General features: G+C 66.4%; 42 protein-coding genes. 20 read left to right on the top strand and 22 right to left on the bottom strand.

What is annotated here, in order from left to right; translation table 11 throughout:
• Positions 1-179: 179 nt before the first annotated feature.
• The 9 genes from TX83_RS00185 to TX83_RS00225 all read left to right on the top strand — a co-directional run bounded on the left by TX83_RS00185 (position 180) and on the right by TX83_RS00225 (position 12,359).
• Positions 180-1,550, top strand: coding sequence for a pyridoxal-phosphate dependent enzyme (locus TX83_RS00185; RefSeq protein ID WP_064745886.1), 1,371 nt, complete (start codon positions 180-182; stop codon positions 1,548-1,550).
• 239 nt (positions 1,551-1,789) lie between these two features.
• Positions 1,790-2,971, top strand: a complete 1,182-nt coding sequence (locus TX83_RS00190; RefSeq protein ID WP_064745887.1) for a cystathionine gamma-synthase — start codon at positions 1,790-1,792, stop codon at positions 2,969-2,971.
• Between the two features lie 48 nt (positions 2,972-3,019).
• Positions 3,020-4,363 carry a glycosyltransferase family 4 protein gene (locus TX83_RS00195; RefSeq protein WP_064745921.1) on the top strand — a complete coding sequence of 448 codons (1,344 nt, stop codon included), beginning with the start codon at positions 3,020-3,022 and terminating at the stop codon, positions 4,361-4,363.
• 87 nt (positions 4,364-4,450) lie between these two features.
• Positions 4,451-5,245 carry an ABC transporter permease gene (locus TX83_RS00200; RefSeq protein ID WP_087960642.1) on the top strand — a complete coding sequence of 265 codons (795 nt, stop codon included), beginning with the start codon at positions 4,451-4,453 and terminating at the stop codon, positions 5,243-5,245.
• A complete protein-coding gene (locus TX83_RS00205) occupies positions 5,242-6,474 on the top strand; it encodes an ABC transporter ATP-binding protein (RefSeq protein ID WP_064745888.1) in 1,233 nt (410 codons plus the stop codon). Before TX83_RS00200 ends, TX83_RS00205 begins: the two co-directional genes overlap by 4 nt.
• Positions 6,475-6,573: 99 nt before the next feature.
• Positions 6,574-7,965: a class I SAM-dependent methyltransferase gene (locus TX83_RS00210; protein WP_064745889.1), complete on the top strand. Its 1,392-nt coding sequence runs from the start codon at positions 6,574-6,576 to the stop codon at positions 7,963-7,965.
• On the top strand, positions 7,962-8,882 hold the full coding sequence (locus tag TX83_RS00215; protein ID WP_064745890.1) for a GDP-mannose 4,6-dehydratase: 921 nt from the start codon (positions 7,962-7,964) through the stop codon (positions 8,880-8,882). The genes TX83_RS00210 and TX83_RS00215 overlap by 4 nt, the downstream gene beginning before the upstream one ends.
• Positions 8,879-9,853, top strand: coding sequence for a GDP-mannose 4,6-dehydratase (locus TX83_RS00220; protein WP_064745891.1), 975 nt, complete (start codon positions 8,879-8,881; stop codon positions 9,851-9,853). Before TX83_RS00215 ends, TX83_RS00220 begins: the two co-directional genes overlap by 4 nt.
• A gap of 46 nt (positions 9,854-9,899) precedes the next feature.
• The gene (locus TX83_RS00225) at positions 9,900-12,359 is read left to right on the top strand and encodes a glycosyltransferase family 4 protein (RefSeq protein WP_064745892.1); all 2,460 of its coding nucleotides are present in this window, start codon (positions 9,900-9,902) and stop codon (positions 12,357-12,359) included.
• Positions 12,360-12,455: 96 nt separating this feature from the next.
• On the opposite strand, the gene TX83_RS22440 is transcribed toward TX83_RS00225, so the two are convergent.
• The 7 genes from TX83_RS22440 to TX83_RS00260 all read right to left on the bottom strand — a co-directional run bounded on the left by TX83_RS22440 (position 12,456) and on the right by TX83_RS00260 (position 20,058).
• Positions 12,456-14,600, bottom strand: a complete 2,145-nt coding sequence (locus TX83_RS22440; RefSeq protein WP_141233292.1) for a DUF7024 domain-containing protein — start codon at positions 14,598-14,600, stop codon at positions 12,456-12,458.
• Between the two features lie 146 nt (positions 14,601-14,746).
• The gene (locus TX83_RS00235; RefSeq protein ID WP_075574902.1) at positions 14,747-15,172 is read right to left on the bottom strand and encodes a GtrA family protein; all 426 of its coding nucleotides are present in this window, start codon (positions 15,170-15,172) and stop codon (positions 14,747-14,749) included.
• On the bottom strand, positions 15,169-16,122 hold the full coding sequence (locus tag TX83_RS00240) for a WxcM-like domain-containing protein (RefSeq protein ID WP_064745894.1): 954 nt from the start codon (positions 16,120-16,122) through the stop codon (positions 15,169-15,171). Before TX83_RS00240 ends, TX83_RS00235 begins: the two co-directional genes overlap by 4 nt.
• The gene (locus tag TX83_RS00245; protein ID WP_064745895.1) at positions 16,119-17,069 is read right to left on the bottom strand and encodes a glycosyltransferase family 2 protein; all 951 of its coding nucleotides are present in this window, start codon (positions 17,067-17,069) and stop codon (positions 16,119-16,121) included. The genes TX83_RS00240 and TX83_RS00245 overlap by 4 nt, the downstream gene beginning before the upstream one ends.
• Positions 17,057-18,151 (bottom strand): DegT/DnrJ/EryC1/StrS family aminotransferase, encoded by a 1,095-nt coding sequence (locus TX83_RS00250; RefSeq protein WP_064745896.1) that lies wholly within the window; start codon positions 18,149-18,151, stop codon positions 17,057-17,059. Before TX83_RS00250 ends, TX83_RS00245 begins: the two co-directional genes overlap by 13 nt.
• A gap of 219 nt (positions 18,152-18,370) precedes the next feature.
• Positions 18,371-19,312 carry an electron transfer flavoprotein subunit alpha/FixB family protein gene (locus tag TX83_RS00255; RefSeq protein WP_064745897.1) on the bottom strand — a complete coding sequence of 314 codons (942 nt, stop codon included), beginning with the start codon at positions 19,310-19,312 and terminating at the stop codon, positions 18,371-18,373.
• Positions 19,312-20,058 carry an electron transfer flavoprotein subunit beta/FixA family protein gene (locus TX83_RS00260; RefSeq protein ID WP_064745898.1) on the bottom strand — a complete coding sequence of 249 codons (747 nt, stop codon included), beginning with the start codon at positions 20,056-20,058 and terminating at the stop codon, positions 19,312-19,314. Before TX83_RS00260 ends, TX83_RS00255 begins: the two co-directional genes overlap by 1 nt.
• A gap of 456 nt (positions 20,059-20,514) precedes the next feature.
• On the opposite strand from TX83_RS00260, the gene TX83_RS00265 reads away from it, so the two are divergent.
• Entirely contained in the window at positions 20,515-22,089 is a 1,575-nt protein-coding gene (locus tag TX83_RS00265; RefSeq protein WP_186442475.1) for a glycosyl hydrolase family 28-related protein, read from the top strand.
• 11 nt (positions 22,090-22,100) lie between these two features.
• Here the strand turns inward: TX83_RS00265 and TX83_RS00270 are convergent, their stop codons facing one another.
• Positions 22,101-22,910, bottom strand: a complete 810-nt coding sequence (locus TX83_RS00270; protein WP_075574904.1) for a D-hexose-6-phosphate mutarotase — start codon at positions 22,908-22,910, stop codon at positions 22,101-22,103.
• A 134-nt stretch (positions 22,911-23,044) separates the two neighbouring features.
• Here TX83_RS00270 and TX83_RS00275 point away from each other — a divergent pair, with 134 nt between their 5' ends.
• Positions 23,045-24,457, top strand: a complete 1,413-nt coding sequence (locus TX83_RS00275; protein ID WP_064745900.1) for a mannose-1-phosphate guanylyltransferase/mannose-6-phosphate isomerase — start codon at positions 23,045-23,047, stop codon at positions 24,455-24,457.
• Between the two features lie 88 nt (positions 24,458-24,545).
• Here TX83_RS00275 and TX83_RS00280 read toward each other — a convergent pair whose 3' ends face one another.
• Positions 24,546-25,457 carry an ATP-grasp domain-containing protein gene (locus tag TX83_RS00280; RefSeq protein WP_064745901.1) on the bottom strand — a complete coding sequence of 304 codons (912 nt, stop codon included), beginning with the start codon at positions 25,455-25,457 and terminating at the stop codon, positions 24,546-24,548.
• A 132-nt stretch (positions 25,458-25,589) separates the two neighbouring features.
• Between TX83_RS00280 and TX83_RS00285 the strand changes: the two genes are divergently transcribed.
• Together TX83_RS00285 and TX83_RS00290 are read left to right on the top strand one after the other, a co-directional pair.
• Entirely contained in the window at positions 25,590-26,330 is a 741-nt protein-coding gene (locus TX83_RS00285) for a CoA transferase subunit A (RefSeq protein ID WP_064745902.1), read from the top strand.
• Between the two features lie 103 nt (positions 26,331-26,433).
• On the top strand, positions 26,434-27,066 hold the full coding sequence (locus TX83_RS00290) for a CoA transferase subunit B (RefSeq protein WP_064745903.1): 633 nt from the start codon (positions 26,434-26,436) through the stop codon (positions 27,064-27,066).
• A 116-nt stretch (positions 27,067-27,182) separates the two neighbouring features.
• Here TX83_RS00290 and TX83_RS00295 read toward each other — a convergent pair whose 3' ends face one another.
• Complete coding sequence (locus TX83_RS00295) at positions 27,183-28,835, bottom strand: electron transfer flavoprotein-ubiquinone oxidoreductase (RefSeq protein ID WP_064745904.1); 1,653 nt, start codon at positions 28,833-28,835, stop codon at positions 27,183-27,185.
• 232 nt (positions 28,836-29,067) lie between these two features.
• On the opposite strand from TX83_RS00295, the gene TX83_RS00300 reads away from it, so the two are divergent.
• Positions 29,068-29,658, top strand: a complete 591-nt coding sequence (locus TX83_RS00300) for an alpha-ketoglutarate-dependent dioxygenase AlkB family protein (protein WP_064745905.1) — start codon at positions 29,068-29,070, stop codon at positions 29,656-29,658.
• Between the two features lie 9 nt (positions 29,659-29,667).
• On the opposite strand, the gene TX83_RS00305 is transcribed toward TX83_RS00300, so the two are convergent.
• The 6 genes from TX83_RS00305 to TX83_RS00330 all read right to left on the bottom strand — a co-directional run bounded on the left by TX83_RS00305 (position 29,668) and on the right by TX83_RS00330 (position 35,645).
• Positions 29,668-30,855 carry a glycoside hydrolase family 16 protein gene (locus TX83_RS00305; protein WP_064745906.1) on the bottom strand — a complete coding sequence of 396 codons (1,188 nt, stop codon included), beginning with the start codon at positions 30,853-30,855 and terminating at the stop codon, positions 29,668-29,670.
• Positions 30,856-31,028: 173 nt separating this feature from the next.
• Positions 31,029-31,688 (bottom strand): ABC-type transport auxiliary lipoprotein family protein, encoded by a 660-nt coding sequence (locus TX83_RS00310; RefSeq protein WP_079247961.1) that lies wholly within the window; start codon positions 31,686-31,688, stop codon positions 31,029-31,031.
• Positions 31,685-32,626, bottom strand: coding sequence for an MlaD family protein (locus TX83_RS00315; RefSeq protein WP_064745907.1), 942 nt, complete (start codon positions 32,624-32,626; stop codon positions 31,685-31,687). Before TX83_RS00315 ends, TX83_RS00310 begins: the two co-directional genes overlap by 4 nt.
• Before the next feature lie 46 nt (positions 32,627-32,672).
• Positions 32,673-33,596, bottom strand: coding sequence for a CPBP family intramembrane glutamic endopeptidase (locus TX83_RS00320; protein ID WP_079247962.1), 924 nt, complete (start codon positions 33,594-33,596; stop codon positions 32,673-32,675).
• Positions 33,593-34,444: an ABC transporter ATP-binding protein gene (locus TX83_RS00325; protein ID WP_064745908.1), complete on the bottom strand. Its 852-nt coding sequence runs from the start codon at positions 34,442-34,444 to the stop codon at positions 33,593-33,595. The genes TX83_RS00320 and TX83_RS00325 overlap by 4 nt, the downstream gene beginning before the upstream one ends.
• A 79-nt stretch (positions 34,445-34,523) precedes the next feature.
• Positions 34,524-35,645 carry an ABC transporter permease gene (locus tag TX83_RS00330; protein WP_064745909.1) on the bottom strand — a complete coding sequence of 374 codons (1,122 nt, stop codon included), beginning with the start codon at positions 35,643-35,645 and terminating at the stop codon, positions 34,524-34,526.
• A 194-nt stretch (positions 35,646-35,839) separates the two neighbouring features.
• On the opposite strand from TX83_RS00330, the gene TX83_RS00335 reads away from it, so the two are divergent.
• Positions 35,840-37,108, top strand: a complete 1,269-nt coding sequence (locus tag TX83_RS00335; protein ID WP_425605939.1) for a threonine/serine ThrE exporter family protein — start codon at positions 35,840-35,842, stop codon at positions 37,106-37,108.
• Positions 37,109-37,281: 173 nt separating this feature from the next.
• Here TX83_RS00335 and TX83_RS00340 read toward each other — a convergent pair whose 3' ends face one another.
• From TX83_RS00340 to TX83_RS00350, 3 genes are all read right to left on the bottom strand, one after another.
• Positions 37,282-37,668, bottom strand: coding sequence for an H-NS family nucleoid-associated regulatory protein (locus TX83_RS00340; protein ID WP_064745911.1), 387 nt, complete (start codon positions 37,666-37,668; stop codon positions 37,282-37,284).
• A 459-nt stretch (positions 37,669-38,127) separates the two neighbouring features.
• Complete coding sequence (locus TX83_RS00345; protein ID WP_064745912.1) at positions 38,128-39,843, bottom strand: proline--tRNA ligase; 1,716 nt, start codon at positions 39,841-39,843, stop codon at positions 38,128-38,130.
• Positions 39,844-39,993: 150 nt separating this feature from the next.
• Positions 39,994-40,479, bottom strand: coding sequence for a DUF4124 domain-containing protein (locus TX83_RS00350; RefSeq protein ID WP_425605940.1), 486 nt, complete (start codon positions 40,477-40,479; stop codon positions 39,994-39,996).
• Positions 40,480-40,590: 111 nt separating this feature from the next.
• Between TX83_RS00350 and pssA the strand changes: the two genes are divergently transcribed.
• From pssA to rimI, 3 genes are read left to right on the top strand one after another with little or no spacing between them, the layout of a single operon-like run.
• On the top strand, positions 40,591-41,373 hold the full coding sequence (gene pssA / locus TX83_RS00355; protein ID WP_064745913.1) for a CDP-diacylglycerol--serine O-phosphatidyltransferase: 783 nt from the start codon (positions 40,591-40,593) through the stop codon (positions 41,371-41,373).
• Positions 41,370-41,723 carry a hypothetical protein gene (locus TX83_RS00360; protein ID WP_064745914.1) on the top strand — a complete coding sequence of 118 codons (354 nt, stop codon included), beginning with the start codon at positions 41,370-41,372 and terminating at the stop codon, positions 41,721-41,723. Before pssA ends, TX83_RS00360 begins: the two co-directional genes overlap by 4 nt.
• A complete protein-coding gene (gene rimI, locus TX83_RS00365) occupies positions 41,720-42,217 on the top strand; it encodes a ribosomal protein S18-alanine N-acetyltransferase (RefSeq protein WP_064745915.1) in 498 nt (165 codons plus the stop codon). Before TX83_RS00360 ends, rimI begins: the two co-directional genes overlap by 4 nt.
• Positions 42,218-42,504: 287 nt before the next feature.
• Here rimI and TX83_RS00370 read toward each other — a convergent pair whose 3' ends face one another.
• The 3 genes from TX83_RS00370 to TX83_RS00380 form a co-directional block, all read right to left on the bottom strand.
• Positions 42,505-45,270, bottom strand: a complete 2,766-nt coding sequence (locus TX83_RS00370; RefSeq protein WP_064745916.1) for a valine--tRNA ligase — start codon at positions 45,268-45,270, stop codon at positions 42,505-42,507.
• Between the two features lie 111 nt (positions 45,271-45,381).
• On the bottom strand, positions 45,382-45,807 hold the full coding sequence (locus tag TX83_RS00375; protein WP_064745917.1) for a DNA polymerase III subunit chi: 426 nt from the start codon (positions 45,805-45,807) through the stop codon (positions 45,382-45,384).
• Positions 45,808-45,925: 118 nt separating this feature from the next.
• Positions 45,926-47,398 (bottom strand): leucyl aminopeptidase, encoded by a 1,473-nt coding sequence (locus TX83_RS00380; RefSeq protein WP_064745918.1) that lies wholly within the window; start codon positions 47,396-47,398, stop codon positions 45,926-45,928.
• A 235-nt stretch (positions 47,399-47,633) separates the two neighbouring features.
• Between TX83_RS00380 and lptF the strand changes: the two genes are divergently transcribed.
• Together lptF and lptG are read left to right on the top strand one after the other, a co-directional pair.
• Positions 47,634-48,716 carry an LPS export ABC transporter permease LptF gene (lptF, locus tag TX83_RS00385; protein ID WP_064745919.1) on the top strand — a complete coding sequence of 361 codons (1,083 nt, stop codon included), beginning with the start codon at positions 47,634-47,636 and terminating at the stop codon, positions 48,714-48,716.
• Positions 48,713-49,813, top strand: a complete 1,101-nt coding sequence (gene lptG, locus TX83_RS00390; RefSeq protein ID WP_064745920.1) for an LPS export ABC transporter permease LptG — start codon at positions 48,713-48,715, stop codon at positions 49,811-49,813. The genes lptF and lptG overlap by 4 nt, the downstream gene beginning before the upstream one ends.
• The last annotated feature ends 69 nt before the right edge of the window (positions 49,814-49,882 follow it).

The raw sequence follows: 49,882 nt of genomic DNA on the forward strand, positions 1-49,882 counted from the left end.
CCGCCCGCGGCTACCACGCCCGCGCCTTGGCGCTCATCGTCCGGATTCGTACCGGAACCGGCGAGCCCGTCGCGACCGCGGCGCCGGCACGCTGCGTTCTCCGCGGCCGGCGGGCGCAGCCCGCGGAGGCCCCGCTAGAATGGCCGGGAACCGCCGCATGGAGCGGCTGCAGGATCCGCATGGCCATTCACTCTTCCGTACTCGAACTCATCGGCAATACTCCGATCGTCAAGGCGCAGCGCCTGGATACCGGCGTCTGCGAGCTTTACTTCAAGCTCGAATCGCAGAACCCCGGCGGGTCGATCAAGGACCGGATCGGTCTGTCGATGATCGAAGCCGCCGAGAAGGCCGGCAAGATCCAGCCCGGCGACACCCTGGTCGAGGGCACCGCCGGCAACACCGGCATCGGCCTGGCCCTGGTCGCCCAACAGAAGGGCTACAAGCTGCTGCTGGTGGTGCCGGACAAGATGAGCCGGGAGAAGATCTTCAACCTCAAGGCGATGGGCGCGCAGGTCGTGCTGACCCGGTCCGACGTCGCCAAGGGCCACCCGGATTACTACCAGGACATGGCCGAGCGGATCGCCCGCGAGACCCCGGGCGCGTATTTCATCAATCAGTTCGGCAACCCCGACAACCCGGCCGCGCACGAGTTCGGCACCGGCCCGGAAATCCTCGCCCAGATGGACGGCAAGCTCGATGCGATCGTGTTCGGCTGCGGCAGCTCCGGCACCATGACCGGCCTGTCGCGCGCGTTCGCCAAGCTGTCGCCGTCGACCGAGCTGGTCCTGGCCGACCCGGTCGGTTCGATCCTGGAGGAATACATCAACCGCGGCACGCTGTCGGACAAGTCGGCGAGCTGGATGGTCGAGGGCATCGGCGAGGACTTCCTGCCGCCGATCTCGGACTTCACCCGGGTCAAGCGGGCCTATGCGATCTCCGATAAGGAAAGCTTCCTGACCGCGCGCGAACTGCTGGAGAAGGAGGGCATCCTCGGCGGCTCCTCGACCGGCACCCTGCTGGCCGCGGCGCTGAAGTACTGCCGCGAGCAGACCGAGCCCAAGAAGGTGCTGGTGTTCGTCTGCGACACCGGCAACAAGTACCTGTCGAAGATGTACAACGACTACTGGATGCTCGACAACGGCTTCATCGAGCGTCCGCGCCACGGCGACCTGCGCGATCTGATCCTGCGTCCGTACTCGCAGCGCGACACGGTCGTGGTCGGCCCCGGCGACCTGCTGGTGACGGCGTACCAGCGCATGAAGCTCTACGACGTATCGCAGTTGCCGGTGATGGACGGCGAGCACATCGTCGGCATCGTCGACGAGAGCGACGTGCTGCTGCACGTCTACGGCGACGAGTCGCGCTTCCGCGACCCGGTATCGACCGCGATGGTCAGCAAGCTCGACAAGATCCCGGTCGGCGAGCCGATCGAGTCGTTGCTGCCGGTGTTCGACCGCGGCCATGTCGCCATCGTCATGGACGGCGAACGCTTCCTCGGCCTGATCACCCGCATCGACTTGCTGAACTTCCTGCGCCGCCGGGTGCAGTGACCGGCCGGCGGGCGGGCGCGCCGCGACGGCGCGCCCGCGTTCAGGACGACCGGGCCGGGCGGCACGCCTTCCACCCGTTCAGTTCGCGACCGGGCGCACAGACTCGGTCGCGCCGGCCGCCACGGCCCGCCTGCACCCCGGCTGAAGTCCCGGCCGGCGCGAAGAGCCCCTCACCGCGGCAATGTTAGAATTCGCGGTTACGCCAAATGGCGCGACATCCAGCGAATGGGACGGATTCAATGAGCCAACAGCAGGCAAAGGGCGGGGCGTCCAAGCTCGGCCTCGGCACTCTCGCGATCCATGCGGGACAGTCGCCCGACCCCAGCACCGGCGCGGTCATGCCGCCGATCTACGCGACCTCGACCTACGCCCAGCGCAGCCCCGGCGAACACCAGGGCTTCGAGTACTCGCGCAGCCACAACCCGACCCGCTTCGCCTACGAGCGCTGCGTCGCCGGCCTGGAAGGCGGTAGCCGCGGCTACGCCTTCGCCTCCGGCCTGGCCGCGACCTCGACCATCCTCGAGCTGTTCGACGCCGGCAGCCACGTGATCGCGATGGACGACGTCTACGGCGGCACCTACCGCCTGTTCGAGCGCGTCCGCCGCCGCTCCGCCGGACTGGACTTCAGCTGGGTCGACCTCAGCGACGTCGCCGCCTTCGAGGCGGCGATCCGCCCCGAAACCAAGCTGGTCTGGATCGAGACCCCGACCAACCCGTTGCTGAAGCTGGTCGACATCGCCGCGATCGCCGCGATCGCGCGCAAGCGCGGCCTGGTGGTGGTGGTCGACAACACCTTCTCCTCGCCGATCCTGCAGCGCCCGCTCGAACTGGGCGCGCACATCGTCATGCACTCGGCGACCAAGTACCTCAACGGCCATTCCGACATCGTCGGCGGCATGGCCGTGGTCGGCGACGACGCCGACCTGGCCGAGCGCCTGGGCTTCCTGCAGAACGCGGTCGGCGGTATCCAGGGCCCGTTCGACAGCTTCCTGGCCTTGCGCGGCCTGAAGACCCTGCACCTGCGGATGAAGGCGCACTGCGAGAACGCGCAGGTCCTGGCCGAGTGGCTGGAAACCCATCCCGCGGTCGAGAAGGTGATCTATCCGGGCCTGAAGTCGCATCCGCAGCACGCCCTGGCCCAGCGCCAGATGCACGGCTACGGCGGCATGATCAGCCTCTTCGTCAAGGGCGGCCTGGACGGCGCGCGGCGGATGATGGAACGCTGCGAGCTGTTCACCATCGCCGAGTCGCTCGGCGGCGTGGAAAGCCTGGTCAATCATCCGGCGGTGATGACCCACGCCTCGATCCCGCCCGATCGCCGCGCCGCCCTGGGCATCGCCGACAACCTGGTGCGCCTGAGCGTGGGCGTGGAGGATGCGGCCGACCTGAAGGCCGAGCTCGAGCGGGCGCTGAGTGCTTAAGACCATGATCGTGGTGCGCTGGAAGCTCGCGTGCAGGAGCGCGCGCCCATGACCGCTGCCGCTTTCGACTCCACCCGCGGCCTGTTGGCGCTGTGGGCCTGGGGGCGCCGGCAAGCCTGGCTACAAGGCGTGTATCGGCTTGTTCCGCAGCGCGCCCGCTACAAGGTGTCGTTCGAACTGGCGCGCCGGGCGAGCCGACGCACCCGCTTCCCGCGAACCGAGTCCTGGTCGCGGCCCATAGCGACGTCCACGCCGGCGGCGCCGGCGGCGCCGGCGATCGGCGCGGGAGCCAACATCCTGGGCTACCTGCGCGGCCAGTTCGGTTTGGCCGAAAGCGCGCGAATGTATTCACGCGCGCTGCTCGATGCGCGTTATCCCGTGGCTCTGTTCGATGTCGCCATCGATCTGCCGCACGGTCTCGACGACCGCAGTGTCGAGGCGCATATCGGCGACGCCACGCCTTACTCAACCAGCATCCTATTCGTCAATCCCGATTGTCTGCAGCCGGCTATGGATCTCATCGGCCCGGCGCGCCTGCGCGGCAAGCGGTTGATCGCCTGCTGGTTTTGGGAGTTGCAGGACATTCCGCACGATTGGTTGCCGGCGATCGAGCTGGTGGACGAAATCATGGTCGCGTCCGAGTTCGTCAAGGACGCCTTCGAGCGGGTCACCGACAAGCCGGTGTTCTGCGTCCCGTTGCCGTTGAGCCCGGTGCCCGACAGCGGCCTGCAGCGTGGCGACTTCGGCTTGCCGGAAGATTCTTTCGTTTTCCTGTGTACGTTCGACTTCAACTCCTGGGTGCATCGCAAGAATCCGTTCGCGGTGATCGAGGCTTTTCGGCGGGCGTTTCCGCAAGGTCGCGATGACGTGCAGCTGCTGGTTAAGTCCAGCAACGGCCATCGCCACCCGGACAAGTTCCTCGAGCTGCTGGCGGCAAGCGCACAGGATCCGCGCATAGTGGTGCGCGACGAAGTCATCGACCGCGCGCATGTTCACGCCCTGCAGCGTTGCGCCGACGTCTACGTATCGCTGCATCGCGCCGAAGGCTTCGGCTTGGGGCTGGCCGAGTGCATGGCAATGGGCAAGCCGGTAATCGCCACCGGGTGGTCCGGCAACGTCGACTTCATGGACCAGGCCAACAGCTGTTTGGTTGGCTATCGGCTGGTGCCGGTAGGCGACGGAGAATATCCGCATCCCGATGGAGCGCTGTGGGCCGAGGCCGATGTGGACGAGGCAGCCGCGCACATGCGGCGCCTGGCCGACGACCGCGGCTATGCGGCGGGCTTAGGCGCGCGCGCGGCGCAGTCCGTTGCGGCGAGGTTATCTCCGCAAGCAGCTGCGGCGGCGCTGATCGCGCGACTCGAAGCCGGGTCGGTCGGAGGACTGAGCTGATGCGTTCCGGTTGCATCATCGGCGCCGCACGAATCGGATCCGCATCGTGCGGTCCGCGCGTCGCCTCGGATTTGGTTGGAGACCTCAATGCGTGACCTGATTCTCGCGATATGGCGCTATCGCTTCTTCATCGCCTCATCAATCAAGAATGATCTGCGTTCGCGTTTCGTGCGCAGCAAGCTAGGCGGCTTATGGATGATCATCCATCCGCTGATGCAGGTGCTGATCTTCGCCCTGATTCTGTCGGAGGTGCTGGCGGCCAAGCTGCCTGGCATCGACAACAAGTACGCCTATGCGCTGTACCTGATGGCTGGAATGACGTGCTGGTCGTTGTTTGCCGAGACCATCTCGCGCTTCCTGAGCCTTTTCGTCGATAACGGCAACCTGATGAAGAAGATGGCGTTCCCGCGCATCTGCCTGCCGATCATCGCGGCTGGCACCACGTTGGTGAACAACGTGTTGTTGTTGCTGGCGATCTTCGCGGTTTTTGCGGTGCTGGGGCATTTCCCCGGCGCCACGGCTTTGTGGTTGCCGTTGTTGATGTTGTTGACCCTTGTGTTGGCGATGGGCTTCGGCATGGTGCTCGGCGTGCTGAACGTGTTCATGCGCGATATCGGCCAAGTGGTGCCTGTGGTGCTGCAGGCGCTGTTCTGGCTGACGCCGGTGGTGTACGTGATCAAGGCCTTGCCGGAGCACTACCATCAGTGGTTCCGGCTCAATCCGATGTATCCGTTGGTGACCAGCTACCAGAACGTGCTCGTGTTCCAGAAGCCGCCGCTGCTGGCGGATCTGGCCTGGTTGTCCGTGTGGGCGGGAGCCTTCATGTTCATCGGTTTCTGGACCTTTCGGCGCGCCAGCCCTGAAATGGTGGACGTGTTATGAATGGCGGCGCATTGCAGGTTCATCGGCTTGGCAAGGCCTATCGGCATTGGCGCAGCGAGTGGCTGCGGGTGGCCTCGTGGTTCGGCCTCTACACCGGCGTCGCGGATGAGCATTGGGTGTTGCGCGACGTTTCGTTCTCCGTCGCGCCCGGCGAGAGCGTCGGTATCGTCGGCCAGAATGGCGCCGGCAAGAGCACCTTGCTCAAGTTGGTGACCGGCACCTCGCGGCCGACCGAAGGCGCGGTGGGCGTGCAAGGCCGGGTCGCGGCGATCCTGGAGCTGGGGATGGGCTTCAACCCCGATCTTACCGGCCGCCAGAACGCATTCCATTCGGCCGGTCTGATGGGCTATTCCGAGTCCCAGATCGCCGCCGTGATGCCCGAGATCGAGCGCTTCGCGGAGATCGGCGAGTACTTCGACGAACCGGCGCGGACGTATTCCAGCGGCATGCAGATGCGCGTAGCTTTCAGCGTGGCGACCGCGATCCGGCCTGACGTGCTGATCGTCGACGAAGCGCTGTCGGTCGGCGACGCCTATTTCGTCCATAAGAGCTTCCAGCGTATTCGCGAGTTCCGCGAAGCGGGAACGACCTTGCTGATCGTTTCCCACGATGCGGTCGCGATCCAGTCGATGTGCGACCGTGCGGTACTGCTGGATGCGGGGCGTTTGGTATTGGACGGGCCGCCGCAGGAAGTCTTCGACTATTACAACGCGATGATCGCGGACAAGGAAAACGCCTCGATCCGGATCGAGGCCAGCCAGGGCCACGTGGCCACCCATTCCGGCTCGGGCGAAGCGGTGTTCGAATCGGTCGGGTTGTTCGACGCACAGGGGCAGCCGGTCGAGTTCGTCGAAGTGGGGGCGCCGCTGACGCTGCAAGCGCGAGTCCGAGCGAACGAAAAAATTCCACGCCTGATTTTCGGCTACATGCTGCGCGACCGGCTCGGCCAGCCGATTTACGGCACCAACACCGACCACACCGCTCAGCCGGTGGAAGGCTTACGCGAAGGCGACGAAATTGTTTTCCGGGTGTGCTTCCAGGCCGATCTGGGCGTCGGGTCGTATTCAATATCGGTCGCTCTGTCGAGCACCGAAACCCATTTGGTCAAGAACTACGAGTGGCGCGACATGGCCGTGCTGTTCACCGTGGCCAACGCTGCCAAGCCGAGATTCGTGGGTCTTGCTTATCTGCCGGCCTCGATCGAGGTCCAGCATAAGCATGGAGCATGAGGCCTTAGCCGCTGGAGCGTGGTTCGCGGTGAGGGCGACCCTGCGATCCGCGCCGGCATCCAATCGAGATCGAGAGAGAGTGACATGAGTGCTTCATTTATGACGTTCGATGTCGGACACGTGCTTCGCCGCGTCCGCAACGAAGTGGCCCGGCTGGGTGGCAGCCCCGAGGCGTTGGGCGGGGATTTTCTCGACGGGGGAGAGGATTCCCTGCCGCGCTGGCGCCCGGTGACGCCTCCGCTCGAGCGCAAGGCAGCGTACACTCTGGGCGAGCTTCTGGCCTATTCGGACGAGGCTTTCATCGAAAATGCCTACATGGCGATCTTGCGCCGCCGGCCCGACGAAGGCGGCGGCCGCGCCTTGACCGAAGCATTGCGCAGCGGTCAGCTGACCAAGATCGGCGCGCTTGGCGAACTGCGCTGGTCGGCCGAAGGGATGCTGTATCAAACCCACATCGACGGGCTACTGGTTCCCTACACTTTCTTCAAATGGTCGCGCAAACGGCTGATCGGCCCGGCGCTGCGATGGGCCCACGCGGTGTTGCGGCTGGGCGACATGCCCAGGCGCGCCGCGGCCGGAGAGGCGGCGCAGAGTCGCGAGACCCGCGAACTGGGCCGCCTTGTCAACACGCTTTCGCTGGCAACCGAGGCGCGCCTGGCGCACGTCGAGTCCTGGGTGGACGCCGCCACCATCGCCGCGCGCGAGGAGGCGCGGACCGAAAAGACCTTGTTCGAGCGTTTGGCCCGGGTCGAGGCCTGGATCGATGCCCAGGCCGCCGAGAAGGCGGCGAGCGAATCGCGCGAGCAGGCCTTGGCGCCGTTGTACGTGCGCTTCGAGGAGGCGTTTCGGGGCGCGCCGGATTTGATCCGCCAGCGCGCGCTGCCGTATCTGGGAATGGTACAGGCAGCCGGCTTGGGGACGGCTGCCGCGCCGATCGTCGACGTCGGCTGCGGCAACGGCGAATGGCTGGAATTGCTGCGCGACCACGGCCTGGTCGGACGCGGCATCGATACCAACGCGACGTTCGTGCAGAGCTGCCGCGCACGCGGGCTGGATGCAATGGAAGGTGACGCCCTGGCCTTGTTGGCCTCCATGCCGGACGAGTCGGTCGGCGCCGTCACCGGCATGCACATTGCCGAACATCTGCCGTTCCCGGTCCTGGTGCAACTGGTCGACGAATGCCGGCGGGTCATCCGTCCCGGCGGAATGTTGATCCTGGAGACGCCGAACCCGGAGAATCTGCTGGTCGCATCCCACTATTTTTACTTCGACCCGACTCACCGCAATCCGTTGCCGCCGCTGGCGCTGCAGTGGCTGGCTGGGGAACGTGGCTTCGAGCATGTCACGATCGAGCGACTGACCATCGGACGGGAAATCCAGGCGCCGCCGTTGCTGCCCGAAGATGCAGCCGGCGCGGCTTCGATCAACGTCATGCTGAGCTTGCTGCACGCCGCGCCGGATTACGCGATTGTCGCGAGGCGCGGACAATGAGCGCGGCCAAGCGATTGCTCGTGACCGGCGCGACCGGGTTCGTCGGTGAGCACGTCCGCCTGGCCTGCGTCGCCGGCGGCGCGTTCTCGGGGTGGGAGTTCTGTCCCGCGCCCAAGGGCTGGAATATCTTGGAGGCCGAGCGGGTCAAGGCGCTGGTGTCCGAGGTGCGGCCGGACGGTGTGCTGCACCTGGCCGCGCAGAGCTTCGTGCCGCGCTCCTTCGAAGCGCCGCGTGAGACCCTAGAGGTGAACCTGATGGGCACCTTGAACCTGCTGCAGGCGCTGAGCGCGACGGGGTTCAAGGGGCGCATGATCTATGTGAGTAGCGGCGACGTCTACGGCCGAGTCGCCGACGAGTCGCTGCCGGTCGACGAATCCACCCCGGTCGCGCCGCGCAGCCCCTATGCGGTCAGCAAGGTTGCGGCCGAGCACCTGTGCCTGCAGTGGCAGCGCAGCGAAGGGCTCGAAGCCATGATCGCGCGGCCCTTCAACCATGTCGGCCCAGGCCAGGACGCGCGTTTCGTACTGCCTGCGCTGGCGCGCCAGGTGGCCGAGATCGAAAGTGGCCGGAAATCACCCGTCATCGACGCGGGTGACATCTATGCTACCCGCGATTTTACCGATGTGCGCGACGTGGTCGCTGCCTATGCGGCCATGCTGGCCTCCGGCGTGGCAGGGCAGACCTATCTCATTGCATCCGGAAGGGAGCGGCGCGTTCGCGACCTTCTGGATGCAATGTGCGATCTCGCCGGCGTGTCGCCGCAGATCAGGCAGGATCCGGACAAGCTCAGGCCCGCGGAACAGCGCCGGATGGTGGCCGACGCGGGCCTGCTGCGCCGGGATACCGGCTGGATGCCGCGTATCGCATTGGAAAACACACTACTCGATATCTTGAACGACGCAAGGAATAAACTATGAGCAGCACCAAGAGCGCATTGATCACTGGCATCACCGGGCAAGATGGTGCTTACCTCTCCCGTCTTCTCCTCGGCAAAGGATACGAGGTGTACGGCGTGCTTGCTCGGCGCAGCTCTGACACGCTGTGGCGGCTTCGCGAACTCGGCATCGACACCGAGGTCCGCTTGCTCGACGGCGACCTGACCGACCTTTCCTCGATGATCCGCGCCATGGAAATCTCGCGCGCCAGCGAGGTGTACAACCTCGGCGCCCAGAGTTTCGTCGGCAGCTCCTGGCAGCAGCCGCTGCTGACCGCGCAAGTCGACGGCGTCGGCGCGCTGAACGTGCTTGAGGCGGTGCGTATCGTCAACTCGCAGGCCCACTTCTATCAAGCCTCTACCAGTGAAATGTTCGGTCTGATCCAGGCCGAGATGCAAGACGAAAAGACGCCGTTCTATCCGCGCAGTCCGTACGGCGTGGCCAAGCTGATGGCGCACTGGGCGACGGTGAACTATCGCGAGAGCTTTGGTCTGCACGCTTCCAGCGGCATCCTCTTCAATCACGAATCCCCGCTGCGCGGCATCGAGTTCGTAACCCGCAAGGTCACCGACGCGGTCGCGCGGATCAAGCTCGGTAAGCAGAAGGAGCTGCGTTTGGGCAATATCGATGCCAAGCGCGACTGGGGCTTCGCTGGCGACTACGTCGAGGCGATGTGGCTGATGACTCAGCAGGACCGGGCGGACGACTATGTGGTTGCAACCGGGTTGACGACGACTGTGCGCGAAATGTGCGAAATCGCGTTCTCCCATGTCGGTTTGAAGATGGACGATCACTTGGTTATCGATCCCAAGTTCTTCCGTCCGGCCGAAGTGGATGTGTTGCTCGGCAATCCGGCCAAGGCAAAGGCCAAGCTTGGCTGGGCTCCTAAGACTTCGTTGGCCGAACTGATCACGATGATGGTCGACGCGGATCTGCGCCGGCTGTCGCCTTGAGGCGGACGCAGCGCGCGGTACACATACGGTCGAGACAGACAGAAATATGAGAATTGCAGTAGACCTTCAGTCTTGCCAGACCGATTCCCGGGACCGGGGCATCGGGCGTTACGCGATGAGTCTGGTCGCGGCGCTGGCGATGGCGTTGCCCGAGGGCGACGAGTTGGTGATCGCCATCGACGGCACCGACGATCGGCGCGCGAGTGAGGTTCGTCGCGAGCTTCGGCGCGCTGGCGTGGGCGCGAAGGTCGTCGCATACAACTATCCGGCGAGCCGTTTCACCGATCAGTCCCAGGATCTGGTGGCGGCCGCCGGAACGTTGCGATCGCAATTCTTCCGTTCTTTGGATCCGGATGTGGTTTTGGTCAGTTCGTTCTTCGAGCTGGGCAGCAACTTCACCACCGAGCTCGACGAAGCGGTGCTCGATGGAATCAAGACCGCAGTCATCGCGTACGATCTGATCCCGCTGCTGTACCCGGACCGCTACCTGCGTCCAGGCGAGTTTGTGTCCAGCTGGTATCCGGCGAAGATCGAACGGTTCAAGAAGTTCGATATGTTCTTTGCCATTTCCAAGGCGACCAAGCGCGATCTGATCGAGCATCTTGGAATCGAGCCGGAGCGCATCCACGTCATCGACGCGGGCTGGGACGACAAGCTCGCTGTGTCGGCGCACAGCGACGGAGTCGATCGGATCACGGAGCTGGGCATCGATAGGCCGTACGTTCTGATGGTCGGCAACGCCGACTGGCGCAAAAACTGCATGGGCGTCCTGCGCGCATTCTCGGATTTGCCGGCCAGCGTTTCCAAGGAACACCAATTGGTGTTCACCCAGGTCGGCCAAGACGTGCGCGATGCGCTGGAGAAGGAGTACGCCCACCTGCGCGACCGGGTGATCGTAGCGGGCAAGGTCGACGAGGCCACTCTGGCCCAGTTGTACCGCCGTTGCCGGGTGTTCTATTTTCCGTCGTTGTACGAAGGCTTCGGCCTGCCTGTGCTGGAGGCGATGGCGTTCAACGTGCCGGTGCTGTCGTCCTCGCTCGGTGCGTTGCCGGAAGTCGTGCACGACGAGCGCGTCCTGTTCGATCCTGCCGATGCGGCGGCGTCAGAGAGGATACTGCGCCGGGCTCTGCAGGACGAGGCGTTCCGCGAGTCGCTCAGCCGCGGAGCGCGCGAGCACGCGCTGCAGTTCACCTGGGAGCGCTGCGCGCGTTTGCTGCTGGATGGGTTGCGCGAGCGGAGCGTCGTCGGATGCGGCGAGGAGCGCTCACCATGGATTCCGCAGAACGAGGACGTTCAGCGCTTCGCTAGGGCGATGATGCAGACCGAGGCGGATTTCGCCGCAGGCTTGAAGTTCGGACTGGAGTCGATCGCCTCGCGCGGCCGGCGCCGCATTCTGGTCGACATCACCGAGGTGGTGAGGTTGGATGCGCGCAGCGGGATCCAGCGCGTGGTACGCAACTACATGGCCGGCCTGTTCCGCGCCGCACATTCATCGAACGACGCAGTGGTCGAGCCGATCTGTTGGACCGAAGACGGCGTCCAGTACGCGCGTAGTTTCGCCCGCGAGCGCTTCGGCCTGGACTGTGAGGGCGCCGACGATCTGGTTCAGGCGTTCGCGAACGACTTGGTCTTCATGGTGGATTCGTCCTGGTGGTCGCCCAGCCGCTTCGACGAGCTGCATCGGCAGGTCGGGCGGGCCGGCGGCGAGATCGTATGGATGGTATACGACCTCGTGCCGATCAATGCGGCGGAGTACTGCGATCCGGTCATGCCACCTGTGTTCTCTCAGTGGCTGGAACATGTCGCCGCGACCGCCGACGGATGCGTGTGCATCTCGGAAGCTACGCGCGCGGACCTGGAGAGGTTCTTCGACGAACTCAAGATCGAGCCGCGGCCGTGGACGCGGAGCCTGCACCTGGGCAGCGATCTGGAATCGGGGCGGGTAGCGGCCCCGAGCGAGCTGGCTGCGGAAGTGATCGAGAAGATAGGGGCGGCCCCGCTATTCGTCGCGTTGAGCACGCTGGAACCGCGCAAGGACTACGCTACGATACTGACGGCATTCGAAGGCCTTTGGGCGACAGGCGCCGATGCTGTACTGGTGATTATCGGCAAACAGGGATGGAACGTCGAAGCCTTGGCGGAGCGCATCCGCAAGCATTCCGAACTCGGCCGGAGGCTGTTCTGGCTGGACGCGGCCGGTGACGGCGATGTGCAGGCGTTGCTATCCAAGGCCACGGCCCTCATCCAGGCCTCGGTCGCCGAAGGCTTCGGGCTGGCGGTGGTGGAGGCCGGCAGCCTCGGCGTGCCACTGATTCTCAGCGATCTCGCGGTTTTCCGCGAAATCGCTGCCGATGAAGCCTCGTATTTCGCAGTAGGTGATCGGGATGGGCTGGCCGGAATAATTTCCCAAAGTCTGCTCACGGGACGGTGGCTAAAACCAGTGGGCATACGCACCATGACCTGGGCCGAGTCCAGCTCGAGATTGCTGGCGCTTCTGATGCGTTGAGCGGAGCGCATCTGTGAGTGGGTTGAGAACCCTTCACTGTGTCGGTCAACTCCTGTATCGGAGTTCATGGCGGCTTGACTGGCGCTTGAAGCGCAGTCAGTCATATTCTATGCGTAAGCGGATCATTCCGATTCCAAGCTTGCGTACGTCCGCGCTGACTCCAAGCCGCTGCGGAGATATCGGCGCCGCCGGAATGAACTCGATGGCGTTGGTGGATTCGCCAACCAAGTCGACAGGCAATCGCACTTCCTTGCCATCTCCGCCGATTCGTAAGGCATAGCTTTGAGTCCCTATTTTGACGACCACTTTGTCGTTCTCGGGCTGGAATGCTCGGGCCGTCAGTATTAGGGAGAACTTCTTAGGCAGCGGCGATATAAGCTCCAACTTGACGCTTGGAGCGATGTTGGCGTCAGACCAGCGCCCCCATTGCTCACGTCCTGAGAGCCCTGTTGCGTCCTTGACGAAATAGGGCCAGCCGTCCTTGGAAAAATCGACTCCCTCCTTGAACGCGAGCCGCTGGGGGGCGCGCGTGGACTCGCCGGCTGCTGCGGGGATGGGGCTGGAGTTCGAGTCATCTGCCGGCTGCGCGGCATCGTGCTTTGTCGGGCCGAACTTGAAGAAAATGATTTCCCCGTCGGTTCGCGACAGGGCTGCCTTAGAGCCGTAACGTGCGGTTAGCTGTGCTAAGAGTGTGTCCGCATGGTCAGCGAAACCGCGGCGATCGATGTAGATGCCGGCAAATCCCATGCGCTCGACAACTTGGAGTTGTGTGGCCAGTGGTTGGCTGGCGAGCGTCCTATAAAACAGGTCTCCTTTGCGACCTTTCATTCCTCCGAAACTCCAGTTCAGCGCCTTTGAATGCAAGAACCCGATGGCGAGCTCATAGCTGACCAATTGGTGCACCGGCGAGGATTCCGGGAACGGCATGTAGGGAAGCTGGTAGATTGCGCTGCCAGGGGGCAATTGCCGTTCTATTTTGGCTATAAACTCGCGATCTTGATCGAACGCCTGTTCTACCTGCACGTTACAGGGTCGGCAGACTGGGGTGGATTGATCGTAAAGTCCCAAGGATCCTAGCGCCAAGCCGCAGCAGCCCAGCGTCAGTCGGCGCTTTGACGTGGGTACAAGGCGCGCAGTGAGGATCTGTATTGCTAGGAAGCAAAGCGAGATCGAGGCGAAGGCGATGAAGACGCTGATGCGGTTCCAGCCACGAATAGACGCGGAGATTGTGGACGAAAAGAGCGTGCCTAGGCCACCGATGGTGCCGAAAGCGAATAGGACCAGGGCTAATAAGGTTAGGAACGCCAATCTTTGGTCGGTGCTGCCTCCGGAAAGCCGAATCAGCAAGATCGCCCCAGCCAAAAGAAATCCTACTGTTCCGAGCGCGCCCAGCGTGGCGGTCGAATTTTCGTTCACCAACGGAAAGCTGGCCCGATAGGTGTTTCCTATCGCCGCCAAACGCGGAACGCGATGATCGGCTCGAGGCAGGATGAGTTGCATCATCTTAAGCCCGTAAACTTCTGACTCCACCGGCGATCTGGCTGCGACCTCGGGGTTAGGGCCGTTAGCCGCTCTGTTCGCCAGGCTGGGCGCAAGGTTCAGCATAGTGCCAATCACAATCAATGCGATAGCGCCGACGGCAGGAAGCGCAACCGTCGCAGTGCGGTTTCGGATGCCGGCTGCTGCTCCGGCGATGCTAAGGACAATAATACCGAAAAACGCGTAATAGACGCCGAAGCAGGCCAGTAGGATTAAGCTGGCGCAGATGGAGATGAGCTTGCAGGGTCCCAGGGTCTTCAGGTTCCCAGACGGTTCTGCAAAAAAAATCCGCAACCCGACATAAAAGAAGAGCGGTACAACAAAGTACCAGGTGTAGAAAAGATGCGGCAGCCTAAGGAAATGAAAAGGTAGAAAAGCAAACGCAAGCGACGCGCTAGCTGCCAGGTTGCGAGACAGTCCCAATGTTCTGAGCACGCAGAACGCGGCGATGAACGTCGCTGGAAAACCCAGTAGGAAGTAGAGATTGAAAGCCGACTGATAGCTGCCGGTAATGGCGCCAAGCAGTTTCAGCAACGCGAGGTTGGCTGCGTCTGAGTTTGGATAGTCGAGAAAGTTCGAACCAAATGGGTAGCCGTTGCGGGGATTATCCGATAGCCAGCCCTCCATGACACGCTGGATCATCCAAGAATGGCTCAATCCATCGCCGGAATAGATGTAAGGATAGTTCAGGTTCGGCAGCAAACCTTCAGGCCATCCTGACATTAGAATGCTGGCGAGTACGAAGCTGAAGATCGCTCCTAGCGACCACCACCTCCAATCGGATGCAAACACGCCTCGTATCGACGCAGGCCTGAAGGGCTGTAAAGGAGGCTGGGCGATTTGTGGCTTCATCGTGTCCGGCTCTCGTCAGAACGTTGTTTGTCAACCAAGGCGCCGGCTTTGCGGAGCACGAACTTGTTCATCAGATAAGTTATTGGAACCATCGCTGCGGTCACGATTAGCGGCCCTAGCGATTCTGGGACATGGGCAAATTCGATTATTATTGCCAGAAGTGCCGCCGACGCTGCGTACTGGACGATATAGACGATAGGATAGGCCAGCAGTCCCTTCCACGACATCGGTACTTTGAACACGAGAGTCGAATTGACCCAGTACGCGAACAGGATGCCAAGCGCGTAAGCGATCAGGTAGGACACCTGATAGCTCATCAACGTGTTGAGTGCTAGGTAAACTGTGTAAGTGAAACCCGTGTTCGCGACGCCTCCGACCAGGAAGCGCAACCAGCGCTTGGTCTGGAATCGAGGTTCGATCATCGCTGGGACGCTTCGCGGCGCGCCAGTTTCATAAATTCGGAATAGTCTCGAATATAATCGTCGGCTTCGTACGGATGCGATGCGAACACCAGTAGAACAGCGTCGCTGGAGTATTTGTATTGAATGCCCCAGGTCATCGGCGGCAAGTATATGCCCTTGTCGGGCGAATCCAACAGCACCTCACAGCGGGACTCGCCGTCGTCGGCCACGACCGCGCAACTGCCTTTTACGCAAATCAGGAACTGTTCGCAGTGATGGTGCGCATGCTCGCCGCGAGTCTTTTCGCTGGGAACGTCAAACACCAGGAAATAGCGCTTTGGTTCGAACGGAATGTCCTTGGGGAACTCGCCGACGGTCAGCGCGCCTCGCATGTCTTGGACCGATTTGAAGCGGTGCAAGGTGACTCCCTTTACCCCCACGGAAACGATCGATGGGCCGCTGTCCGGATTGCTGTTGGTCGTTTTTTCGTTAGGCGCTGATGCGTTCTCTACGTAACCGGCAATGCGCGCTGGCGAGCCGTAGACGATGGCGTAGGGTGGAACAGACTTAGTTACAACCGCGCCGGCGCCGACCATCGCATGGCGGCCGATAATTACCCCTGGCAGTATCACCGCTCCGCCGCCGACCGATGCTCCGGTTTCGATATGGGTTTGAAGAAACCGATCCGGATAGACTTTTGAGCGTGGAAACTTGTCGTTAGTGAACGTCACGTTGGGGCCGATGAAGACATCGTCCTCCACGCAAATGCCGTCCCACAGGTATACGCCGGACTTGACGGTGACCCTATCGCCGATTACCACGTCGTTCTCGACAAAGGTATGGGCGCATAGATTGACGTCGGCGCCAATGCGAGCGCCAGCTAGAACTACTGCTGACTGCCATATCGTCGTGCCCGCGCCGATTTGCGTGGTCTGCACGTCCGCGGTTTCATGGATCTTGACATTGTTCATTGCGGTTCCCGATCGTTGGCGTGTTTCATGCTTACTACGGCGAGGGGGCGTTGTTTGCTGTTTTCATATCCTCGCCAAGCGTAAGTACCAACCAGCCCAAGTCCCAATAAATTCAGTGTGCCGAAAAACAGGACGACTAACATGGTTGCGGCGTAGCCCGGTACAGCGATGCGCCCGCTTAGCGATGCGATCAATACGATCGCGCCCAGCACAAATGACAAGGCTGATCCCGCCGCGCCAGCACGGATCAGTAGTTTGATGGGGTAGTCGGTGAAGGCGAACACGCTATCCATCATGTATTCGACTTTCTTGCGCAGAGTCCAAGCTGATTTTCCGTGCTCGCGCTGGAGGCGCTCATAGCTGACCAACTTGCGTCGGAAGCCCAGCCAGAAGATCAATGCGATCAGGGACGAGCGCGATTCCTCCAGCCGCAACAGCTGATCTCGGAAGATCTGGTTACACCCGAACACGTCCACGCCGCCTTCCGGCATTTCGCGCACTACCAAGCGACGGTACAGCCCCCAAAACAGGCCCGAGGCCATTCGGGACAGCAGCGGATCCTTGCGGCCTGTACGCGTTCCGATCGCAACGTCGCATTGGTCGGATTCCAGCGTCTTGAAAAAGGTGATCAGCAGTTCCGGCGGCTCCTGTAGATCGGCCGCCATGACCCCGAAATAACGGCCACACGCCGCTTCGAGCCCGGTGCGGATCGCCGGGAACGAGCCGAAGTTACGCGAGTGCGCCAACAATTGTGCGGGAAATTCGAGCCCGTCCAGCGCTGCGCTCAGCAGCGCGTACGACTGGTCAGGGCTGCCATCGACGACGAAGACTGCTTCCATTCTTCCGCTCAGCTCGCGGTTCATGGTTGCAAGTGTCAGCAGCAGCTGAGGAATCGACCCTTCGTTTTTGTAGACCGGGATGACCGTGCTGAAAGTTACGGTTGCCATGAGTTAACGCTCGCAACGACTTGTTCGATTTGCGCGTCGGTCATTTCCGGATAACAGGGGAGGGTCAGGATTTCCACCGCCAGACGCTCGGTGTTCGACAAGCGGACATCGGCGTAGCGGTCGCCGAATACCGGCTGGCGATAGTCGGGGACTGGATAGTGGATATCCGACGCGATGCCCTGCGCGCGCAAGTGCTGCCGCAAGGAGTCGCGCTGCGCGCTGCGCAATACGTACAAATGGCCGACGTATTCCGGGCCCGCGGCGGCGGGCGGTTCGACTTGTGGATGGCAAATGCCGGCGTTGTAGCGCGCGGCGATTTCGCGACGGCGCTCGTTTCCGGCGTCCAAGCCCGGCAGGAACGTGGACAGAATCGCGGCCTGCATTTCGTCCAGTCGGGTGTTGCGTGCGCCGTCGAATTCCACGTTGTACTTGTCGGTCCAGCCGTACTGGCGAAGGCGGCGGATGCGTTCGGCGACGTCGGCGTGCCGAGTGGTCGCAGCACCGCCGTCGCCAAGGGCGCCAAGGTTCTTGGTGGGATAGAAGCTGAAGCTGGCAGCGTCGCCGAAGGTGCCAACCATGCGGCCCCCGACCTGCGCGCCATGGGCTTGAGCGCAGTCTTCGAGCAGCTTTGCGCCGCTGCCGGCGCAGAGTTGGGCGATCTGGGAGATTTCCGGGGTCGCTAGGCCATAGAGGTGGGTCACCACGACGAACCTGACGCCGGCGGCGATTGCACGTTCGACTTCGATGAGCGAGACGTTGCGGGTATTCAGGTCGACGTCGAGGAAGAACGGCTCGGCGCCGATAGCTCGCACCGCAGTAGCGGTGTACATGCCGGCGTTAGCGACAGTGGCGACCTTATCACCGGGGCCAACGCCGAAAGCGCGCAACGCCAGTTCGATGGCGTCGGTACCGTTGCCCACACTGACGCAGTACTCGACGCCCAGGTACTGAGCGAAGGCCGATTCGAACTGCTTCACTTCGGGACCGAGCACCAACCAGCCGCTGGTAAGCACGCGCTGGATCGCACCTGTGATCGCCTGCTCATTGGCCTTGATGCGGGCGGAAAGGTCGTTGATTTGCATGAGCTCTCACTTCTGGTTGTGCTAGGTGGTGGGCGCGCGATTTGGACGATGGTTCGGTTGCGGGATTTTGTAGGCTCCGCGCGCCCTCATACATAACCGCATATAAGACGAAAACCGGCACGAGGCCGGTTAAGGAAGATATCTACTGCGGCGAACGGCAGGGGGCGTCGGGGCAAGCCGCAAACGCGCCAGCGGCGCGCTGCGGCCTGCTGACCCGGATCAGGCCAACGCCGCTTCCAACTCCGGCAACAGCTTGAACAGATCGCCGACCAGGCCGATATCGGCGATCTCGAAGATCGGCGCGTCGCCGTCCTTGTTGATCGCGACGATGGTGCCGGCGTCCTTGATCCCGGTCAGGTGCTGGATCGCGCCGCTGATGCCGACCGCGACGTACAGCTCGGGGGCGATGATCTTGCCGGTCTGGCCGACCTGCAGTTCATTCGGCACATAACCGGCGTCGACCGCGGCGCGCGATGCGCCGACCGCCGCGCCGAGCTTGTCGGCGAAGTCGTAGATGATCTTGAAGTTGTCCGCCGAGCCGACGCCGCGGCCGCCGGAGACGACGCGCTTGGCGCTCTGCAGGTCGGGACGGTCGGACTTGCCGGCGGCCAGGCCCCGGTAGCGGGTGTGGCTGGGCAAGGCGACGTCGACCGGCGCGGCTTCCACCGCGGCGCTGCCGCCCTTGCCGGCTTCCGGCCAGGACGCGGTGCGCACGGTGGCGACCACGGCGTGATCGGCCGGCGCTTCGACGGTGACGATGGCGTTGCCGGCGTAGATCGGGCGCTTGAAGGTGTGGCTGCCTTCGATCGCCATCACGTCGGAGACCTGCGACACGCCGAGCAGGGCCGCGACGCAGGGCATCAGGTCCTTGCCGAAGGTGGTCGAGGGGCCGAACACGTGGCTGTAGCCCTTGCCCAGCGCGGCGATCTGCGGCGCCTGGACCTGGGCGATGGCGTCGGCGTTGGCGGCGTTGGCCACGGTCAGCACGCGGGCGACGCCGGCGATCTGCGCGGCTTCGGCGGCTACGCCGGCCGGATCGGCGGCGAGCACGACGATGTCGATGGATTCGGGTTTGAGCGCCTGCGCGGCGGAGACGCACTTGGCGGTCGAGGCGTTGAGCTTGCCTTGCAGGTGTTCGGCGACGATCAAAACCTTACTCATCACAGCAACCCCTTCTGCTTCAGTGCGGCGACCAGTTCGGCCGCGTCCTTGACCATCACGCCCTTGCTGCGCTTCGCCGGCGGTGCGTAATGGGTGGTTTTCAGCGTGTCGCCGGTGTCGACGCCGAGCTCGCCGAACTGGATCGTTTCCAGCGGCTTGCTCTTGGCCTTCATGATGTCCGGAAGCTTGATGAAGCGCGGCTCGTTGAGGCGCAGGTCGGTGGTGACCACCGCCGGCAGATCCACTTCCAGGGTTTCCAGGCCGGCGTCGACTTCGCGCACGACCGTGGCCTTGCCGCCTTCGACGTCCAGCTTGGAGGCGAAGGTCGCCTGCGGACGGCCCCACAGGGTGGCGAGCATCTGCCCGGTCTGGTTGGCGTCGTCGTCGATCGCCTGCTTGCCGAGGATGACCAGGTCCGGCTGCTCCTTCTCGATCAGCTTGAGCAGGGCGCGCGCGGCGGTCAGCGGCTGGATCGGCTGCTCGCTGACCACGTGCACGGCGCGGTTGGCGCCCATGGCCAGGCCGTTGCGCAGGTGGGCCTGGGCGTCGGCGGGGGCGATCGTCGCCACCACGACCTCGGTGGCGATGCCCTTGTCGCGCAGGCGCAGGGCTTCTTCCAGGGCGATTTCGTCGAACGGATTGGCCGACAGCTTGACGCCGTCGGTGACCACGCCGGAGTCATCCGGCTTGACCTGAATGCGGACGTTGTAGTCCACCACGCGCTTGTAACCGACGAGGATCTTCATCGTGCGGGGGTTCCTTGTGGGGGGGCTGGCCGGGCGGCCGACAGCCCTCGATTCTAGCGGAGACGGGGCTGTGGGGGCAGTGCACGCGGATCCGCTGTATCACGCGGCGAAGGGGAGGCAAATGGGGGGGCTCGGTTGAAAGATGAACCTCGGCCAAGTAGTTCCACCGAGCAGGCTGGTGGCTGAAGAGCTGAACAGGAGGTTGCGGCCTCTGTGGATAACGTGGTGGGGCAGGCTTGAGGCGGTACGGGGCGGCTTCAGTCTGGTTTTCGATGACTGTCTTTCCCAGGACGGTTGGACTGTGGCCGTCTCGCAGCGAGGGCCGCGCAAATGCCGCGTATGTCGCTTGATCGTTGCGTGTTGTCGCGTCGCAGGATGTGCGCACCGGATGGCCTAATCTTCATAAGACGCTCTATAAGGCGCTCTGCTCGCAACCGAATGTTAAGGAGGATGGCTATGATCAATATTTCCGATAGGGACAGTGTCATTGCTTCTGCTGATGGTACTGCTGAGGACAAATCAACAGAGCCTCAAGCTGCAGTCGGGAGTTTAATGTCGCCCGAGAGCTCTGCCGAGATAGGGTTTATTGGCGGCGCGAGTGCAGGTGCCGGGACTGTACAGGCCGAACTGCGAGAACGCGCGAGCATTGCGGACTTCGGTGCGGTCGGCGATGGCTTGGCAGACGACACGGCCGCAGTGACGTCGGCGATCGCGTTCGCGCTCGACAATAATGTGCGTTATCTATTTGTTCCGTCAGGCGTTTATCGCTTGACAGCGCCGATAGTTATCGGTGGAAGCCTGTGGCTTGACGGCGATGGCGTAGAACCTTACGAAGGATTCAGTCCCGGTCCGGGGCCCAACCAGCGAGGCGGAGGCTCTTGGTTCTTTCTCGATCATGCCGGCAAAGGCTTCATCCTTCAGCGTCCATCGGTTGGCAATAGTGCGAGCGGCATCTCGATATCGTGGCTGGGGACCTTCCGCGCTCATACGGTCGGCGCACCGGGGACTACGTTCGTTCCCACGGTATACGACTACGATTTCACGGTTGATGACGCGGATGCGCTTTTCGACAACGTTACGTTGCTAAATGCCTACAATGGCATCCAGGTGCTCAACGGCAATGCCGGCCGCTTGACCACGAGCAACTTACGTGGACAGCCGCTCAATATTGGCATTTTTATAGACCAAGCCTACGACGTTGTAAGAATAACGGATACGCATTTCTGGCCTTTCTGGTCCCAGTCCGAAGATGTGGCAAAATATCAGCTCAATCACTCTCGTGCGATCGTTTCCGCGCGCAACGACAATCCTTTGATCGTCAATTTGTTCTGTATCTTCTACAAGATCGGATTGCATGTCGTAGGCAACGGTTTCGGCACCACTAATAAGTTGAAGCTGGTGAATGCGGACTTTGATCGCGGTCAGTATGGTATTTATGTGGAGCCATCCGCGGTCGGGCATACCGGCATGTATACCAACGTAACCGCACAGGGTGAGGTCGGATCGCTCGCGACCTTTGCGAGCAACAACTCTGGTGTTTCGGTCAACGCGATTAATTGCGTCATGAATTTTTCCGGGCTGGATTTGGCGGAGCATCGGGGCCCAAGTCTTGACGCGAACGCCGCCGGTATCGAGTTGAACGTGGCCCAGCTTCAAGCTGGAAACTGGAATGGTTCGGGGCTCGGATTCGGCTGTGTCCAGGCGGCCTCGGGCGCCGTGGTGGAAATTAGCGACCGGCCGAAATTTTTCGGTGGCGGAGGAGCGGCGGTATTTTCCGGAAACGGAGAAATCTCCGCGCCGTTGCGCGCAGGTACATCGAGTGCAAACACGGACGCGAATGGCGACGTCGTAATTACGCATAATTGCCCAATCACCCCGCGTAAAATCTTCGTGACGCCATCCAATTCCGTCGGGCTGATTTGCACGGTTCGCGCCCGTGGTCCGACGACCTTTATCGTGCGGCTATTCGATTCTGCCGGGAACGCGTGGGCCTCGGGAGACGCAAAATTCGACTGGAAAGCCGAATACTGAGGTACGGTGATTCAGCATCCCCGGTTGGATTGGACTGTGAGAATCTGCGCCCCGGTCCAGGTCTGACCGGGCTGCAACCTCACCGGCTGCAGCACCTGTGCGGCCTCGACGCAGACGAAGCGGCGGTACCCGTCGGGTTCCAAGTCGGACAGGCCTGCGGCCAGTTCGGCGCCGGGATTCCACACCACGGTGTCGGCGAAGCCCTCGGCTTCGAAGCGCAGCATATGCTCGCCGTCGGTGACGCGCAGCAGGCGACGGGTGTCGGCGTAGATGCGGTCGACCTCGCCGCCGAAGCGCACCGGTGCGCCGCTGGGCGGGCAGGGCGCGCCGCCGCGCGCGGAGTCGATGTAAGGCCGGTCTTCCAGGCCGTGAACCTGGGTCTCGGCGATGTCGCCGACAGCCAGGTAGGTATGCAAGGCGGCGCTGAACTCGAACGGGTCGGCATCGGCGTTGTGCACGGTCAGGGTGATGCGCAGGCGGTCCTCGCCGGGTTCGACGTCGAGCTCCGCCCCGAAGCGGTAGGGCCAGTGGCGGCGGGTTTCCTCGCGATCGCGCAGGCGAAAGCGTAGACGTTCGGGGTCGGGCTCGGTTTCCCAGGTGAGGGTGCGCGCGAAGCCGTGCCGCGGCCCGGGGCCGCGCGCGGCGAACTGCGGAAAGATCACCGGCACGCCGCCGCGGATCGCCGCGCCAGAAACGTCCGCCCGCGGGCTCAAATACAGGCGTTCGCGGCCGCGGCAATGCCAGGACAGCGCCTGGGCGCCGAACGCGGTGGCTTCGACTCGGCTGTCGCCCGGGCCGCTCATTAATAATGTGTTGTGCATGTGCGCTAGCGTGGACGCCCCAGTCAGGCGCCCATTTTAGCCTCGACCCGCCGCCAGTCAGGCGCCGTGAAGCCGGTCGTGACGAGGTTCGGCTATCCTTGGCGGCCCTTTCCGTTCCGAAATCTGGAGCCAGGATGCTTCATCCCGTCGTTCTCAGCGGTGGCAGCGGTTCGCGGCTTTGGCCGCTTTCGCGCCAGAACCAGCCCAAGCAATTTCTGACGTTGATCGGCGATCACTCGCTGTTCCAGGAAACCATCCTGCGCGCGAGCGCGCTGCCGGATGCCGGGGCGCCGGTGACGGTGTGCGCCGAAGACCATCGATTTATGGTTGGCGAGCAATTGCAGGAAATCGATGTCGCCAACGGCGCGATCATTCTTGAGCCGATCGCGCGCAACACCGCGCCGGCGATCGCCCTGGCGGCCCTGCACTTGGTCGCACAGGAGCCCGATGCGACCATGCTGGTGCTGCCGGCCGATCACCTGATCGAAGACGTGCAAGCGTTCCGCGAGGCGGTCGCGCGAGCCTCGACCCTGGCCGCGCAGGACTGGCTGGTGACGTTCGGCATCGAACCGGATTACCCGGAAACCGGCTATGGCTACATCGCTCGCGGCGATGCCCTCGACGGCGCCGGCTACCGGGTGGCGCGCTTCGTCGAGAAGCCCGACCTGGCGACCGCCGAGCGCTACCTTGCCGAAGGCACCTACGCCTGGAACTCAGGCATGTTCCTGTTCAAGGCGCAGCGCTATCTGGACGAGCTGACGCGCCTGGCGCCGGCCATCGTCGAAGCCGCGCGCGCGGCCTATTCGCAAGCGCAGACCGACCTGGATTTCATCCGCCTCGGCAAGGACGCGTTCGCCGCCAGTCCCAACGATTCGATCGATTACGCGTTGATGGAGAAAACCGAGCACGCCGCGGTGGTGCCGGTCAGCTGCGGCTGGAGCGATATCGGTTCGTGGTCGTCGCTGTGGTCGGTCGCACAGCGCGACGACGACGGCAACCGCTACGAGGGCGACGTGATTTCGGTGGACACCCGCGACAGCCTGGTGCGCGCTTCGGACCGGCGCATGATCGCGACCATCGGCGTCGAGGATCTGGTGATCGTCGATACGCCGGACGCTACCCTGGTCGCCCGCAAGGACCGGGTCCAGGACGTCAAGACCATCGTCGACAAGCTCAAGCAGGCCGGGCGCCAGGAGCATCTGTTCCACCGCAAGGTATACCGCCCCTGGGGCAACTACGATTCGATCGACATGGGCGACCGTTTCCAGGTCAAGCGCATCGTGGTCAAGCCGGGCGCGGCCTTGAGCCTGCAGAAGCACCACAAGCGCGCCGAGCATTGGATCGTGGTATCCGGCGTGGCCGAGGTGACCTGCGACGACAAGGTGTTCGAGCTGCGCGAAAACCAGAGCACCTATATTCCGCTGGGCAGCGTGCATCGCCTGCGCAATCGCGGCACCCAGCCGGTCGAGCTGATCGAGGTGCAGTCGGGCAGCTATCTGGGCGAGGACGATATCGTCCGTCTGGAAGACGTCTACGGCCGTTCCTGACCGGCGCGGCGAGTTTCGACGGAAGACCGGCTTCGGCCGGTCTTCTCGTTTGCGGGCTCCAAACGGCCGGGCGATACGCGCCCGCGGCTCAGGATGCAGCGCTGGTCTGCAGCAACTCCGCCAGCGCTTCGGCGAAGCGCGCCGCGCTGCCGGGGGCGTGTTCGAAAAACAGCGAGGGCTCGCACAGTTCGAGTTCGAGCAATCGCGGGCGGCCGTCGCCGTCGCGGATCAGGTCGACGCGCGCGTACAGCAGCGGGTCTTCCAGATCGAGCCGGGCGCCGGCGGCGCTGAGCGCGTGCAGGGCCGCGGTGAGTTCGTCCTCGCCGGGTTCGCGCGCGGCGATGCGCTCGGTCGCGCGCAGGTTCAAGGCCTCGTCGCGGTGCAGCATCGCGCCCTTGCGGATCGCGTGGCTGAAGACGCCGTTGACGTGGATCAGCGCGGTCTCGCCGTCGCGGTCCACCGAGGCCAGATACGGCTGCAGCAGCACGCTGCGGCCGTCGTCGAGCAGGCGCGCGACGTGGTTGGCGGCGGCGAATTCCTGCGAACGGGCGTAGCGCTGGGTGTCGCGCGAGCCGGCGCTGACCGCGGGCTTGACCACGAACTCCTCGCACTCGGCATGCGCGGCGAGAAACTCCTGCAGCGCCGGCAGCGGATCGGCATCGGGTTCGACGAAGGCGCTGGGCACGACCGGCACGCCGCGTGCGGCGAGATCGGCGAGATAGTGCTTGTCGCTGTTCCAGCGCACCACCGCCAACGGGTTCAGCAGCCGGGTGGCGGCGTCGACGCGCGCGCACCAGTCGAGGAACTCGTCCAGGCGCTGGGTGTAGTCCCAGGGCGAACGCAGCAATACGGCGTCGTATCGGCCCCAGGCCACGCTGGGATCGTCCCAGGCGCGGATGTCCGCGGCCAGGCCGAGGTCGGCGCAGGCTTGCCGCAGCGGCAGCAGGTCCTGATCTTGTCCGAGGGCGGCGATGGCGGTGACCAGGGCGATTCGGCTCATGGCGCAAGTCTAGCGTCGGTGCGGCGAAAGGGCGGGGGCGGCAACGGCATTGTCGCGGCATTGCCCGAAAGTCCGCTACGTCCGCCGCCGGCGGCAGGCTAAACTTCGCATATCCCGCAAAGGAGTTGTCTCATGGCCCAGGCCTCACCCGCGACGCCCGCCCACGGCGGCGCGAACAGCAAGCTGTACCCCGACGCGCAGACCGCCCTGCAGGGCGTGGTGGCCGACGGGCAGACCCTGGCCGTCGGCGGCTTCGGCCTGTGCGGCATTCCCGAGGCGCTGATCGGCGCGCTGCGCGACAGCGGCGCCAAGGGCCTGACCGCGATCTCCAACAACGCCGGCGTCGACGGTTTCGGCCTCGGCCTGCTGCTGGAAACACGCCAGATCAAGAAGATGATTTCGTCCTACGTCGGCGAGAACAAGGAATTCGAACGCCAGTTCCTGTCCGGCGAACTCGAACTCGAGTTCAATCCGCAAGGCACCCTGGCCGAGCGCCTGCGCGCCGGCGGCGCAGGCATTCCGGCGTTCTTCACCCGTACCGGTTACGGCACGGTGGTGGCCGAAGGCAAGGAGACGCGCGAGTTCGACGGCCACCACTACGTGATGGAAACCGCGCTCAAGGCCGACGTGTCGCTGGTCAAGGCGTGGAAGGCCGACAAGGCCGGCAACCTGGTGTTCCGCAAGACCGCGCGCAATTTCAATCCGGCCTGCGCGATGGCCGGCAAGGTCTGCATCGCCGAAGTCGAGGAGCTGGTCGAGATCGGCCAGATCGATCCCGACCAGGTGCATCTGCCGGGCATCTACGTCGACCGCATCGTGGTCAACGCCACGCCCGAAAAGCGCATCGAACAGCGTACGGTCCGCGCCGGTTGACGCTGCGCGCGCCGCGCCGCCCGGCTCCGAACGGCCTTACGGCGCAGCTCGGATTGTCCCCGTCGCAGCTTATCTCCGACCTCTCATACAGGTAGATCTATCCATGTCCTGGACCCGCGATCAAATGGCGCAGCGCGCCGCGCAGGAACTCACCGACGGCGCTTACGTCAATCTCGGCATCGGCCTGCCGACCCTGGTGGCCAACTTCATTCCCGACGGCATGAACGTGTGGCTGCAGTCCGAGAACGGCCTGCTCGGCATCGGCCCGTTCCCGAGCGAGGACGAGGTCGACGCCGATCTCATCAACGCCGGCAAGCAGACCGTCACCGCGCGTCCCGGCGCCAGCTATTTCGGCAGCCACGACAGTTTCGCGATGATCCGCGGCGGCCATATCGACCTGGCGATCCTCGGCGCGATGCAGGTCACCGGCAAGGGCGACCTGGCCAACTGGATGGTGCCCGGCAAGATGGTCAAGGGCATGGGCGGGGCGATGGACCTGGTCGCCGGGGTCAAACGCGTGGTGGTGCTGATGGAGCACACCGCCAAGAACGGCGAGCACAAGATCCTGCCCGAATGCACGCTGCCGCTGACCGGCCTGGGCGTGGTGAACCGGATCATCACCGAACTGGCGGTCATGGACGTGACCGAGCGCGGCCTGGTGCTGGTCGAGACCGCGCCGGGGGTGAACGAAGACGAACTGCGGGCCAAGACCGGCGTGCCGCTGCTGGCCGCCTGAACGTCCCTGGTCTGCGCCGCCTAGGAAAACGCAAACGGCGCGATCGATCCGATCGCGCCGTTTGCGCATCTCCGGACCGGCGGCCGACGCAGACGCGCGCCACCGCCGCCGTTGTCTCACAGGTTCTGGTAGTTCGGCCCGGACCCGCCTTCCGGGGTGACCCAGTTGATGATCTCGTACGGGTCCTTGATGTCGCAGGTCTTGCAGTGCACGCAGTTGGCGGCGTTGATCTGTAGGCGCTTGGCGCCGGCCTCTTCGACGATCTCGTACACGCCGGCGGGGCAGAAGCGGGTGCAAGGGTTGCCGTATTCCTCGGCGCAGCGGGTCACGCAGACGTTGGTGTCGGCGACCTTGAGATGCACCGGCTGGTCTTCGTCGTGCTCGGTCGCGGCGAAATACACCGCGGCCAGGCGGTCGCGCGGGGCCAGGCTGCGCTCCAGGTAATCGCGCTTGGGCTTTTCGGCCTCGCCGAGTTTCTGCAGCGAGGACCAGTCCGGCTTGTTCTTCAGCGTCCACGGCGAGGCGCCGCCGGTCAGGGTTTCCCAGGCCGCGTTGAGCATGCCGAACCACAAGCCGCGCTTGAAGCCCGGCTTGACGTTCCGCACTTTCTTCAGCTCGCTCATGATCTCCGAGCCGCGCAGCTTGGCGTCGAAGCCCTGCGGCGACAGCTGCGAGCCGGCCAGGTGTTCGGCGGCGAGCATGCCGCTGCGGATCGCCTGATGCGTGCCCTTGATCTTGGGCACGTTGAGCAGGCCGGCGGTGTCGCCGATCAGCAGCGCGCCGGGCATTTCCAGCTTGGGCAGCGACTGGAAGCCGCCGGTGACGATGGCGCGCGCGCCGGCCGAGACGATGTTGCCGCCGTCCAGCAGCGGCTTGACCATCGGGTGGTTCTTCCACTGCTGGAACGCTTCCCAGGGCTTGTAGTCGGGATCGCGGTAATCCAGGCCGCTGACGTAGCCCAGCGCGATCCGGCCCTTGTCCAGGTGGTACAGGAAGCTGCCGCCGTAGGTGTGGCTGTCGGCCGGCCAGCCGAAGCTGTGCACGATCTTGCCCGGGGTCGTCCGGTCTTCGGGCACCTGCCACAGCTCCTTGATGCCGATCGAATAGCCCTGCGGGTCGCTGTCGGCGTCGAGCTTGAAGCGCTTGATCAGGCGCTTGGTCAGATGGCCGCGCGCGCCCTCGGCGAACACGGTGACCTTGGCGCGGATGTCGATGCCGGCGGTGAAGCCGGGCTTGTGGCTGCCGTCCTTGGCGATGCCCATGTCGCCGATGCGCACGCCGGCGACGCGGCCGTCGGCGTCGTGCAGGGTTTCGGCGGCGGCGAAGCCCGGGTAGATCTCGACCCCCAGCGCCTCGGCCTGCGGCGCCAGCCAGGCGCACATCGCGCCCAGGCTGACGATGACGTTGCCGTGGTTGTTCATGCCCGGCGGCACCGGCAGCTTGCGTCCGCCGGTCTTGCTGAGCAGCCAGAACTCGTCCTCGGTCGCCGGCACGCAGATCGGCGGCGGGTTGTCGCGCCAGCCCGGCAGCAACGCATCCAGCGGACCGGTCTCGATGACCGCGCCGGACAGGATGTGCGCGCCGATGGTGCTCGACTTCTCGATCACGCAGACCGAGATCTCGGGATTGAGCTGCTTGAGCCGGATGGCGAAGGACAGGCCGGCGGGACCGGCGCCGACGGTGACGACGTCGTATTCCATGACGTCGCGTTCGATTTCGATGGCTGGCGTGTCGGACGGCTGGACCGTGTCGATCGGCTGTTCGCTCATGCTGGCGGGACTCTGGCGTGCAATGCGACATTGTCGCGGGTTTGCGCCGGCAGCGCCAAGCCGGGGCCGTGCCGGCCCTGCGGCGGGCGTCGCGTTTAAAACGCGTTGAGCGCCGTTTCACGCTCGTTCCCGGACGTTGGCTCCGGCCGGCGTATGGAGGCCGCGTCGGCGGCGGCTGGACGGGAGCCGGATCCGGAACGCGGCGCGCGCCGGCCGCGTGCTAGCGTGCGGCATGCCCTTGCAACGACTGCCGCTGGAAGACGCCGAACTGGCCTTCGATCCGCATTGGCTGGCGCGCGAGGACGCCGACGCGTTGTTCGCGGCGCTGCGCGAGGGCATCGACTGGGAAGTGCACCGCATCCGCCTGTTCGGGCGCGAGCACGATTCGCCGCGCCTGAGCAGTTGGATCGGCGACGCCGAGGCGCGCTACCGCTATTCGGGCGCGCTGTTCGAGCCGCGGCCGTGGCCGGCGGCGTTGTTGCCGGTGCGCGCCCGTTTGAGCGCCGAACTCGGCGCGAGGTTCAACAGCGTGCTGGCCAACCGCTACCGCGACGGCCGCGACGCGATGGGCTGGCACAGCGACGACGAACCCGAGCTGGGGCCCGCGCCGACCATCGCTTCGCTGAGCCTGGGCGCGCCGCGCCGGTTCGCGCTCAAGCACCGCCGCCGCGACGGCCTCAAGGCCGCGCTGGAACTCGGCCACGGCAGCCTGCTGGTGATGGCCGGGCCGACCCAGGCCAATTACCGCCACGCCTTGCCGCGCACGGCGCGGCCGGTCGGCGAACGGATCAACCTGACCTTCCGCGCGATCCGGCCGCGCTAGCCACGCGGCTTAGGGCCTGCGCCAGGCGCGGATGTAGTCGACGTAGGTGATCGCCGACTGGGTCGCCGCCGCCGGCGGCTTGCCGGCGTAGACGAACTGATCGACCAGGATCGAGGTTTCGATCTGGCTGGCGTTGGCGGTGGTGCGCACCAGGCGTCCGTCGATGTAGAAGCGGGTCGCGTCGGGCGCGATGTCGGCGCCGTAGACGTGGTAGTCGGCGCTGGGATCGAAGCCGGGCGTGTGCACGTGGCTGTCCAGCGCCTCCGCGCCGTTGCGGATCACGTACTGGTTCAAGTACAGCCGGGTTTTGTTGTCGGAGTAGTACTCGAACACGTCGGTTTCGTTCCACTGCTGCGCGCCGGGCGCCTGGAAAGTCCAGAACGCCGGCCAGAATCCGGCTGCGGCGGGCAGCTTCATGCGCGCCTCGATGAAGCCGTAGCGGAAGTTGTAGCTCGGGTGCGAGGACAGCAGGCAGGAGGTCCAGTCGTAGCTGCGTCCGGAGGGCGATACCACGCGTTCGCGCTTGGCCAGCAAGCGCAGCGCGCCGCCGGCGACCGAACAGTTCGCGGCCTGGTTCCACTCCAGTTGCTGATTGCCGGGGTTGCCGTGGCCGTGGTCGGACTCGGCCGAAGAGGTGTCGGCCCATTTGCTCCAGTTCACGGCCGTCCCGTCGAACTCGTCGCCGAAGGCGTAAACCCAGTCGTTGCCGGCGCCGAGCGGGCGAGTCGCGGCCGGATCGCCGCCGGGCGCGGCGACGACCGTGAAGCTGCGTTCGGGGGCGAGGTCGGTCCAGCGGCCGCCGGCGTAGTACGACAGCCAATAGCGGTACTGGCCGGGCGGGAAGCGGCCGCTGCCGGTGAGGGTGCGTTCGCTGGTGCCGACGCTGTAGCCGCTTTGGTGGCCGAGGTCGAAATTGCGCCCGCCGCCGTCGCGCACCGCGAACACGATCTGGTCGTAGACCACCGGCTGGGGGTTTTGCAGCCGGGCGCCGAACAGCACGGTCTGCTCGGCGGTGGGGGCCGGCAGGTCGCGGCCGATCGCGCGCAGCGGGGTCGCGCCGACGGTTTCGTAGTCGATCACGCCGGGCGGGGTGGCCCGGGTCGGACCGAGGGCGGCCATGCCGCTGAAGGCCAGCGCGAGGGCGAGCAGGGCGGGCCGCGAAGCGGCGCGACGGGGGTGCGGCGAGGGTGCGGACATGGCGCCTCCGGTGCGCGCGGCGAGGCTGGCCGCGCGCTCTAGGTTGCGCAGTCTAGGAGCGCACCGGGGCCCGGCCTGTGCCGGCGGTCACCCGATTACAAGCTCTCTCGATCGGGCGTTTCGGGGGGGAGCTCTTCGCGGGCCGCGTCGCGCCGGCCCGGAACGGCGCGGCCTCAGCGCTTGTGGCTCTTCTCGTGCGCCGAGCCGGTGTCCAGTGTCCACCCGGCCAACTCGCCGGTGGTCGCGGCCAGCGAGCGCTCGAACGCGGCGACGACATCGCCGACCTCGGTCGTCGTCGCCGGCGTCGACTGCAGGAAGGTGCGCTGCGCGACCACTTTCTGGTCGGGGTTGTGCAGCAGCTTGGCGTTGAGTTCGATCACCGCCGACGGCAGGGCCTGGCCGGCGTAATCGGATTCGAAGCGGCGCAGGTCCAGCACCAGTTTGTAGTCGGCGCCGATGCCGCTGCCCTGGCGCGCCACGGCGGCGATCTTGCCGGAGTCCTCCAGCGTGCGCAGCAGCGCGTCTTCTATCATGGCGCTGGGCAGCTTGGCCCAGGCCGCGCCCTTGTAGACCTGGAACTCGTCGCCGTTGGGACGCACGGCGATGCGCAGGCTGTCGATCATGCGCGCTGCGGTCGGCGCGGTGACCGACAACTGCCAGTCGGCCTGCGGCCAGGCCGGGTCGGCTGCCACGCGCGGGTCCGGCGCGTACTGGGTGGTCGGGTTCTTCGGCTTTTCGTCGAGGATCGAGCAGCCGCCGAGCAGGGCGGCGGCGGCCAGCGCGGCGGCGAACGCGCGCAGCGCGGGTGGGGTCAGGGTCGGGATGCGGATCATCGGGCGGCCGGCTCCGGTTCGAATTCCTTGGTGGCGTCACGACCGAGCAGGTAGCGGGTCGGGTTGCTGTCGAGGCGGTCGCTGATCCGGCGCAGGTCGCGCACCAGCACGCGCAGCTCGGCCAGGGTCGGGCCGAGCTGGGCCAGGCCGTCGTTGGCGAAGCTGCTGATCGCGGCGCGGTTGTCGTTGAGGATGCCGTTGGCGCCGGTGGCGGCCGAATCGAGCTTGGTCAGGGTGCTGTCGAGCTTGGCGACGATGCCCGGCAACTTGCCGGCGATCTCGCGGTCGACGGTCTCGACCGCGCGGTTGGTGGTGTTCAAGGTCGCGCTGAGCTGTTCGCTGGATTTGCGCGCGTTGGCGATCAGCGCGCGCAGGTCTTCGCGCTGGTCGGCGATCGAGCCGGTCAGCGATTCGATGTTGGCCAGGGTCTTGGAGACGTGCTCGACGTTGTCGTCGCTGAGCACCTGGTCCAGGCGCGCGACCAGGCGGTTGGCGGTGTCGGCGATGTTCTGCAGCGCCGAGGCCTCGGTCTGGATGATCGGGATCTCGCTGCCGCGTTCGGCGTCGGCCAGGGCCGGGCTGTTCGGGCTTCCGCCGGTGAGCTGGATGATCGGGCTGCCGGTGATGCCGGTCATCGACAGCTTGGCGCGGGTGTCGGTCTTGATCGGCGCGTCGGCCTGCAGGCGCAGCTTGGCGATGACCCGGCGCGGGTCGTCCGGCGCCAGGCTCAGCTGCTGCACGGTGCCGACCGAGATGCCGTTGTACTGCACGTTGCTGCCTTCGGACAGACCGGTCACCGGTTCGTTGAAGATCACCGCGTACTCGCGCCAGCCGCGCTCGGAGGAGTACTTCGCCGCCCACAACGCGAACAGCAACAGGAACAGCGTCACGAGAATCGTGAACGCGCCGATCAGGACGTAATTGGCCTTGGTTTCCATCAGGCACCTTCAGTACGACTGGGCGTCGCCGCCGCTTTGGCCGGCATCATGCCAGCATGGGATAGGTAAACGCGGTGAAATGAATGAAGTTCAGGCCGAAGTGAGCCAAAACCGCGCCGAACAGACCGCCGCGGCGGTAGGCCCAGCCGTAGGCCAGCCCGGCCAGGGTCGCCAGCAGCACCCAGCGCGCGCCGCCGCCGGCATGGACCAGGCCGAAGGCCAGCGCCGACACCACGATCGCCAGCGCATCGCCGTGGCGCAGCGCGCGCCAGCGCTGTTGCAATGCCTGCTGCAGATAGCCACGGAACATCGCCTCTTCGGTCAGCGCCACCAGCAGCAGGTTGTTGGCCGCCCACAGCGGGGCGAAGGCCGGCCATTTCGGCGCCCAGGCGACCACGCCCAGCAGCAGAGCCAGGCCCAGGCAGGCGAGAGCGGCGGCGCCGGCACCGATCGCGCCGGCGCCCAGTGCCGCGCCCCAGCCCGGACCGACCAATGGCGGATGCGCGGGCGCGGCGACATCGCCGCCGCCTTTGCCGTGCGCGCTGGCGCCGATCCAGCACAGCAGCAGCCAGAACCCGGCCAGCGGCTTGTCGAAGTTGAGGTACAGCGACATCGGCGCGGCGTCCGCGCTCAGGCGCAGGCCGTCGGCCAGTTGCGGGTTGCGGAAACCCGGCATCAGGTGCAGGCCGAGCGCTAAGGCGACCACGACGAACAGGGCGTGGCCGGCGACCCGCGCCGGTTTGGCCCGCGCCGGGCGCACCAGCCATGCAGCCAGGCCGAGCAGGGCGAAGGCGGCCAGTGCCGGCGGCGCGAGCAGGCCAAGCGCGAAACCGGCGCCGACCGCGACGGCGAGCAAGACCGCGCTGAGCGCATGCGCGCGCGGCCACCACAGCAGGGCCGCAGCCAGGCACAGCACGCCCCAGGCGGCGAGGCTCGGCAGCTGCGCAGGGTCCGGGGGCCAACCGCTCATGCGCCGGCCGCGTCCGCGTCGCGGAGGTTGCGCGCGCGCGTGACCTGGGCGGCGCGCGCGCGCGGGCCGTGGAAGTACTCCTGCACCCAGGGATGATCGAGCCGTTCGACGTCCTCGATCGGCGCGCAGGCGACGACCTGCTTGTCGGCCAGCACCGCGATGCGGTCGCAGATCGCGTACAGGGTGTCGAGGTCGTGGGTGATCAGGAACACGGTCAGGCCCAGCGCCTGCTGCAAGGTGCGGATCAGGCGGTCGAAGGCGGCGGCGCCGATCGGGTCGAGGCCGGCGGTGGGCTCGTCGAGGAACAGCAGCGGCGGGTCCAGGGCCAGTGCGCGCGCCAGGCCGGCGCGCTTGCGCATGCCGCCGGACAGCTGCGAGGGCAGCTTGTCGATCGCATCGGCGGGCAGGCCGGATAGCTTGACCTTGAGCAGGGCCAGTTCGTAGCGCAGCGAGTCGGGCAGTTCGCCGTGGTACTCCTTGAGCGGCACCTGCACGTTTTCGCCGACGGTCAGCGAGGAGAACAGCGCGCCGTCCTGGAACAGCACCCCGGTATTGCGCTCGATCTCGCGGCGCAGCCGCGGGTCGGGGCTGCGCGCGTCGATGCCGAGTACCTCGATCTCGCCGGCGTCGGGCCGGCGCAGGCCGAGGATGGAGCGCATCATCACCGACTTGCCGGTGCCCGAGCCGCCGACCACGCCGAGGATCTCGCCGCGGCGCACGTCCAGGTCCAGCCCGTCGTGCACGCGCTGTTCGCCGAATTGGTTGACCAGGCCGCGGATGCGGATGATCACGTCGTCGCCTTCGGCGCCGACGTCGGGATTGGGGAGTGGGGAGTGGGGAGTGGTCAAAGCAGTGCTCCGTTGGGGTACGGCAGCGCTCGGCTTTGGCCTTTAGCCAATCCCGAATCCCGAATCCCGGATCCCGGCCTCACCAGCCCATCTCCATGAACCAGATCGCGAAGAACGCGTCGAGCACGATCACCAGCGAGATCGCCTGGACCACGCTGGAGGTGGTGCGTTCGCCGACCGATTGCGCGGTGCCCTTGACCTGCAGGCCCTCCAGGCAGCCGATCAGGCCGATCAGCAGGGCGAACACCGGGGCCTTGGACATGCCGACCAGGAAATGGCGCAGCTGCATGGTGTCGTGCATGCGCGTCAGGTACTGCGGCGGCGGGATGTCCAGGCCGTAGGCGCCGACGGTGAGGCCGCCCAGCAGGCCGGCGACCATGGCGATGAAGGTGAGCAGCGGCAGCATCACCAGCAGCGCCAGCACGCGCGGGATCACCAGCAGGTCGATCGGGTCCATGCCCAGGGTGCGGATCGCATCGACCTCTTCGCGGCTGACCATCGCGCCGATCTGCGCGGTGAAGGCGCTGGCGGTGCGGCCTGCCAGCACGATCGCGGTCAACAGCACGCCGAACTCGCGCAGGAAGGAGATGCTGACCAGTTCGACCACGAAAATGGTGGCGCCGAAGTCTTTGAGGATGGTCGAGCCGAGGAAGGCCACCACCGCGCCGACCAGGTAGCAGAGCAGGGCGATCAGCGGCACCGCGTCGAGGCCGACCTGCTCCATGTGGTGCACGGTCGCGGTCGGCCGGAAACGGCCCGGGCTCTTGAACAGCCGCAGCATCTTGACCAGGGTTTCGCCGAAGAAGGCGACCAGGGCCAGTACTTCCTTCCAGTTGTCGGTGACCGCGAAGCCCAGGCGCGCGAGCGCGGCCTGGAAGCCGTACTCGCGCTTCTTCTTCGGCCGCTCGTCGGCGACGTCCTCGATCGCGCTGACCAGGGCGCGGTGGCTGTCGTGGAAGGAGAACGCGGTGTCGAAATCGAGTTGGCGGCGGCGCGCATAGCGCATCAGCTGCAGCACGCCGACCGAATCCAGGCGTTCGACCCCGCGCGCATCGATCTCGGTCGCGCCTTCCGGCGCGTGCTTGAGCGCGTCGCCGATGCGCAGGGCGTGTTCCAGCGTCCAGCAGCCGGACAGGCGCAGGCGCGAAGGCGCTTGGCCGTCGGCGGCGATTTCCGGCGCGTGCGAGGTCGATGCGGTCATAGGCTCTCGGGCGGGAGAATACAGGCTAGAAGCAGACAGGTGAGTGTCGGGTGTGCGGTCCATGCGGGGGCGTGCGGGGCCGCTTATGCGACGGCGCCTCGCTCGCGCGCGGCGGGATCGGGCCGGCGCGGCCGCATCCGGCTGACTGCCGCATGCACCGGCGGCGCGCGGCGTCTGCCCAGCGGCGCGCGCGCATGCGATGCTTCGCGGCTATGTCCGCCCCGCATCCGCTCAGCGCCACCAGCTACGCAGCCCGCATCGCCTTCGTGGTCGAGCTGGCCGAGCGCCTGCACAGCTATGGCACCACGGCTCAGCGCCTGGAAGCGGCGGTGACCGCGGTGGCGCAGAAGCTGCGCCTGGAATGCGAGCCCTGGTCCAATCCGACCGGGTTGATCCTGACCTTCAGCGACCCGCAACGACCGCTGGGCGACAGCGACACCACCCGGGTCATCCGGCTGCCGCCGGGCGAGAACGATCTGTACCGGCTCAGCGAAACCGACCGCATCGCCGAGGAGGTGATGGCCGGCCGGCTCGACCTGGCCGCCGGGCATGCCGCCCTGGAGGCGTTGGACCGGCCGCGCACCCGGCGCTGGCGGGCGATGCAGGTGATCGCCTACGGCCTGGCCGCCGGCGCGGTCGCCAGCCTGCTGCGCCTGCCCTGGCTGGACATCGGCGTGGCCGCGGTGAACGGCCTGATGATCGGCCTGCTGGTGGACTTCTCCGGCCAGCGGCCGCGACTGCGCGAGGCGCTGGAAGCGATCGCCGGCGTGTTCGCCGCCGCCGCGACCGTGCTGGCGGCCAATTTCGTCGCTCCGTTGAACCAGAACACGGTGATCATCGCCTCGCTGATCGTGCTGCTGCCCGGTATGGCGCTGACCAACGCGGTCAACGAGCTGACCAGCCAGCATCTGGTCTCGGGCACCGCGCGTTTCGCCGGCGCGGTCACCACGGTGGTCAAACTCGCGGTCGGCACGGTGATCGGCCTGTACCTGGCCGACCTGATCGGGTTGGAGCCGGTGGTGCGGGCCTGGCGTCCGCAGGAGTCGTGGGTGGAATGGTGCGGCCTGGCGGTATCGGCCTATGCCTTCGCGGTTTTGTTCCGCGCCGATCGCCGCGATTATCCCAAGGTGATGGCGGCGGCCGCGGGCGGTTATCTGATTTCGCGTTTCGGCGGCCTGGCCTGGGGCAACCCGGCGGGGATCTTCCTCGCCGCCCTGGTCATGACCGCGCTCGGCAACGCCTATGCGCGCTGGGGCAACCGGCCCGGCGCGATCATCCGCGTGCCCGGCATCATCCTGCTGGTGCCCGGCAGCGTGAGCCTGCGCGGGCTGCTGACCATGCTGCAGCAGCAGGACGTCCACGTCGGCCAGGACGCGGTGCTGGCGGTGGTCAATATCCTGTTGGCGCTGATCGCCGGGCTGATATTCGGCAATCTGCTGTTGCCGGCCCGGCGCAATCTCTGATCCGGCTCCGCCGGGCGCCGATCCGGCCGCCTGCGTCCCCGGCCGAGTCCGGCCGGCTCCCATTCCCCGGCGGGTCGAATTCGCCGCACCGCTCCCCCGGGCAGCGGTGCGGCCGATTTTCGCCGACGCAATAGAAAACGCCGGCGGCTGCCGGCGCCTGCGGCCGAAGCCGGTTACTTGATCAGGAAATCGTCGAGCTTGCGGCCCGCGGCGGTGTAGGCGGCCAGCCAGCGCGGCTGCTTGCCGCGACCGGTCCAGGTTTCGCCGGTATTGGCCGGATTGCGGTACTTCGGCGCGACCTTGCCGAGCGGCTTGCGCGCCTTGCGCGCGCCGGCGGCGGCCGGCTTGGCGGCCTTGGGGCCGGCCTTGGCGGCGCGCGGTGCGGACGCGGCGCCGAACAGTTCTTCGATGGTGTAGCCCTCGGCCTTGACCAGCTGGGCGATTTTCTTGCGCACTGCAGCAACCGGCTTGCGCTTGTTGAGCGTGGTTTTGCGCTTCTTGGCCTGGCTGATCAGGGATTCGAGTTCTTTGGCGGACAACGAGGAGATATCGATCGTCATGGAGCCTCCGGGAGTGTGGTCGGTTTACGGCCAGTCCCTGGCGCGCGGCCAGCATAATAGAGGGACATACCCCGGGCGTAAATGTGCCGATGGTCGCGATATATTCGTTCGCGATTCTGCGGGCGGTTGGCACGATTAGTGCTGTGCTATTAGTGCCGCGACGTAAGCGGGCCGCGATGGTCAATGGGGTGCGGGGCCAGCGGAACGCGGCGCAAACCGACGCGATACGGTGCCGTGGGCGCGCCGGCGTTCGCGCGACCGGCGGCGGATAATCCGCGCGACGCCCCCGGCGCGATTCTATCCGGGCGGCGGATTCGCGATGTGCGGCGGGCGCAGAAAATCGCCGCGCGGGGTAGGCGATAAAACGTGTCTGCCGTCATATTTTCGAACACTATTACCAGTGCGCGGCGGCAGCGGGATTACCCGTGCGGTTTAGCCGGGTAATCCGCCCGGGCCGGCTCAGCGGCCGGCGATGCGCGCCAGCACCGCGGCGCGATCGAGGTTTTCCGCCTCGGCGGCGCTGCGATGGCGGTATTCGAAGCTGCCCGCGGCCAGGCCGCGTTCGGACACCACCACCCGGTGCGGCACGCCGATCAGCTCCATGTCGGCGAACATCGCGCCCGGGCGCAGGCCGCGGTCGTCGAGCGCGGCGTCGACGCCGGCGGCGAGCAGGTCGCGGTACAGCGCCTGTGCGGCTTCGGCCACGGCGGCATCGTTCTTCGGGTTGATCACGCACACCACCGCCTGCCACGGCGCCATCGCGTCCGGCCAGGCGATGCCGGCGTCGTCGTGGTTCTGCTCGATCGCCGCGGCGACTATCCGCGACACGCCGATGCCGTAGCAGCCCATGGCCGGCGTCGCCGCCTTGCCGGTTTCGTCGAGCACGCTGAGCTTCATCGCCTCGGCGTATTTGCGGCCGAGCTGGAACACATGGCCGACCTCGATGCCGCGGGCGATGCCGAGCGTACCGCGGCCGTCGGGCGAGGGGTCGCCGGCGACGGCGTTGCGGATGTCGGCCACTTCGTCCGGTTCGGCCAGGTCGCGGCCCCAGTTGACTCCGGCCAGGTGGTAGCCGTTGTCGTTGGCGCCGACCACGAAGTCGGCGAGCGCGGCGACGCTGCGGTCGGCGATCACCCGCACCGGCTTGGCCGGCGCGACCGGGCCGAGGAAGCCCGGCTGGGCGCCGAGGTGTTCGAGGATCTCGGCCTCGCTGGCCAGGCGGTACTCGGCCAGGCCGGCGAGCTTGGACAGCTTGATCTCGTTGACGACGTGGTCGCCGCGCACCAGCGCCAGGGCGAACTGCGGCTGGCCGTCGGCGTCGGCGCCGACGATCGCGACCGACTTGACCGTGCGCGCCAGCTCGATGCCGAGCAGGGCGGCGACGTCTTCGCAGGTCTTCTGGGTCGGCGTATCGACCTTGCGCATGGCCTCGGCCGCGGCCGGGCGCGGGCCCGGCGATACGGCTTCGGCCAGTTCGACGTTGGCGGCGTAGTCCGAGCCGTCGGAGAAGGCGATCGCGTCCTCGCCCGAATCGGCCAGCACATGGAACTCGTGCGAGGCGCTGCCGCCGATCGCGCCGGTGTCGGCGAACACGGCGCGGAACTTCAGCCCCAGGCGGGTGAAGATGCGGCCGTAGGTGTCGTACATGTTGCGGTATTCGCGGTCCAGGTCCTCGTCGGTGACGTGGAAGGAGTAGGCGTCCTTCATCAGGAACTCGCGCGCGCGCATCACCCCGAAGCGCGGTCGGATCTCGTCGCGGAACTTGGTCTGGATCTGGTAGAAATTGACCGGCAGCTGCTTGTAGCTGGCCAGCTCGTTGCGGGCGAAATCGGTGACGACCTCTTCATGGGTCGGGCCGAAGCAATACCAGGCTTCCTTGCGGTCCTGCATCTTCAGCAACTGGCCGCCGAACTTCTCCCAGCGCCCGGTCTCTTCCCACAGCTCCTTGGGCTGCACCGCCGGCATCAGCACTTCGATCGCGCCCGCGGCGTTCATCTCCTCGCGCACCGCGCGCTCGACCTTGCGCAGCACGCGCAGGCCCAGCGGCGACCAGGTGTACAGGCCGGCGGCGAGCTTGCGGATCATGCCGGCCTTGAGCATCAGCTTGTGGCTGACGATTTCGGCCTCGGCGGGGGTTTCCTTGCTGGTATGGAGATGGAACTGCGACAGGCGCATCGGCAGGGGTTCGCGGATGGGGAAAGCGAACAGTTTGCCATGCCGGCGCGCCAGGCTCGTTCGCGAACCGGGCCGGCGGGGCGCCGGGGGCGCCCTGGAGGCGAGCGCCGAAGCCGCTGCGGGCGGGCTCCGGCGCTCAGCGGGCGCCGATCAGGCGTCGCCTTGCTTGGTGGTCGGGCGGCCCGTGGCCGGCGACCCGGCGGCCGGCGCCGCGGCCGGCTGGGTGCAGTAGGCGCGCACCGCGGCTTCGGCCAACTGGACCTGGGCGGCGCGCTGCTGGGCGTCGAGCACGTTGTCCGGCTTGCCGTCCTTGTTGGCGTCGACCCCGACCGAGCGCGAGCTTTGCAGCTGCTTGAGATTGCCGCGCGCGGTCACGCACTGCGGGTTCTCGGCGGCCGGCGCGTCGGCCGCGGTGGCGGTCTGCGCAGCCGTGCCGGAGCGGTTCTTGATCACCCGGTTCTTGACCCCGGCCTGGTTGGGCGGCGGCGAATCGGAGTAGTGAGTGACGCCCTTGGCGTCCTTCCACTGGTACAGCTCGGTCGCGGCGACCGGGGCGGCCAACAGGACGAGCAGGGCGGCGCTGAGGCCCAGCGCCGGGAGGGGGCGGCGGGCGGAAGGGCAGGTCGGGCGGGACATGACGGAGCTCCGGGGCAACGGGCGGAACGGGGCGGCAGGCGCCGGTGAGGCGGGGGGAAGCTACGATTGCAGCATCCTGTCCGGATGCAGGCAAGCGCTACACTTCGCAGTATGGAACCCCATCACACGCCCCGCCCCCGCGGACGCGGCATTTACCTGCTGCCCAACCTCTTCACCACCGGCGGCATGTTCGCCGGCTTCTACGCGATCATCGCCGCCACCCAGGGCCGCTTCGACGACGCCTGCGTGGCGATCTTCATCGCCGCGATCCTCGACGGCGTCGACGGCCGGGTCGCGCGCCTGACCAACACGCAGAGCGAGTTCGGCGTGCAGTACGACTCGCTGGCCGACCTGATCAGCTTCGGCCTGGCGCCGGCGCTGGTGATGTACCACTGGGCGCTGGAATCGACCAAGCTGGACGGCGTCATCCCCGGCAAGATCGGCTGGGTCGGCGCCTTCCTGTACGCCGCCTGCGCCGCGTTGCGCCTGGCCCGGTTTAATTCCCAGGTCGGCCAGGTCGACAAGCGCTGGTTCATCGGCCTGGCCAGCCCGGCTGCGGCGGGCCTGGTCGCCAGTTTCGTCTGGACCTGCCACAGCTTCGACCTCGCCGGCGAGCAACTGCGTTATGGCGCGTTGGCGGTGACCGTACTGGCCGGCCTGCTGATGGTCAGCCGGATCCGCTACGTCAGCTTCAAGGGCAGCGGCCCGCGCAACGACCGGGTGCCGTTCCTGGCGATCCTGGTGGTGGTGGCGGTGGTGGTGGCGATCGCGATCGACCCGCCGCGGGTGTTGCTGGCGATCTTCGCTCCCTACGCGCTGTCCGGTCCCGTGCAGGCGATCTACCGCCGCGTGCGCCGCCTGCCGCCGCCCCCGACCGAGGGCGCCGCGCCATGAGCGGACTGTGGAGCGCGCAGCAGCGCGAGTGGCTGCAGGCGATGGGCCACAGCGTGCTGAGCCTGGCCGGCGACGCCGCCGAGGCCGTGCCGCCGATGGAGCCGCGCGCCTCCGCTGCGTCGGCGGTCGGCGGCGCGGTCGCTGTGCCGGCGGCCAAGGCGGCGAGCGCCGGCGCGCCGGCGCTCGACAGCCCGCTGCTGCGCAATCTGCTGCGCGCCGCCCGCCGTTCGCCCGGCGATGCGGCGGTGCTGGCCTTGTTCGACGCGGCCGCGCTGCGCGGCGACCCGCGCGCCAAGCGCGCGTTGTGGCCGCAGTTGCGCGCACTGCGCCGCGGGAGCGCGCGCCGATGATCGCGCTGGCCTCGGACCTGGAACGTCCCACGGCCCCGGCCGCGCTGCGGCCGATGCGCGAAGACGACTTGGATGCGGTCCACGCGATCGAGATCCGCGCCTACGAGTTCCCGTGGACCCCGGGCATCTTCCGCGACTGCCTGCGCGCCGACTACCCGGCTTGGGTGCTGGTCGAGGACGAGCGCATCGTCGGCTATTTCTTGATGAGCGTCGCCGCCGGCGAGGCGCACGTACTCAACGTGTGCGTCGCTCCGGAAGCGCATGGGTTGGGGTTCGGCCGCAAGTTGCTGCGCGCGCTGGTGATGATCGCCCGCGGCCGCGGCGCCGAACGGGTATTCCTGGAAGTGCGCCCGTCCAACGCCGGCGCGATCGCCCTGTACCACAGCGAAGGCTTCAACGAGATCGGCCGCCGCCCGCGCTACTACCCGGCCCGCGGCGGCCGCGAGGACGCGCTGGTGATGGCGATCGAGTTGTTGCCCGAGGGTGGGGATTAGGGATTGGGGATTGGGGATTCGGGATTGGCAGGAGCGGCGACGCTGCCCCCTGTAGGAGCGGCGTGAGCCGCGACAACCCAAACGACGAAACACCACGCCTCCTTCGGAAGCCCCGACCCTTCCCGCTCTGCCTGCCCAAATCGCGGATATCCGCGCTTCGGCTGCCACGCTTGCGTCCGTCGCTGCGGGTTGTCGCGGCTCACGCCGCTCCTACAGGAGCCACGCGCGGACGCAAAAAAGCCGCGGCATGACCGCGGCTTTTTCGCCTGTGCGACCGCAGCGGCCGCTCAGTCCAGCTTGGCTCGCTGCGCGACCAGCTCTTCCAGCATCGTGGTCCAGTCGACCAGGCGCTTGCGCTCCTGCTCGACCACCGCCGGCGGCGCGTTCTGGACGAAGGTCTCGCTGGCCAGTTTGCCCCGGCACTTGGCGATCTCGCCTTCGACCCGCTTCTTCTCCTTGTCCAGGCGCACGCGCTCGGCGTCGAGCTTCTCCGCCGGCAGCGGCACCAGCAGGGTCAGCTCGCCGACCACCGCCGGCGCGGCCGGCGGCGCGGCGGCCACGTCGTCGACGAACTCGATCCGCTCCAGCTTGTTGAGGAACGTGAGCTGGCTGGCGAAGCGTTCGCTGCGCTCGCGGTCGCTGGCGTCGCCCTTGGCCAGCAGCAGCGGCACCAGGTCGGACGGCTTGACGTTGAGCTCGCTGCGCACCTTGCGCAGCGCCGACACCATCGCCTTGAGCCATTCCACGTCGGCCTCCGCGCGGGCGTAATCGCCGGCGAACTCGGCCGCTTGAGGGTAGGCGCGCAGCATGATCGTGCTTTCGGCCACGCCCAGCTTGGGCGCGACCTGCTGCCACAGTTCCTCGGTCACGAACGGAATCAGCGGATGCAGCAGGGACAGCAGGCGCTCGAGCACGTACAGCAGGGTGTGGCGGGTGCTGTCGGCGGCCTCGCGGTCTTCGCCCTGCAGCGCCGGCTTGGCCAGTTCGACGAACCAGTCGCAGAACGCGTTCCAGGCGAACTCGTACAGGCTCTGCGCGAGCAGGTCGAAACGGTAGGCGGCGAAGTGCGCCTCGGCCTCGGCCGCGGCCTTGGCCAGTTGCGCCAGGATCCAGCGCTCGGCGTCGGTGCGGGGCTGCGGCGCGCCGGCGAAGCGGGCGCCGTCGGTGTTCATCAGCACGAAGCGGGTGGCGTTCCACAGCTTGTTGCAGAAGTTCTTGTAGCCCTCGGCGCGGCCGAGGTCGAACTTGATGTCGCGGCCGTGGGTGGCGAGCGCGGCGATGGTGAAGCGCAGCGCGTCGGCGCCGAACGCCGGGATGCCTTCGGGGAATTCGCGGCGGGTGGCCTTTTCGATCTTCTCGGCCATCTTCGGCTGCATCAGGCCGCTGGTGCGCTTGGCCAGCAGTTCGTCCAGGGTGATGCCGTCGATCAGGTCGATGGGGTCGAGCACGTTGCCCTTGGACTTGGACATCTTCTGCCCGTCCTTGTCGCGCACCAGGCCGTGGATGTACACGTCGCGGAACGGGACCTGGCCGGTGAAGTGGTCGGTCAGCATGATCATGCGCGCGACCCAGAAGAAGATGATGTCGAAGCCGGTGACCAGCACCGAGGTCGGCAGGTAGCGCTCGAAGCCGCGTGCGCCCATCGCCGCCGCGTCCGGCCAGCCCAGGGTGCTGAACGGCCACAGGCCTGAGGAGAACCAGGTCTCCAGCACGTCGTTGTCCTGGCTCAGCGCCACCTCGGCGCCGAGTCCGGCGCGCGCGCGCGCGTCGGCTTCGTCGCGGCCGACGTAGATGTTGCCCTGCGCGTCGTACCAGGCCGGAATGCGATGGCCCCACCACAGCTGGCGGCTGATGCACCAGTCCTGGATGTTCTCCATCCAGTGACGGTAGGTATTGATCCAGTTGGCCGGGACGAAGCGGACCTCGCCCTGCTCGACCAGCGCCAGGCCGCGCTTGGCCAGGCCGTCCATGCGCACGAACCACTGATCGGTGAGATAAGGCTCGATCACCTGGCCGGTGCGGTCGCCGCGCGGCACCTGCAGCTTGTGCGGCTTGGTTTCGACCAGCAGGCCCTGCGCTTCCAGTTCGGCCAGCACGACCTTGCGCGCTTCGTAGCGGTCCAGGCCGACGAAGCGTTCCGGCGCGTTGCCGTTGACGGTCGCGTCGGGGGTGAAGATGTTGATCAACGGCAGCTCGTGGCGCTGGCCGACCGCGTAGTCGTTGAAGTCGTGCGCCGGGGTGACCTTGACCACGCCGGTGCCGAACTCGCGATCCACGTAGGCGTCGGCGATGACCGGAATCTCGCGGCCGGTCAGCGGCAGGGTCACGCTCTTGCCGATCAGGTGTTGGTAGCGCTCGTCGTCCGGATGGACCATGACCGCGGTGTCGCCGAGCATGGTTTCCGGGCGCGTGGTCGCCACGGTCAGGGTCGCGCTGCCGTCGCTGAGCGGGTAGCTGATCGACCACAGGAAGCCGTCTTCTTCCTCGTTGACCACTTCCAGGTCGGAGATCGCGGTCTTCAGCACCGGGTCCCAGTTGACCAGGCGTTGGCCGCGGTAGATCAGGCCCTGCTCGTGCATGCGCACGAAGGCCTCGATCACCGCCTGCGTGGCCATCGGGTCCATGGTGAAGGTCGAGCGGGTCCAGTCGCCGGAGGCGCCGAGGCGGCGCATCTGCCGTTCGATGGTGCCGCCCGAATGCGCTTTCCACTCCCACACCTTCTCGATGAAGCCGTCGCGGCCCAGGCCGTCGCGGGTCAGGCCTTCCTGGCCCAGGTTGCGCGCCACCACCATCTCGGTGGCGATGCCGGCGTGGTCGGTGCCCATCTGCCACAGCGTGTCGTAGCCGCGCATGCGGTGATAGCGGATCAGCGCGTCCTGCAGGGTGTGCTGGAACGCGTGGCCCATGTGCAGGGTGCCGGTGACGTTCGGCGGCGGCAGCAGGATCGAATACGTCGGGCCTTCGCCGCGCGGCTGGAATACGCCGCTGCTTTCCCACTGTTCGTAGAGGCGGGCTTCGAACTGTTTGGGGTCGTAGCTGGAGGCGAGGGACATAGGGGCGGAGATTCGGGATTGGGAATTCGGGATTGGGTACAGCGGGGATTCGGGATTGGAGATTCGGGATTCGTTAGGACAATGGCGAAAACCGAAGCGTGGGGCCGCCCCTCACATATCGTGCTTGTTCAACGCCAGCCCGCGCGCCTGGTATTGCTTCCAGCGCTCGCGCAGCGGACCGCGCGCGGAGTCGTCGGCGGGAACCACTTCGAGCACGCGGTCGAAGCCGTCGGCGACCGCGGCGTCGCGCAGGTTGATCACCAGCGGGCGCAGCGCGGCGTCGGACTCGGGCGCGGCGATCAGCACGTCGGCTTCTTCCTCGTCCTCGTCCAGGCCGGCGATCTGGTGCGGGATGTAGGCGTCCTCGCCCATGTCCCAGAGCATGTCGTCGAGTTGCTCGGCCTGCTCGGCGCTGCGCGCCAGGATCAGGGTCGGCAGCCCGGCGTCGTGGGCCTTGCGCGCCAGCTCGCAGACCAAGCGCATCGGCTCCTCGCGGAAGCGCGGCGATTGGATCAGGTAGAAGTCGGCACGGGGCATCGGGAAGCCGGGATTGGGGATTCGGGATTGGGGATTGGTTGGGGCAAAAGCCGAGGCGGAGCCGGTGGGGATTCGATGGCGGCGTCAGGAGCCGTCATCGAATCCCGAATCCCGAACCTCAAATCCCGGCCTGATCGAGCAACCACTGCGACAGCAGCCCCACCGGGCGGCCGGTGGCCAGGCCGCGCTTGCCTTCTTCGTTGGAGACGCCGGCGATGTCCAAATGGGCCCAGCGCTGGCCTTCGGTGAAGCGGGCCAGGAAGCAGCCGGCGGTGATCGCGCCGGCCCAGCGGCCGCCGATGTTGTAGACGTCGGCGAAGCTGGATTCGAGCTGGGTCTGGTACTCGTCCCACAGCGGCAGGCGCCAGGCGCGGTCGAAGACCTGCTCGCCGGCCTGCAGCAGTTCGCCGGCGAGGTCGTCGTCCTTGCTCATCAGGCCGCTGGCGAACTTGCCCAGCGCGACCACGCAGGCGCCGGTCAGGGTGGCCACGTCGAGCAGGGCCTTGGGTTCGAAGCGCTGGGCATAGGTCAGCGCGTCGCACAGGATCAGGCGGCCTTCGGCGTCGGTGTTGCCGACCTCGATGGTCTTGCCGGACATGCTGGTGAGCACGTCGGACGGACGGTAGGCGTCGGCGTCGGGCATGTTCTCCACCGCCGGCACCACCACCACCAGGTTGATCGGCAGCTGCATGCCGACCGCCGAGACGAACGTGCCCAGCACCGAGGCGGCGCCGCACATGTCGAACTTCATCTCCTCGATGCCGCCCTGGACCTTGAGGTTGATGCCGCCGGTGTCGAAGGTGATGCCCTTGCCGACCAGCACGTAGGGCTTGGCGTCGCCGCCGTTGTCGTACTTGAGCACGATCAGCTTGGGCGGATTGGCCGAGCCGCGCGCGACGGCGAGCAGCGAGCCCATGCCCAGCGCCTGCATCTGCTCGCGATCGAGCACTTCGCAGGAGGCCTTGTCGAAGCGGCCGGCGAATTCCTGCGCCTGCTGCGCCAGGTAGGCCGGGTTGCAGATGTTCGGCGGCAGGTTGCCGAGCTCGCGCGCGAACGCGACGCCGGCGGCGATGGCCTGGCCCTGCGCCAGCGCGACCGTGTCGGTGCCGCTGAGCGAGAGCTGGCGCAGGCCGGGTTCGTCCTTCTTCTTGCCCAGGGTGGCGGTGTAGCGATAGCAGGCGTGGTCGGCGGCGATCGCGGCCTGGCGGATCGCCCAGGCCGCGTCGCGGCCCTGCACCGGCTCTTCGGACAGGGTCAGCAGGGCGTGCTGGACCGGGCCGGCCTTGAGCGCGCGGGCGGCGTCGCCGACCGCCTTCAGGTACTGGGCGACGCCGAACTTGCCCGGCTCGCCGAGGCCGACCACCAGAACGCGCGGCGCGGTCACGCCGGGGACGTCGTGCAACAGGGCGGTCTTGCCGGTCTTGCCGCTGATGTCGCCGCGTTCCAGCAGCACGGTCAGGCGGCCGCCGCTGATTTCATCCAGCGTTCGCGCGGCAGCGGTCAGGGTCTTGTCGGCGAAGGCGCCTACCACGACGCAATCGGTTTGAGCGGCCGCGGGCGTGTCGCGGTTCAGGTCGAATTCGAGGGCCATCCAACAGATTCCCAGCAGAAAAGAGGAGTTGTCTCGTACAATCGGCCGGCTTTGCCTACGGCCGGAGGCCAAGGACTGAAGCCGGGGCCTGAAGCCCGCGCCGCCTGGCGCTCTTGTCGATCCGCAGCCCCTAGATCGGGGCGGGATCGGGCCAGCCGGCCGTCGAACGAACCCCCGAGTTTAAAGCAAGCCCGCCCGATGCCGAAGCCCAACCCGAAGCGCGCCCCCACGCCTCATGCAGAAGCTTGACCGTTACCTGACCGGCGAATTCGCCCAGGCCGTCTTCGCGACCCTGGTGGTGCTGCTGATCGTGAGCGTCGGCGGCGCCTTCACCGACGTGCTCGAGGACATCGCCAAGGGCAAGGTCCCGGCCGGGATGATGCTGATGCAGCTGGGCCTGGTGCTGATCAAGTGGCTGCCGCTGATCCTGCCCCTGGCGTTGATGCTGGGCCTGATGCTGGGCATCGGCCGGCTGTACCGGGACTCGGAAATGCCGGTGATCGCCTCGATCGGCGTCGGTCCCAAGCGTTTGCTGCGCCCGCTGCTGTACGTGGTCGGGCCGATCGTGCTCGTGGTCGGCGCCTGCTCGCTGTGGCTGGGTCCCTGGGCCGACCGCGTCTCGCGCGAAATGATCAACGAGGCCAGCCGCAGCCTGGTCGTGGCCGGGCTGGAGCCGGGCGCCTTCACCGGCCTGCCGAACGACAACGGGGTGATCTACGTCGGCGCCATGTCCGGCGACGGCAGCCGTTTCGAGCGGATCTTCATCTATCGCAACAAGCCCGAGCGGCAGACCGTCACCACCGCCAAGAGCGGCCATCTGACCGTGCGAGCCAACGGCGACCGTTACCTGACCCTGGACGACGGCTTCGAGGTCGACGGGCCGATGGACGGAGGCCTGGACTACCGGTTGATGCGCTACGCCAGCAACGACGTGCTGATGCCGGCCAGCGAAGACCGCTACGACCCGTCGCTGCCGGAAATGATGTCGACCCCGCAATTGCTGACCGACCCGCGGCGCGAGGCCGCGGCGCAACTGCATTACCGGATCGCGCCGCCGCTGCTGGCGCTGGCGTTCGCCCTGCTGGCGGTGCCGCTGGCCCGCAGCACCCCGCGCCAGGCCCGCTACGGCAGCGTGCTGATGGGCTTCCTGGCCTATCTGATCGGCAACAACTTCATGATGATGGGCACCGGCTGGATCGAGGACGGCAAAGTCCCCGGCTTCGTCGGCCTGTGGTGGCTGACCCTGCCGCTGCTGGCGGTGTCGGCCTGGCTGTACCTGCGCGACGGCCGCGTCGCCCGGCGGAGGAAGGCGCGATGAAGCCCTTCCCCAAGATCCACGACGTCTACGTCGGCCGGGCCGTGCTCGGCACCGTGCTGCTGACCTGGGCGGTGCTGCTGGGCCTGGACTTCATGCTCAGCCTGGTCGGCGAGTTCGGCGACATCGGCAAGGGCCGCTACGGGCTGATGCAGGCGCTGGCCTACATGCTGATGACCGTGCCGCGCCGCGCCTACGGTCTGTTCCCCTATGCCGCGGTGATCGGCGCGCTGATGGCCCTGGGCCAGTTGGCCTCGACTTCCGAGCTGACCGTGCTGCGCGCGGTGGGCCTGTCGCGGCGCCGGCTCAGCCTGGCGGTGGCCGGCGCGCTGGCGGTGCTGACCCTGGCCATGGTGGTCAACGGCGAGACCCTGGCGCCGGAAGGCCAGCGCCGCGCCGATGCGCTGAAATCGGCGGCCAAGTCCAACAACCAGGTGGTGGCCGAGTATTCCGGCCTGTGGGCGCGCGAGGGCGACGTGATCCTCAGCGCCAGCCAGGGCCAGGAGCGCAGCAGCGGCCAGGACCGGTGGCTGGAGCTGCGCAACGTCAATCTGTACCAGTTCGGCGCCGACGGCCGCCTGGCCTCGTACGCGATCGCCAAGATCGCCGAGCACCGTCCCGGCGGTTGGCTGCTGCGCGACGTGACCCGCACCACCTTCCACGCCAAGTCGGCCGAGCAGACCCAGGTCGCGCAGGAGCGCTGGGAGTCCAAGCTCGACAGCGCGGCGCTGATGAGCGGCACCAACCGGCCGCGCTACCTCAGCGCCAAGGCCCTGCACAAAGCGATCGAGGACCGCGAACGCAACGACCTCGATGCGGCGGAATTCGAGGCCCATTACTGGGGACGCTGGTTCTACCCGCTCAACGTGCTGACCCTGTGCCTGGCGGCGATTCCGTTCGCCTTCGGCAGCCTGCGCAGCGGCGGCCTGGGCAAGCGCTTGTTCATCGGCATCGTGTTCGCCCTGGTGTTCTGGCAGTTGCAGACCCAATTCGTCGAACTGGCCAAAGTGTTCCACTTCGACTTCCGCCTGGCCTATGCGATGCCGACGGTGGTGATGCTGGCGGTCTCCGCCTACCTGTTCAAACGCAGGTCGGGGTGAGCCAAGCCCGCTTAGGCGGCACTGCCGCCTGGGCTTGGCGAACGCCCGGCGCGCTGCGCCGGGCCGGGG

Origin of the sequence: Lysobacter antibioticus HS124, from assembly GCF_000336385.2 — a bacterium.
GTDB lineage: Bacteria > Pseudomonadota > Gammaproteobacteria > Xanthomonadales > Xanthomonadaceae > Lysobacter > Lysobacter firmicutimachus.

Excerpts from the sequence above, each read along its gene's own strand:
- TX83_RS00185 (WP_064745886.1), top strand. The coding sequence starts at position 180 with ATGGCCATTCACTCTTCCGTACTCGAACTCATCGGCAATACTCCGATC.
- TX83_RS00190 (WP_064745887.1), top strand. The coding sequence starts at position 1,790 with ATGAGCCAACAGCAGGCAAAGGGCGGGGCGTCCAAGCTCGGCCTCGGC.
- TX83_RS00195 (WP_064745921.1), top strand. The coding sequence starts at position 3,020 with ATGACCGCTGCCGCTTTCGACTCCACCCGCGGCCTGTTGGCGCTGTGG.
- TX83_RS00200 (WP_087960642.1), top strand. The coding sequence starts at position 4,451 with ATGCGTGACCTGATTCTCGCGATATGGCGCTATCGCTTCTTCATCGCC.
- TX83_RS00205 (WP_064745888.1), top strand. The coding sequence starts at position 5,242 with ATGAATGGCGGCGCATTGCAGGTTCATCGGCTTGGCAAGGCCTATCGG.
- TX83_RS00210 (WP_064745889.1), top strand. The coding sequence starts at position 6,574 with ATGACGTTCGATGTCGGACACGTGCTTCGCCGCGTCCGCAACGAAGTG.
- TX83_RS00215 (WP_064745890.1), top strand. The coding sequence starts at position 7,962 with ATGAGCGCGGCCAAGCGATTGCTCGTGACCGGCGCGACCGGGTTCGTC.
- TX83_RS00220 (WP_064745891.1), top strand. The coding sequence starts at position 8,879 with ATGAGCAGCACCAAGAGCGCATTGATCACTGGCATCACCGGGCAAGAT.
- TX83_RS00225 (WP_064745892.1), top strand. The coding sequence starts at position 9,900 with ATGAGAATTGCAGTAGACCTTCAGTCTTGCCAGACCGATTCCCGGGAC.
- TX83_RS00235 (WP_075574902.1), bottom strand. The coding sequence starts at position 15,172 with ATGATCGAACCTCGATTCCAGACCAAGCGCTGGTTGCGCTTCCTGGTC.
- TX83_RS00240 (WP_064745894.1), bottom strand. The coding sequence starts at position 16,122 with ATGAACAATGTCAAGATCCATGAAACCGCGGACGTGCAGACCACGCAA.
- TX83_RS00245 (WP_064745895.1), bottom strand. The coding sequence starts at position 17,069 with ATGGCAACCGTAACTTTCAGCACGGTCATCCCGGTCTACAAAAACGAA.
- TX83_RS00250 (WP_064745896.1), bottom strand. The coding sequence starts at position 18,151 with ATGCAAATCAACGACCTTTCCGCCCGCATCAAGGCCAATGAGCAGGCG.
- TX83_RS00255 (WP_064745897.1), bottom strand. The coding sequence starts at position 19,312 with ATGAGTAAGGTTTTGATCGTCGCCGAACACCTGCAAGGCAAGCTCAAC.
- TX83_RS00260 (WP_064745898.1), bottom strand. The coding sequence starts at position 20,058 with ATGAAGATCCTCGTCGGTTACAAGCGCGTGGTGGACTACAACGTCCGC.
- TX83_RS00265 (WP_186442475.1), top strand. The coding sequence starts at position 20,515 with ATGATCAATATTTCCGATAGGGACAGTGTCATTGCTTCTGCTGATGGT.
- TX83_RS00270 (WP_075574904.1), bottom strand. The coding sequence starts at position 22,910 with ATGCACAACACATTATTAATGAGCGGCCCGGGCGACAGCCGAGTCGAA.
- TX83_RS00275 (WP_064745900.1), top strand. The coding sequence starts at position 23,045 with ATGCTTCATCCCGTCGTTCTCAGCGGTGGCAGCGGTTCGCGGCTTTGG.
- TX83_RS00280 (WP_064745901.1), bottom strand. The coding sequence starts at position 25,457 with ATGAGCCGAATCGCCCTGGTCACCGCCATCGCCGCCCTCGGACAAGAT.
- TX83_RS00285 (WP_064745902.1), top strand. The coding sequence starts at position 25,590 with ATGGCCCAGGCCTCACCCGCGACGCCCGCCCACGGCGGCGCGAACAGC.
- TX83_RS00290 (WP_064745903.1), top strand. The coding sequence starts at position 26,434 with ATGTCCTGGACCCGCGATCAAATGGCGCAGCGCGCCGCGCAGGAACTC.
- TX83_RS00295 (WP_064745904.1), bottom strand. The coding sequence starts at position 28,835 with ATGAGCGAACAGCCGATCGACACGGTCCAGCCGTCCGACACGCCAGCC.
- TX83_RS00300 (WP_064745905.1), top strand. The coding sequence starts at position 29,068 with ATGCCCTTGCAACGACTGCCGCTGGAAGACGCCGAACTGGCCTTCGAT.
- TX83_RS00305 (WP_064745906.1), bottom strand. The coding sequence starts at position 30,855 with ATGTCCGCACCCTCGCCGCACCCCCGTCGCGCCGCTTCGCGGCCCGCC.
- TX83_RS00310 (WP_079247961.1), bottom strand. The coding sequence starts at position 31,688 with ATGATCCGCATCCCGACCCTGACCCCACCCGCGCTGCGCGCGTTCGCC.
- TX83_RS00315 (WP_064745907.1), bottom strand. The coding sequence starts at position 32,626 with ATGGAAACCAAGGCCAATTACGTCCTGATCGGCGCGTTCACGATTCTC.
- TX83_RS00320 (WP_079247962.1), bottom strand. The coding sequence starts at position 33,596 with ATGAGCGGTTGGCCCCCGGACCCTGCGCAGCTGCCGAGCCTCGCCGCC.
- TX83_RS00330 (WP_064745909.1), bottom strand. The coding sequence starts at position 35,645 with ATGACCGCATCGACCTCGCACGCGCCGGAAATCGCCGCCGACGGCCAA.
- TX83_RS00335 (WP_425605939.1), top strand. The coding sequence starts at position 35,840 with ATGCGATGCTTCGCGGCTATGTCCGCCCCGCATCCGCTCAGCGCCACC.
- TX83_RS00340 (WP_064745911.1), bottom strand. The coding sequence starts at position 37,668 with ATGACGATCGATATCTCCTCGTTGTCCGCCAAAGAACTCGAATCCCTG.
- TX83_RS00345 (WP_064745912.1), bottom strand. The coding sequence starts at position 39,843 with ATGCGCCTGTCGCAGTTCCATCTCCATACCAGCAAGGAAACCCCCGCC.
- TX83_RS00350 (WP_425605940.1), bottom strand. The coding sequence starts at position 40,479 with ATGTCCCGCCCGACCTGCCCTTCCGCCCGCCGCCCCCTCCCGGCGCTG.
- pssA (WP_064745913.1), top strand. The coding sequence starts at position 40,591 with ATGGAACCCCATCACACGCCCCGCCCCCGCGGACGCGGCATTTACCTG.
- TX83_RS00360 (WP_064745914.1), top strand. The coding sequence starts at position 41,370 with ATGAGCGGACTGTGGAGCGCGCAGCAGCGCGAGTGGCTGCAGGCGATG.
- rimI (WP_064745915.1), top strand. The coding sequence starts at position 41,720 with ATGATCGCGCTGGCCTCGGACCTGGAACGTCCCACGGCCCCGGCCGCG.
- TX83_RS00370 (WP_064745916.1), bottom strand. The coding sequence starts at position 45,270 with ATGTCCCTCGCCTCCAGCTACGACCCCAAACAGTTCGAAGCCCGCCTC.
- TX83_RS00375 (WP_064745917.1), bottom strand. The coding sequence starts at position 45,807 with ATGCCCCGTGCCGACTTCTACCTGATCCAATCGCCGCGCTTCCGCGAG.
- TX83_RS00380 (WP_064745918.1), bottom strand. The coding sequence starts at position 47,398 with ATGGCCCTCGAATTCGACCTGAACCGCGACACGCCCGCGGCCGCTCAA.
- lptF (WP_064745919.1), top strand. The coding sequence starts at position 47,634 with ATGCAGAAGCTTGACCGTTACCTGACCGGCGAATTCGCCCAGGCCGTC.
- lptG (WP_064745920.1), top strand. The coding sequence starts at position 48,713 with ATGAAGCCCTTCCCCAAGATCCACGACGTCTACGTCGGCCGGGCCGTG.